The 57,314-nt window shown below is 66.5% G+C and carries 47 protein-coding genes and 1 pseudogene (1 of these 48 running past the window's edge); 30 read left to right on the forward strand and 18 right to left on the reverse strand.

The genetic code is table 11. The features are described from left to right. Positions 1-304: 304 nt before the first annotated feature. Genes recD through recC form a run of 3 tightly spaced genes read right to left on the reverse strand, consistent with a single transcriptional unit; the run spans position 305 to position 9,206 of the window. Complete coding sequence (recD, locus tag O0K41_RS06475) at positions 305-2,185, reverse strand: exodeoxyribonuclease V subunit alpha (protein WP_164223160.1); 1,881 nt, start codon at positions 2,183-2,185, stop codon at positions 305-307. Next, positions 2,182-5,862 (reverse strand): exodeoxyribonuclease V subunit beta, encoded by a 3,681-nt coding sequence (gene recB / locus O0K41_RS06480; protein WP_197592315.1) that lies wholly within the window; start codon positions 5,860-5,862, stop codon positions 2,182-2,184. Before recB ends, recD begins: the two co-directional genes overlap by 4 nt. Continuing rightward, entirely contained in the window at positions 5,859-9,206 is a 3,348-nt protein-coding gene (gene recC / locus O0K41_RS06485) for an exodeoxyribonuclease V subunit gamma (RefSeq protein WP_164223166.1), read from the reverse strand. The genes recB and recC overlap by 4 nt, the downstream gene beginning before the upstream one ends. Before the next feature lie 189 nt (positions 9,207-9,395). On the opposite strand from recC, the gene O0K41_RS06490 reads away from it, so the two are divergent. The 6 genes and pseudogenes from O0K41_RS06490 (at position 9,396) to O0K41_RS06515 (ending at position 13,495) form a co-directional block, all read left to right on the forward strand. After that, on the forward strand, positions 9,396-10,184 hold the full coding sequence (locus O0K41_RS06490; RefSeq protein ID WP_005411704.1) for an ATP-binding cassette domain-containing protein: 789 nt from the start codon (positions 9,396-9,398) through the stop codon (positions 10,182-10,184). Beyond that, on the forward strand, positions 10,184-10,933 hold the full coding sequence (locus O0K41_RS06495) for an MlaE family lipid ABC transporter permease subunit (protein ID WP_005414955.1): 750 nt from the start codon (positions 10,184-10,186) through the stop codon (positions 10,931-10,933). The genes O0K41_RS06490 and O0K41_RS06495 overlap by 1 nt, the downstream gene beginning before the upstream one ends. A 59-nt stretch (positions 10,934-10,992) precedes the next feature. Continuing rightward, positions 10,993-11,457 (forward strand): annotated as a pseudogene (gene mlaD / locus O0K41_RS06500) (outer membrane lipid asymmetry maintenance protein MlaD); the annotation flags it as partial. A 56-nt stretch (positions 11,458-11,513) separates the two neighbouring features. Next, the gene (locus O0K41_RS06505) at positions 11,514-12,176 is read left to right on the forward strand and encodes an ABC transporter substrate-binding protein (RefSeq protein ID WP_049417748.1); all 663 of its coding nucleotides are present in this window, start codon (positions 11,514-11,516) and stop codon (positions 12,174-12,176) included. Continuing rightward, positions 12,166-12,477, forward strand: a complete 312-nt coding sequence (locus O0K41_RS06510; protein ID WP_005414956.1) for an STAS domain-containing protein — start codon at positions 12,166-12,168, stop codon at positions 12,475-12,477. The genes O0K41_RS06505 and O0K41_RS06510 overlap by 11 nt, the downstream gene beginning before the upstream one ends. 1 nt (position 12,478) lies before the next feature. Beyond that, the gene (locus O0K41_RS06515; RefSeq protein WP_005414957.1) at positions 12,479-13,495 is read left to right on the forward strand and encodes a VacJ family lipoprotein; all 1,017 of its coding nucleotides are present in this window, start codon (positions 12,479-12,481) and stop codon (positions 13,493-13,495) included. A 106-nt stretch (positions 13,496-13,601) separates the two neighbouring features. On the opposite strand, the gene O0K41_RS06520 is transcribed toward O0K41_RS06515, so the two are convergent. The 3 genes from O0K41_RS06520 to rmuC form a co-directional block, all read right to left on the reverse strand. Then, the gene (locus tag O0K41_RS06520; RefSeq protein ID WP_049450034.1) at positions 13,602-14,147 is read right to left on the reverse strand and encodes a glutathione peroxidase; all 546 of its coding nucleotides are present in this window, start codon (positions 14,145-14,147) and stop codon (positions 13,602-13,604) included. A gap of 126 nt (positions 14,148-14,273) precedes the next feature. Next, on the reverse strand, positions 14,274-14,672 hold the full coding sequence (locus tag O0K41_RS06525) for a hypothetical protein (protein ID WP_099481639.1): 399 nt from the start codon (positions 14,670-14,672) through the stop codon (positions 14,274-14,276). A 71-nt stretch (positions 14,673-14,743) separates the two neighbouring features. Next, positions 14,744-16,303, reverse strand: a complete 1,560-nt coding sequence (gene rmuC, locus O0K41_RS06530) for a DNA recombination protein RmuC (RefSeq protein WP_164223169.1) — start codon at positions 16,301-16,303, stop codon at positions 14,744-14,746. A 45-nt stretch (positions 16,304-16,348) separates the two neighbouring features. Between rmuC and O0K41_RS06535 the strand changes: the two genes are divergently transcribed. After that, on the forward strand, positions 16,349-16,954 hold the full coding sequence (locus O0K41_RS06535; protein ID WP_088435717.1) for a glutathione S-transferase N-terminal domain-containing protein: 606 nt from the start codon (positions 16,349-16,351) through the stop codon (positions 16,952-16,954). Positions 16,955-17,033: 79 nt separating this feature from the next. On the opposite strand, the gene O0K41_RS06540 is transcribed toward O0K41_RS06535, so the two are convergent. After that, entirely contained in the window at positions 17,034-18,041 is a 1,008-nt protein-coding gene (locus tag O0K41_RS06540) for a zinc-binding alcohol dehydrogenase family protein (protein WP_164223172.1), read from the reverse strand. A 91-nt stretch (positions 18,042-18,132) separates the two neighbouring features. Between O0K41_RS06540 and O0K41_RS06545 the strand changes: the two genes are divergently transcribed. From O0K41_RS06545 to O0K41_RS06565, 5 genes are all read left to right on the forward strand, one after another. Continuing rightward, a complete protein-coding gene (locus O0K41_RS06545; RefSeq protein WP_164255527.1) occupies positions 18,133-19,104 on the forward strand; it encodes a LysR family transcriptional regulator in 972 nt (323 codons plus the stop codon). 14 nt (positions 19,105-19,118) lie between these two features. Beyond that, on the forward strand, positions 19,119-19,748 hold the full coding sequence (gene leuE, locus O0K41_RS06550) for a leucine efflux protein LeuE (RefSeq protein ID WP_005411716.1): 630 nt from the start codon (positions 19,119-19,121) through the stop codon (positions 19,746-19,748). Continuing rightward, the gene (locus O0K41_RS06555; protein WP_005411717.1) at positions 19,745-20,167 is read left to right on the forward strand and encodes a hypothetical protein; all 423 of its coding nucleotides are present in this window, start codon (positions 19,745-19,747) and stop codon (positions 20,165-20,167) included. Before leuE ends, O0K41_RS06555 begins: the two co-directional genes overlap by 4 nt. Continuing rightward, positions 20,164-20,862 carry a suppressor of fused domain protein gene (locus tag O0K41_RS06560; RefSeq protein WP_049450044.1) on the forward strand — a complete coding sequence of 233 codons (699 nt, stop codon included), beginning with the start codon at positions 20,164-20,166 and terminating at the stop codon, positions 20,860-20,862. The genes O0K41_RS06555 and O0K41_RS06560 overlap by 4 nt, the downstream gene beginning before the upstream one ends. 166 nt (positions 20,863-21,028) lie before the next feature. Next, positions 21,029-22,456 (forward strand): amino acid permease, encoded by a 1,428-nt coding sequence (locus tag O0K41_RS06565; RefSeq protein ID WP_049450045.1) that lies wholly within the window; start codon positions 21,029-21,031, stop codon positions 22,454-22,456. Between the two features lie 46 nt (positions 22,457-22,502). Here O0K41_RS06565 and O0K41_RS06570 read toward each other — a convergent pair whose 3' ends face one another. Together O0K41_RS06570 and O0K41_RS06575 are read right to left on the reverse strand one after the other, a co-directional pair. Next, on the reverse strand, positions 22,503-23,744 hold the full coding sequence (locus tag O0K41_RS06570) for a dipeptidase (RefSeq protein WP_049395270.1): 1,242 nt from the start codon (positions 23,742-23,744) through the stop codon (positions 22,503-22,505). A 210-nt stretch (positions 23,745-23,954) separates the two neighbouring features. Then, a complete protein-coding gene (locus O0K41_RS06575) occupies positions 23,955-25,124 on the reverse strand; it encodes a class I SAM-dependent rRNA methyltransferase (RefSeq protein WP_005411721.1) in 1,170 nt (389 codons plus the stop codon). 347 nt (positions 25,125-25,471) lie between these two features. Between O0K41_RS06575 and O0K41_RS06580 the strand changes: the two genes are divergently transcribed. Both O0K41_RS06580 and O0K41_RS06585 read left to right on the forward strand, forming a co-directional pair. After that, positions 25,472-26,434: a TerC family protein gene (locus O0K41_RS06580; RefSeq protein ID WP_014648950.1), complete on the forward strand. Its 963-nt coding sequence runs from the start codon at positions 25,472-25,474 to the stop codon at positions 26,432-26,434. Between the two features lie 106 nt (positions 26,435-26,540). Then, positions 26,541-27,311 carry a rhomboid family intramembrane serine protease gene (locus O0K41_RS06585; protein WP_012481682.1) on the forward strand — a complete coding sequence of 257 codons (771 nt, stop codon included), beginning with the start codon at positions 26,541-26,543 and terminating at the stop codon, positions 27,309-27,311. Positions 27,312-27,423: 112 nt separating this feature from the next. Here O0K41_RS06585 and O0K41_RS06590 read toward each other — a convergent pair whose 3' ends face one another. The 6 genes from O0K41_RS06590 to rpmH all read right to left on the reverse strand — a co-directional run bounded on the left by O0K41_RS06590 (position 27,424) and on the right by rpmH (position 35,243). Then, positions 27,424-28,539, reverse strand: coding sequence for a glycerophosphodiester phosphodiesterase (locus O0K41_RS06590; protein WP_005411724.1), 1,116 nt, complete (start codon positions 28,537-28,539; stop codon positions 27,424-27,426). Positions 28,540-28,698: 159 nt separating this feature from the next. Beyond that, entirely contained in the window at positions 28,699-30,048 is a 1,350-nt protein-coding gene (gene mnmE / locus O0K41_RS06595) for a tRNA uridine-5-carboxymethylaminomethyl(34) synthesis GTPase MnmE (RefSeq protein ID WP_049450049.1), read from the reverse strand. 3 nt (positions 30,049-30,051) lie between these two features. Further along, positions 30,052-32,724: a polysaccharide deacetylase family protein gene (locus O0K41_RS06600; protein ID WP_164222871.1), complete on the reverse strand. Its 2,673-nt coding sequence runs from the start codon at positions 32,722-32,724 to the stop codon at positions 30,052-30,054. Between the two features lie 163 nt (positions 32,725-32,887). Next, the gene (gene yidC / locus O0K41_RS06605) at positions 32,888-34,603 is read right to left on the reverse strand and encodes a membrane protein insertase YidC (protein WP_012481686.1); all 1,716 of its coding nucleotides are present in this window, start codon (positions 34,601-34,603) and stop codon (positions 32,888-32,890) included. Next, positions 34,603-35,097 carry a ribonuclease P protein component gene (rnpA, locus tag O0K41_RS06610; protein ID WP_005411728.1) on the reverse strand — a complete coding sequence of 165 codons (495 nt, stop codon included), beginning with the start codon at positions 35,095-35,097 and terminating at the stop codon, positions 34,603-34,605. Before rnpA ends, yidC begins: the two co-directional genes overlap by 1 nt. A 5-nt stretch (positions 35,098-35,102) precedes the next feature. After that, entirely contained in the window at positions 35,103-35,243 is a 141-nt protein-coding gene (gene rpmH / locus O0K41_RS06615) for a 50S ribosomal protein L34 (RefSeq protein ID WP_005411729.1), read from the reverse strand. 255 nt (positions 35,244-35,498) lie between these two features. Between rpmH and dnaA the strand changes: the two genes are divergently transcribed. The 15 genes from dnaA to O0K41_RS06690 all read left to right on the forward strand — a co-directional run bounded on the left by dnaA (position 35,499) and on the right by O0K41_RS06690 (position 52,321). Continuing rightward, complete coding sequence (gene dnaA, locus O0K41_RS06620) at positions 35,499-36,830, forward strand: chromosomal replication initiator protein DnaA (RefSeq protein WP_164222873.1); 1,332 nt, start codon at positions 35,499-35,501, stop codon at positions 36,828-36,830. Between the two features lie 275 nt (positions 36,831-37,105). Continuing rightward, positions 37,106-38,206, forward strand: coding sequence for a DNA polymerase III subunit beta (dnaN, locus tag O0K41_RS06625; RefSeq protein ID WP_005411731.1), 1,101 nt, complete (start codon positions 37,106-37,108; stop codon positions 38,204-38,206). Between the two features lie 996 nt (positions 38,207-39,202). Beyond that, a complete protein-coding gene (gene recF, locus O0K41_RS06630; RefSeq protein ID WP_099605183.1) occupies positions 39,203-40,297 on the forward strand; it encodes a DNA replication/repair protein RecF in 1,095 nt (364 codons plus the stop codon). Positions 40,298-40,409: 112 nt separating this feature from the next. Further along, positions 40,410-42,869, forward strand: coding sequence for a DNA topoisomerase (ATP-hydrolyzing) subunit B (gene gyrB / locus O0K41_RS06635; RefSeq protein WP_308304470.1), 2,460 nt, complete (start codon positions 40,410-40,412; stop codon positions 42,867-42,869). A 67-nt stretch (positions 42,870-42,936) separates the two neighbouring features. After that, the gene (locus O0K41_RS06640) at positions 42,937-43,782 is read left to right on the forward strand and encodes a CPBP family intramembrane glutamic endopeptidase (RefSeq protein WP_033833516.1); all 846 of its coding nucleotides are present in this window, start codon (positions 42,937-42,939) and stop codon (positions 43,780-43,782) included. 71 nt (positions 43,783-43,853) lie between these two features. Then, positions 43,854-44,660 (forward strand): M48 family metallopeptidase, encoded by an 807-nt coding sequence (locus O0K41_RS06645; protein WP_005411735.1) that lies wholly within the window; start codon positions 43,854-43,856, stop codon positions 44,658-44,660. 132 nt (positions 44,661-44,792) lie between these two features. Next, complete coding sequence (locus O0K41_RS06650) at positions 44,793-45,980, forward strand: tetratricopeptide repeat protein (protein ID WP_005411736.1); 1,188 nt, start codon at positions 44,793-44,795, stop codon at positions 45,978-45,980. Between the two features lie 143 nt (positions 45,981-46,123). After that, positions 46,124-46,741 carry an energy transducer TonB gene (locus O0K41_RS06655; protein ID WP_099592531.1) on the forward strand — a complete coding sequence of 206 codons (618 nt, stop codon included), beginning with the start codon at positions 46,124-46,126 and terminating at the stop codon, positions 46,739-46,741. A gap of 94 nt (positions 46,742-46,835) precedes the next feature. Further along, positions 46,836-47,597, forward strand: a complete 762-nt coding sequence (gene exbB, locus O0K41_RS06660; RefSeq protein WP_005411738.1) for a TonB-system energizer ExbB — start codon at positions 46,836-46,838, stop codon at positions 47,595-47,597. A 62-nt stretch (positions 47,598-47,659) separates the two neighbouring features. Then, positions 47,660-48,085: a biopolymer transporter ExbD gene (locus O0K41_RS06665; protein ID WP_005411739.1), complete on the forward strand. Its 426-nt coding sequence runs from the start codon at positions 47,660-47,662 to the stop codon at positions 48,083-48,085. A gap of 3 nt (positions 48,086-48,088) precedes the next feature. Continuing rightward, the gene (locus tag O0K41_RS06670) at positions 48,089-48,502 is read left to right on the forward strand and encodes a biopolymer transporter ExbD (protein ID WP_005411740.1); all 414 of its coding nucleotides are present in this window, start codon (positions 48,089-48,091) and stop codon (positions 48,500-48,502) included. A gap of 102 nt (positions 48,503-48,604) precedes the next feature. After that, a complete protein-coding gene (gene cls / locus O0K41_RS06675) occupies positions 48,605-50,065 on the forward strand; it encodes a cardiolipin synthase (protein ID WP_149500584.1) in 1,461 nt (486 codons plus the stop codon). A gap of 40 nt (positions 50,066-50,105) precedes the next feature. Continuing rightward, positions 50,106-50,375, forward strand: a complete 270-nt coding sequence (locus tag O0K41_RS06680) for a hypothetical protein (RefSeq protein WP_164222876.1) — start codon at positions 50,106-50,108, stop codon at positions 50,373-50,375. Between the two features lie 9 nt (positions 50,376-50,384). Continuing rightward, entirely contained in the window at positions 50,385-51,128 is a 744-nt protein-coding gene (locus tag O0K41_RS06685) for a pyridoxine 5'-phosphate synthase (RefSeq protein WP_005414976.1), read from the forward strand. Positions 51,129-51,229: 101 nt separating this feature from the next. Then, positions 51,230-52,321, forward strand: coding sequence for a PA0069 family radical SAM protein (locus tag O0K41_RS06690; RefSeq protein ID WP_123959303.1), 1,092 nt, complete (start codon positions 51,230-51,232; stop codon positions 52,319-52,321). 578 nt (positions 52,322-52,899) lie between these two features. On the opposite strand, the gene O0K41_RS06695 is transcribed toward O0K41_RS06690, so the two are convergent. The 3 genes from O0K41_RS06695 to O0K41_RS06705 form a co-directional block, all read right to left on the reverse strand. Then, the gene (locus tag O0K41_RS06695; protein ID WP_049450077.1) at positions 52,900-53,610 is read right to left on the reverse strand and encodes a 2OG-Fe(II) oxygenase; all 711 of its coding nucleotides are present in this window, start codon (positions 53,608-53,610) and stop codon (positions 52,900-52,902) included. Between the two features lie 108 nt (positions 53,611-53,718). Further along, positions 53,719-54,735 carry a class 1 fructose-bisphosphatase gene (locus O0K41_RS06700; RefSeq protein ID WP_012478654.1) on the reverse strand — a complete coding sequence of 339 codons (1,017 nt, stop codon included), beginning with the start codon at positions 54,733-54,735 and terminating at the stop codon, positions 53,719-53,721. Positions 54,736-54,968: 233 nt separating this feature from the next. Next, complete coding sequence (locus O0K41_RS06705; protein ID WP_308304471.1) at positions 54,969-56,171, reverse strand: amino acid aminotransferase; 1,203 nt, start codon at positions 56,169-56,171, stop codon at positions 54,969-54,971. A 171-nt stretch (positions 56,172-56,342) separates the two neighbouring features. Between O0K41_RS06705 and O0K41_RS06710 the strand changes: the two genes are divergently transcribed. Next, on the forward strand, positions 56,343-57,314 hold the 5' end (the start) of the coding sequence (locus O0K41_RS06710) for a TonB-dependent receptor (protein ID WP_164222879.1). Its footprint extends 1,122 nt past the window's final position; only the first 972 of its 2,094 coding nucleotides appear in the window; it begins with the start codon at positions 56,343-56,345; its stop codon lies beyond the right edge, outside the window.

Raw genomic sequence — 57,314 nt, forward strand, 5'->3', positions numbered from 1 at the left:
ACGGCAAGACCGGGGTTGGGCGTCCTGCCCAACCCGCCCGAGGCATGCCTCGGGCCCATGCGGCTCACGCCCCCGCACCCGGACCCACCCCGCCTTCGACAGTTTCCTGCGATCTGCCGGCACGGCGTTCTGCTCTGGTGGGTGTCGACCTTGGTCGACACGGTAGATCCCGGCATGCGTGGATGAACGTCGGAATGATCGAAGTACGCTGTTGTAAAGTCGAGCCATGCTCGACTGCTTCTGCCTGGCGATCAGGTGAAGGGGTCAGATCCCGTTCCCGATGGGAACGGGATCCGACCCCGATTCAGAACAACTGGCCCTGCACCGTGGGCTGTTCGATGCGCGCCGGTGCTTCGGCCACCGCTTCCGCACCCAGCCGCCAGGCCAGGCCACCCAATCGGCTGGCGTGGCGTTTCAACGCGGCCTGCAGCACCTCTGCGCTGCCCGCCACATGCAGCACCTGGCGGGCGCGGGTCAGGCCGGTGTAGACCAGCTCGCGCGACAGCACGCGGCTGTCCTGGCGCGGCAGCTGCAACCACACTTCATCGAACTCCGAGCCCTGCGCCTTGTGCACGGTCATCGCAAAGGCGCTTTCGTGTGCGGGCAGTGCGGCCGGGTGGAAGGCGCGCGGCTGGTCAACGGTGTCACCGGGGAACCAGGCCACCATCGCGCCACTGTCATCGCGCAGGCAGATGCCGATATCGCCGTTGAACAGGCGGTGCCGGTAGCTGTTCTCGGTGACCAGCAGCAGGCGACCCTGGAAGTAGCCCGGGGTGTTGCCGGCCAGCAGCTGTTCGATTCGGCTGTTGAGCCCGCGCGCGCCCTGCGGGCCTTCGCGCAACGCGGTCAGCACGCGCAGGCGCCCGGCCTGCTGCAGGGCGAGCACTGGATCGGCCGCGTCGGCCAGTGCGCGCCAATGGCCGCGCAGATGCTCGCGCTGGCCACGCAATGGGTCGGCCTCACCTTCGTGGAAATGCACGCCGGCCAATGCACCGCCGCGCAGCAGCTGCAGCGCGGTACTGCTGTCGCCCTCGCGCACGGCATGCGCCAGCGGTGCCAGGTCCAGCGCATCGCTCTGCCGGTAACCCCGCTGCAACTGCACCCGGCGGCCAGCGAAGGCGCGTGGTGCCGCCTGCGGCTGCAGCGTGGCCGGCGCCAGCAGGCCATGCAGTGCCTGCGCGTCGTCGGCGCGGGTACCGATGCCATCACCGCTGGCACGCAGGATCGCACTGAGCACGTCGCCGGCTTCGACCGAGGGCAACTGATCGGGGTCGCCAAGCAGGATCAACCGGGTGCCGCTGGCGATCGCGTCGACCAGCTTGGCCATCATCGGCAGATCGATCATCGAAGCTTCGTCGACCACCACCACGTCCACCGGCAACGGGTTGTCGGCGTGGTGGCGGAAGCGCGGCGAATCCGGGATCACGCCGAGCAGGCGATGCAGGGTGGTGCCGGTACTGGGCAATGCCGCGCACAGCGCCGGGTCCACGCCGTGCTCCTGCAGGCGCTGCACGGCCAGACGCAGGCTCTCGGCCATGCGCTCGGCGGCGCGTCCGGTAGGCGCGGCCAGCGCCACTTCGGGCAGCGGCTGGCCGGCGTGCCGGGCCTGCGCCGCCAGCAGCAGCAACAGGCGCGCGATGGTGGTGGTCTTGCCGGTGCCGGGGCCGCCAGTCACCAGCGCCAGCGGATGGCGCAGGGTCACGCCGGCGGCACGGGCCTGGTGATCCTCGCTGCCCGATGCCTGCGGGAACAGCTGCGCGAACAACGGTGCCAGCGCTGCCATGTCCGGTGCCGGCAGCGGATGCCGGCCGATGCGCTGCAGCCCGGCGGCCAGCTGCCGTTCGTACTCGCGGTAGCGGCGCAGGTAGAGCAGGCCGTTCTCCAGCACCAGCGGCGCATCCTCGGCGATGGCGTCGGCCTGCTCGGGTATAGCCACCCAAGGCGATGCGCGCAGTTGTGCCAGCCAGTCCTGCGCGGCGGGCCACTCGGGCACCCCTTCCAGCAGGCGCTGCGGCTGCGCCGGATCGAAGCCGGCGTGGCCCTGCGCCACCGCCAGCGAGGCCAGCGCCGCCGCCAGCGCCACGCTCTCCGGCGTGTCGCCGCGCAGCCGCATCAGGCTGGTCGCCAACGCGTGGTCGAGGGTGCGCAGCAGGCCCTTCTGGTGCAGTTCCTTCAGCAGGCTCATGCGCTGGCCCCACGGGCACGTGCGGCCAGTTCGGCCTGGGCCTGTTCGCCACCGGCGAACAACGCATCCAGTGCATCCACCAGCGCCAGCGGGAAGCGGTCCACGTGCACGCCGTTGCCGGTGCCATCCAGGCCGCGGCAGAACAGGTAGCGGATGCCGCCCATGTCACGCTCGTAGTCGTAGGCCGCGCCCAGGCGGAAGCGCAGCCAGCGATGCAGGGCCACGGTATAGATCAGCGCCTGCAGGTCGTACTCGCTGTGGCGCATGGCGATGGCCAGCAGGTCCTGGCTGTAGCCGGGCAGACGATTGGATTTGTAGTCGAGCACGTACCAGCGCCCGTCGCGCACGTAGGTCAGGTCGATCATGCCGGTCATCAGCCCTTCCAGGCGGCGGCGCTGGCCGAAGCCTCGACGACCACTGGAAACACCGTGGGCATGCAGCACCTGCAGCAGCGCCGGCACCGTGGTCGGCTCGATGGCGAAATGGAAGTCGATTTCCGCGCGCCGCTCGCCTTCGCCCAGGCTGTAAAGGGCGCCGCCTTCGGGCAGCGGCACGGTGAGCGTGTGGCCGACCAGCGGCACCAGCACGGCCACGCCATCGTCCAGGTCGACGTCGGCATAGCCTTCGTCATGCAGCGCCTTGCGTAGCACCTCGGCCTGTCCCTCGGGCGCTTCCCGGCCCGGCTGCCAGTCACCCCAGGCAGCGAAGTCGACGTTCTCCATCGCCTCGTGCAGCACGTTGCCGAAGCGGCTGCCCATGAAGCGCGGGTCGATCGGCGCGCTGTCTTCGACGACGGCGGTGGGTTCGGGCAGCGCCGGTTCCAGCGGCAGTTCCGGGCCGGCCGGTTCATCGGCGGCCGGTGCCGGCAGCTCGGTCGCGGCGGCTTCAATATCACTGCCAGCGCCCGCATCGGCATGCGCCAGCTGGGTGAAGCTGTACACCCACCAGTCATGCGGCACGCGCCGGGTCAGTGCACGTACCGCCGGCAGGTCACCTTCCACTTCGGCCGCCAGCTGCGGCAGTGCGGCCGGCGCCTCGCTGTCATCGATGTGCACATCGGCGAGCCCGCGCAGCGCCTGCAGGTCACCCAGCAGCGGCGCCAGCCGCGTCTTGCCGAGCCCGGCCAGATCACCCACGGCGATCCACAGCGCATGCTCGGCGCGGGTCAGTCCCACATACAGCAGGCGCGCATCCTCGGCACGCTGCTCGCGCTCACGCTGCGCGTTGGCCGCTTCCCAGGCCTCGTCCTTGTCCAGCTTCCAGTGCAGCTGGCGCTGGCCGCCAACGTGCACGGCGCAGTGCGAGGCGGTGTTCGGCGCGCCGCCGTCGATGCCGACGAAGGGCAGGAACACCAGCGGATACTCCAGGCCCTTGCTCTTGTGCAGGGTGATGATCTGCACGCGGCGCGCATCCGACTCCAGGCGCAGGAGCTGCTGCTCGTCATCCTGGTCGGCACTGGCCATCTGCCCCTGCAGCCAGTCCAGCAGGCCATGCATGCCCAGCGCCTGCGCCGAGGCCTCCTGCAGCAGTTCACCCAGCTGCAGGTAATTGGTCAGGCGGCGCTCGCCATCGATCAGCGCCAGCAGGCGTTCACCCTGTGCGGCACAGACATCGGCAATCACTGCGAACGGTCCGCCGCGCTGCCAGCGCTCGCGCCAATGCAGCAGCTGTGCCTGGAACCCGCGTTGCAGGTCACCTTCGCGTTCCATTGCCGCGATCGCGCTGGCCCGCTGGCCAAGCAGCACGGTGGCCAGCGCTGCACGCAGGCGGCCTTCGTCGGCCGGTTGCAGCAGTGCCAGCAGCAGCGCACGAAGGTCGCGGGCTTCAGCAGTGGCGAACAGGCTCTGCTTGCCGGCCGCCACCGCGGGAATGCCGACCGCGGCCAGCGCGCGCTGTACCAGGGTGGCCTCGCGATGCGAGCGCACCAGCACCGCGATATCACCGGGCTGCACCGGTCGCTCACGCAACACGGCATTGCCCGTGCGCGCATCGACCAGGATCTGGTGAATCGCGGCCACGCAGGCCTGGGTCGCCGCATCGCGCGAGGCATCGGCGCTCATCGCCTTGTCACCGCCACTGCGCAGCACGCGCAGGGTGAGTGCCTTGGCGGCCTGGCCGTCGCGCAGGTAGTCCGCATCGCTGCGCACGCCACCGGGCCGCACCGGCTCGAACCGGATGTCGCGTTCGAGGAAGGCGTCTTCGCCACCGTTGTCGTACAGCGCCTGCAACGCGCGCAACACAGACGGTCGCGAGCGGAAGTTCTGGTCCAGCACCGGCGCCTGCTGCGCCACCTGCTTGGCCTTCAGGTAGGTGTGTATGTCGCCACCGCGGAAACCGTAGATCGCCTGCTTGGGGTCGCCGATCAGGAACAGCGCCGGCGCCAGGTCGAGTTCGCGCACCTCCGGCGAATCGCCGAACACGGTGTGGAAGATGCCCCACTGGCGATCGTCGGTGTCCTGGAACTCATCGACCAGCGCGATGCGGTACTGCGCACGCAGTTGCCTGACCAGCGTCAGCCGCTGCGGGCCTTCCAGGGCGAGCGCTACGCCATCAATCAGATCGTCGTAGGTCTGTACCCGGCGCGTACGCTTCAGCGCCTGCAGGCGCTGCGTGGCTTCGGCGCGAAGCGTGTGCAGGAAATCCAGCGCGGTGCCACGCAGCCAGGCATCGCGTTCGGCCAGCAGCGCAACATAGCGCGCCAACGGCGCCTGCAATGGCGACGACGGCGTGCGATCAGGAAATTTCTTGTTGGTCTTGTCGGCCAGCACCTCCGGCAGCAGTGCCGGCAGGCGATCGCTGGCCAGCAGCTCGCGCGGGTCGGCGCGCTCGGCCCAGGCCAGCAGCTGCCGGCCCAGCGGGTGCAGCCAGCCCAGCTTGTATGACACGCCGTTGAGCCACTTGTTGTCGACGGCATCGCAGAGGTCGATGAAGAACTGCTCGCCATGCTCGCGCACGCTTGCGGACAGGGCTTCCGCCGCGCTCTGCAATGCCGGGCGTGGATCGGCCAGCGCCGCAGGCCGTGGCAGCGGATGCAGCGGCGGTGTGCCCAGCAGCGCGCGCAGATCGGCGGCCAGCGCGTCGGGGCTGGACCACAGCCAGGTCAGCGGCTCCAGCGTGGCCGGGTCGTTGGCATGCACGCGCCACAGATCGGCCGCGAGCTCCTCCAGCAGTTCACGGTCGCTGGCCAGCAGTTCCGGCGGATCAAAGGTGTGGCCGCTTTCCAGCGCATGCTCGCGCAGCACGCGGGTACAGAAACCATGAATGGTGAAGATGGACGCCAGGTCGATCTCGTCTGCGGCCACCTGCAGGCGGCGTTTCAGTGCGGCGGCGCTCTCGGTGCCGCCCTGCAGATGGCGCTGCAGCACGTCGCGCGTCAATCGTACCTCCGGTGCTTCACCGTCGGCCGCTTCCATGTCGACCAGGCGCGCGGCCAGCGCCAGGCGCTCGCGGATGCGCTTGCGCAGTTCCTGCGTGGCGGCATCGGTGAAGGTCACCGCCAGGATCTGGCCGATGCGCAGGCCCTGCTCCACCACCAGGCGGGTGAACAACGTGGCCAGGGTGAAGGTCTTGCCGGTGCCGGCGCTGGCTTCGATCAGCCGGATGCCCTCCAGCGACAGCGCCAGATAGGGATCGCGGCTGAGGGATTCGAGGCCGTCTTCGGCGATGGCGGTGTTCATGCGTCGCCCTCCTGGCGTGCTTCGGCGCCGAGAGCGCGGCCTTCGCGCACCGCGCTGAAGACCAGCTGGCTGTTGCGCAGCAGGTCAGCGTAGCTGGCATCGGTAGCGAACGGGTCGGCACCGCGCAGCAGCAGCTGCCAGGCGTCGCTGCTGGATTCACCCCAGCTGCGGTCGCTGCCGTGCCACTGCTTCCAGCCTTCGCTGCGCTGCTTTTCTGCCGGCGCGTTGTACAGCACCCAGCCGGTGTACGGGGCAAAGCGCAGCGGCTCGCGCAGGCCACGCTGGCGCAGCTGCAGCAGCGCACGCAGCGCCGCACGTGCAGCGGGAACGCTCAGTGCCGGCAGTACATGCGGGCCGGGACCGGCGTCGCCGCCATCATGGAACTGCACAAGCGGCAGCGTATCGCCCGCAGCGTTCGCCAGCAGCCAGTCCAGGCCGTGGCGGATCACTGCATTGCCATTGAGTGTGCCCGCACGCAGGCGCACCAGCCCTTCGGGATGGCGATCGGCCACGCGGCCATGCAGGCGCACGCCATCAATCTCCACTTCGTAGCGACGGCTTTCCAGCGGTTCGCCCTGCATCCAGCCCAGCAACGCACTGGCATACGGGCGGGTCTTCAATTGTTCCACCTCGAACTGACGCTCGCCCAATGGACCCGACGGCAGCAGGCCGCGCGCGCGCAGTCGCGGGTACAACGGCTCGGTATCGCCGCTGAGCGTGGCACGTACCACCGCGGCCTGCACGCTGCGTTTTTCCGGCCCGCGCGAGGACAGCACCAGCGGTTCCAGGTCATCGACTTCCTCGACGTCGTCGGCCAGGCGCAGGCCCAGCGACTGTGCGAGGAACTGCCCGGCCGGGTCGCACAGGAAGCGGCGCAGGGTATCGAGCGCGACTTCGTCTTCCACCGCATCGTCGAGCGGCGGCGGCAATGGAGCATCGAACCATGGCTGCAGGCCGCCGCGCTGGCCGGTGAGACGACCGGCGGCCGGATGCCACTGGCGGCGATAGCTGAAGCGACGTGGATCGCCATCACCGAACGCCGCCGGTGAGAACGGCTGCAGGGCATGTCGCACGGTGAAGTCACGGGCCGCTGCAGGCGGATCGAGGTGATACGCGGCGGCGGCATCGATCAGTTCGCTGACCAGTACCGACGGCTCGCGCACGCTGCCATCGCGCGGATCGGCGCCGAGATAGCTGAGATAGAACACCTCCTGCGCGGCGGCGAACAGCTGCAGGAACAGGAAGCGGTCATCCTCGCGGGTGGAGCGGTCGCCCGGACGGCGGCGCGGCGTATCCAGCTCGGCGGTGAGTTGGTTGAGACCGGCAGCGGGGTCACGGCGCGGGAAATCGCCATCATTGAGGCCGAGCACGCAGATCACCCGGAACGGCAGCAGGCGCATCGGCACCATGCGGCCGAAACTGATGCCACCGGTCAGCAGCGGTGCGCGCGTATCGGCCTCGCCCAGCGCGCCGGCGAAGTGCGCGCGCACCACCTCCGGCGGCACGCCTTCCTCGAAGCCGGCCTTGGCGGCATCGTCGGCGAACTGGTTGAGCAGCTTGCGCAGGCGCTCCAGCGCGCGCTGGCTGTTGGGGGAACTGGGCGCGGTGGGCAGCAGTGCATCCAGCAGCGACAGCAGGCGTTGCCGCCACTGCGCCGGGGTCAGCAGCTCGCCCAGTCGGCGCTGGTAGATGGCCAGCACGCGCAGCAGGCGCAGCAGCCGGTCCAGCGCGTCCAGCGCACCGCCTTCCAGTTCGATCCACGGCGCCACGCCGGCCAGGTCGGCCTCGCTGCCGGTGGCGTGGCCGAGTACCAGGCGATCCAGCGCGAACTGCCAGGTGTAGGCGTCGTCGGCCGGTGCCTGGTGCTGGTTGCGGTGTTTCGCATCCAGGCCCCAGCGTGCACCGGCCTGTTGCAGCCAGCCATGCAGGCGGTCGAAGTCCACCGCCTCCAGCCCGGCCGCCTCGGCCAGCGGCGCGCTGGCCAGCAGGTCCAGCACTTCGTTCAAGCCAAAGCGCGAGACCGGCAGGCCCAGCAGGTGCACGAACACATCGGCCAACGGCTCGCCGGCCAGCGGACTGCTGTCGGCCAGCGCATACGGAATGTGTTCCTCCTCGCCGCCGCGACCGCCGAACACCGCTTCCAGGTACGGCACATAGGGATCGATGTCCGGCGCCAGCACCGCGATCTCGCGCGCCTGCAGCGGCGGGTCGAAGCGCGGGTCCTGCAGCAGGCTGCGCAGCTGGTCGTGCAGCACCTGCAGCTCGCGCAGGCGGGTATGGCAGGCATGCACCTGCAGGCTGGGGTCGTCGCTGCGCAGGCCGTCGCGCAGCTCGCCCGAGGGCAGCGCGCGGCGGTGGAACAGGTCACGCTGCAGGCGATGCAGCAGGCTGTCGGACAGGCCGCCTTCGTCCAGGGTCGGGCGAGTGTCCTCCTCCGGATCGGAATAGGCAGCGATTTCGCCGGCCGGATGCACCACCTCGTAACTGCCCAGCACCGCCATGAAGTCGCGCCCGGCCGCACCCCAGGCTTCCAGCAGGCGGTTCTCGCCGGCCGCTTCGCCGAAGGGGTCCGGTGCGCCGCTGCGCAGGCGCTCGGCCAGCGTCTGCAGGTCACCCCAGTACGACTGCACCGGGGTAGGCATATAGAAATGCAGTTCGCCCACCCGCGCCTGGGTGGCCATCACCCGCAGCACGTCGGGCGAGATGTTGAGCGTTGCGAACGCAGACATGCGCGGTGGCAAGCCCTTCGGCAGCGGTTGGCCGGCACCTTCGAAACGGTCCAGGTATTCCTGGATGCGGCGCGCGCGGTAGTCGTGGCCCTGGGTGATGGTGCGCCACAGGATCGCCTGCGGGTCGGCAGGATCGGCACCGGCTGCCCAGCGCAGCAGCCAGTCACGGCGCCACGCCTGGTACTTCTCGAATACCGAGGCCAGCTCGCCGGCCAGCGCCCAGGGTTTCAATGCGTCACCGCCGGCAAGATAGGACTGCAGCGCACGCATCGGTGGCTGCGCCAGCAATGTCGGGTCGCGCAGGGCCTGGTACAGCTTCCAGTGCAAGCCGGCCGCGTCCAGATCGTCCTGCTCGCCGCTGACGTTGGCCTTCAGCGCGCGGGCCACGAACTCGCCCGGGGTGAGGAATTCGAGGTTGGCGGCGACACCGAATTCGGCGGCCAGTGTCGCTTGCAGCCAGCGGCGCATCGCCACCTGCGGGATCAACACCAGTTCCGGCGCCAACAACGGCTGGCCTGGCACCGGCGCACGCACGTTGCGCGCCAGCAGCGCGGCCAGCACGTCCAGCGAGTTGGAATGGTAGAGGCGGAAATCGCTGCCTGGGTCACTCATCATGCACAGTGTGCAGGACGGCAGGCAGTATTCAATGGTCGGCCCATCGACGGTACGGATTGTTCCGGGCTGCCGGCCGATTGTCCCGGCCTGCGCCCCGCCCTGCCGTGCAACAATACTGGACCGTCCAGTCTGCTTATGTTCAGCCGGCTGGCCCGATCCTTCGATGTCTAAAAAACGTTAATGGTGCCCATGTCGGCTTCCACCTCCAGTCTGGTGCAGTTGTCCAACGTCCGCATCGACCGGAGCGGACGCACGATCCTGCGTGACGTGTCGCTGCAGGTGCCGCAGGGCAGTATCACCGCCGTGCTCGGCCCCTCCGGCAGCGGCAAGTCGACCCTGCTGGCGGCGCTGACCGGCGAACTGCGACCGGTGGCCGGCGACGTCACCCTGTTCGGCAAGCCGATCCCGCATGACAGCAGCGCGCTGCTGGAGATGCGCAAGAGCGTGGGCGTGCTGCTGCAGGGCAATGGTCTGCTGACCGACCTCACCGTGGCCGAGAACGTCGCCCTGCCGCTGCGTACGCATACCCGCTTGCCGGCCGCCGTGCTGCGCCGGCTGGTGGAGATGAAGCTGCATGCGGTGGGCCTGCTGGCCGCCGCCGACGCCTGGCCGCGCGAACTGTCCGGCGGCATGGCGCGCCGCGTGGCGCTGGCCCGTGCGCTGGCGCTGGACCCGCCGCTGATGATCTACGACGAGCCGCTGACCGGGCTGGACCCGATCGCCTCCGGGGTGATCATGAGCCTGATCCAGCGCCTCAACCACAGCCTGGGCCTGACCAGCATCATCGTCAGCCACCACGTGCACGAGACCCTGCCGATCTGCGACCAGGTGATCGCCATCGCCAATGGCGGCGTCGTGTTCCAGGGGACGCCCGAGGCACTGCAGTCCAGCCAGGATCCGCTGCTGCGGCAGTTCCTGCATGGCCAGCCGGATGGCCCGATTCCGTTCGATGCCGCGCCACGCGCGAGGGTTGCCTGATGCCGTTCGTCCAAGCCACCCGCTCGCTGGGTCGCGCCGGCCTGTTCTCGCTGACCGTGCTGCGCGGTTCCCTGCCGACCCGTGATTTCCTGGCCGAACTGACCCGCGAGATCTACAAGATCGGCGCGCGCTCGCTGCCGATCATCGCCGTCGGTGGCGCCTTCGTCGGCCTGGTGCTGACCCTGCAGGGCTACCGCACGCTGACCACCTTCGGCGCGGCCGACGCGTTGTCGACCCTGCTTGGCCTGTCGCTGTACCGCGAACTGGCGCCGGTGCTGACTGCGCTGCTGTTCATCGGCCGCGCCGGCAGTTCGATCGCCGCCGAGCTGGGCCTGATGCGCGCCACCGACCAGATCAAGGCGCTGGAGCTGATGGCGATCGACCCGGTGGCCAAGGCCGTGGCGCCACGCTTCTGGGCGGCGGTGCTGACCGTGCCGCTGCTGACCGGCATCTTCTGCTCGCTGGCGATCAGTGCCAGCTACTTCGAGGCCGTGCACGTGCTGGGCCTGGACAATGGCGTGTTCTGGTCGGCGCTGCGCAACAGCGTCGATTTCTGGGATGACTTCGGCGTGGCGATGCTGAAGTCGGCGATCTTCGGCGGCACCGCCGCGCTGGTCGCCGCCTATGTTGGTTTCCATGCCGAGCCGACCATTGAAGGCACGTCGGTGGCGACCACCCGTGCAGTGGTCAACGCTTCGCTGCTGGTGCTGATGTTCAACTTCGTTCTGTCGGCAATGTTGTTCACCTAACCCCTCCACCGGCGGTGCGCAGGCGCGCGCGGCCACCACGACTCGATCAGGTAATCCACATGGCCATCCGCGGTCCCAGACTCGAATTCTCCGTCGGCGCTTTCCTGCTGCTGGCCCTGGCCTCGCTGATGGTGCTGGCGGTGGCCTCGACCAACCAGCGCTGGAGCTGGGGCAGCCAGGGCTACGAGCTGAAGGCGCGCTTCTCCCAGGTCGGCCAACTGCGCAAGCAGGCGCCGGTGAAGATCGGCGGCGTCACCGTCGGCCAGGTCGCCTCCATCGACCTGGACCCGGTGAAGTTCGAATCGATCGTGACCCTGCGCATGGACAGCAAGGTCAAGGACCTGCCGGCGGACACCTCGGCCGGCATCTTCACCAGTGGTTTGCTCGGCGAGAGCTATATCGGACTGCAGCCGGGCGGTGATCCGGACGTGCTGAAGGCCGGCGACGAAATTGTCTTCACCCAGCCGGCGGTTGACCTGATCCAGCTGGTCGGCAAGTACATGTTCAGTGGCGGCGCCGGTGGCGGCGCTGCTCAGAAGCCCAACGATGGCGCGCAGGCGCCTGCAACGGAACCGCAACCATGAAGATGAAACTGATCCCGGCCCTGCTCGCCTCGGCGCTGCTGGTGGCTACTCCGTTCCTCGCCCAGGCCCAGGCCGCCGCCCCCGCCGCTGCCGCGGCGCAGGGCCAGGCCGGCAAGGTGGTGATCGATGCCAGCACGCGCATCCTCACCACCCTGCAGCAGCGCAGGAGCGAATTCGGCAGCAACCCGGCCAGCCTGCGCAACTACATCGACAGCGAACTGAACCGCACCTTCGACCGCGACTATGCCGCGCGCCTGGTGCTGGGCCCGCACGCCCGTGGTGCCTCGGATGCCGACATCAAGCTGTTCGCCGATGCCATGGCCGACAGCCTCATGCAGCGCTACGGTTCGACCCTGCTCAACATCCAGGGCAAGCCGAGCTTCCGCCTGAAGGGTGAAAGCCCGCTGCCGGGCAACCGCGGCGTGCGCGTGAGCACCGAGCTGGTGCGTGCCGGCAGCGAGCCGACCCCTGTCGAGTACTGGATGCGCAACGTGAACGGCCAGTGGAAGATCTTCGACGTCAACATCGAAGGCATCTCCTACGTGCAGACGTTCCGCAACCAGTTCGACACCCCGCTGCGCCAGAAGGGCATCAAGCAGGTGGCCAGCGAGCTGCACAGCGGCAGCATGCAGGCCGGGCCCGCGGGCAATGGCAAGTAACGCACTGGCGCTGCTGGAAGGCGACACCCTGCGCCTGCGCGGGGTGCTCGACCGCGCTGCGGTGATCGCGCTATGGCCGCAGCTGCAGGCCCTGCCGGCAAAGCTGGCACGGCTGGATCTGGCTGAGGTCGAACGCGTGGACAGCGCCGGCCTGGCCCTGCTGGCCGAGCTGGCGGCACGTGCGCGCAAGGCCGGCCATCCGCTGGTGATCACCGGCGCGCCGGCTGGCTACAACGAACTGAGCGCGGCCTACCGGCTGTCGCCCAACCTGGATTTCAACGCTACTTCTGCTGCGAGCTGACATGAACGTCGTGCGCACTCTCCCCCTGATCGTCCTGGCCACCGCCCTCACCGCCTGTGCCGGCAAGCCCGCGCGCAGCGATGCACCGGCAGCCAGCACCGTGGTCCCGGCCAGTTCTTCCACCTCGCCCGCCGTCGCGGCCACCGATGCCGGCACGGCTGACGCTGCTCCGGTCGCGCCGGTGGCCAATCCGCCGGCGGCTGCCGCATCGTCGCCGGCTGCTCCCACCGACAGCGGCGACGGCAGCGCGGCGAAGACCTCAGCCGCCACCGCGCCCGGTGGCGATGACGACTTCGATGCCCTCTATGGCGGTGCCGGCAACACCACCAACGCAGCGGCCTACGATCCGTGGGAACCGTTCAACCGCAAGGTGCACAAGTTCAACAACGCGGTCGACCGCGGCGTCGCGCGTCCGCTGGCCACCGCCTATACCCACGTGGTGCCGCGCTTCGCCCGCACCGGCGTCAGCAACTTCTTCAGCAACCTGCGCGCGCCGGTGACCATCACCAACCAGCTGCTGCAGGGCCGCGGTGCCGATGCATGGGACAGCCTCGGCCGCTTCCTGATGAACAGCACGCTGGGCATCGGTGGCCTGTTCGATCCGGCCAGCAAGGCGATGGTGCCGCGCCGCAATGAGGACTTCGGCCAGACCCTGGGTGCCTGGGGCTGGCGTCGTTCGCGCTACGTGGAACTGCCGTTCTTCGGCCCGCGTACCGTGCGCGACGTGTTCGGCCTGGCCGGCGACATTCCGCTGTCGCCGATCCGCCGTATCGAAGAGGACAAGGTCCGCATCGGCCTGCAGGGCCTGCAGCTGGTCGATACCCGCGCGCAGCTGCTGGCGATCGACGACCTGCGTGACACTGCCGTGGACGAGTACTCGCTGGTGCGCGATGCATGGATGCAGCGTCGCAACTACCAGATCGAGAACGATCTGCGCAGCAAGCGCGAGCGTGGCCACGACGACGCCAATTCGCCGATCCCGGTCGATGCGATGCCGATGCCGCAGTGGACGCACTGAGTCCTGTCAGCGACGCATGAAAAACCCCGCCTCGGCGGGGTTTTTCTTTGGCGCCGTGGGTGGGGTCGGAGCCCTTTCCCGTGGAAAGGGATCCGACCCCGGCCGATCAGGCAGCCAGCGCGGCTTCGATGGCTTCGCGCAGGCGCGCGTCGTCAGCCGCCACGTCCGGGGCGAAGCGGGCGATGACCTTGCCGTCGCGGCCGACCAGGAACTTCTCGAAGTTCCACAGCACCGCCGGCGCGGCGTGGATCGGAATCTCCTTGCTGGCCAGGCGCTCGCGCAGCGGGCCTTCGCCGATCGACTGCGGCTGCGCAGCGATCAGCTGCTGGTACAGCGGGTGGGTGTCGTCACCGGCCACGCTGATCTTGGAGAACATCGGGAAACTGACATCGTAGGTGAGCTGGCAGAACTGCTGGATCTCCGCTTCGCTGCCCGGCTCCTGGCCGAGGAAGTTGTTGGCCGGGAAGCCCAGCACTTCCAGGCCCTGTGCGTGCTTTTCCGCATACAGCGCCTGCAGGCCTTCGTACTGCGGGGTCAGGCCGCACTTGGAGGCGACGTTGACCAGCAGCAGTACCTTGCCCTGGTAGTCGGCAAGCGAGGACGGCTGGCCGTCGATGGTGGTGAGGGAAATGTCCTGGATCGAAGTGCTCACGCGGGGGCTCCGGCAACAGCGGGGAATGGCCCACCAGCATAGCGCCGCGCGATGTCGGTCGTGCCGGCCGCTGGCCGGCAATCGTGCGATCGTTCGCAAGGGTTCATGAGGCTGCCGGCACTACGATCAGTCCACGCAGATCATGCCCTGCGCCTTGCCCTCATCAATGCGCTGGCGGCAGCCGAAGTTCTGGCGGGCATCGCGCTGGCAGGTGCCGGTGGCGGCGCCGCCAACCGCCACTTCGCCGCCGGCAAGGCACTGGCCCGTGCAGTCGCTCTTGCGGCTGCAGGCCTTGCCGGCATCGGCGTAGGGAATCACGCACTGTTCGCGCTGCAGCCGGCCCAGCCGCTGCAGGGTGCCGCCAGCGGCCTGGCAGTCCACATCGCGCGCTTCGCGGTAGGCCTCGGCCGCTTCGGGACTGGTGGCTGCGGCGGGTGCCGCCGCCGGATTGGCAGCCGGCGGTGCGCTGCTGCAGGCGACAAGCAGCGCGGTCAGGATGAGACTGGTGCAGAGGCGCAGGCGCATGGCGTTACCTGATCCAGTAGGACAGGCCGCCAGCATACGCATCGACCATGCAGGCGGCGTGTCGACGTAGCTCAGGCTTCGTCGCCGTCGTCGCCTTCGTTGCCTTCGTCCTCGGCCGTGGCATCAGCATCGGCCAGGCCGCCCAGCAGGGATTGCGCCTGCTCTGACGCCAGCGACTCCACGCCGCGCAGGCGCCGTTCGATGGTGCGCGTCTTGCGGCTGGCTTCGCCGATGCTGCGGCCGACCGTGGTGATCTGCTTCTCGGCCTTCTCGAGAATGCCGGCGAACTTGCCGAACTCGCTCTTCACCGCACCCAGCAGGCTCCACACCTCGCTGGAACGCTGCTCGATGGCCAGCGTGCGGAAGCCCATCTGCAGGCTGCTGAGCAGCGCGGTGACCGTGGTCGGTCCAGCCACCACCACGCGGTGCTCGCGCTGCAACAGGTCGACCAGGCCCGGGCGCCGGATCACTTCGGCATACAGGCCTTCGGTTGGCAGGAACATCACCGCGAAGTCGGTGGTGTGCGGCGGCGCGATGTACTTGTCGCAGATCGACTTGGCCTGCACGCGCACCGCGCGTTCAAGCTGGATGCCCTGCAGGCGCACGCCGTCGGCGTCACCCTGTTCCTGCGCGTCGAGCAGGCGCTCGTAGTCCTCGCGCGGGAACTTGGAGTCGATCGGCAGCCACACCGGCGTGTCGTCGCTGCTGCGGCCCGGCAGGCGCACCGCGATATCGACCATCTCGCCACTGTCCGGGCGTACCTTCACTGCCCGCGCGTACTGTTCCTGGGTGAGCGTCTGTTCGAGGATGTTCTCCAGCTGTACTTCGCCCCAGCTGCCACGGTTCTTGACGTTGGTCAGCACACGCTTGAGATCGCCAACGCCGGTGGCCAGCTGCTGCATCTCGCCAAGACCGCGCTGCACCTGTTCCAGGCGCTCGGAAACCAGCTTGAAGGAGTTGCCCAGGCGTGTTTCCAGCGTCGACTGCAGCTTTTCGTCCACGGTGTGGCGCATCTGCTCCAGCTTCTGCGCATTGTCGTTCTGCAGCGCGCGCAGCTGCTCTTCCAGCGTGGCGCGCATCTCGGCGATGCGCTGTTCGTTGCGCTGGGTCAGTTCCTGCAGGCGCAGGCCAAGGCTTTCGGTCAGGCGCTGCTGCGACTGCGCGCCTTCCTCGCGGCCCTTGCGCGCGTCATCGACCAGGGTCTGGCGCAACGCACCCAGCTGGGTGTCGGTACGCCCGGTGAGTTCCTGCAGCTGCTGGCCGAAGGCGTGGATGCGCGCTTCCTGCTGCTGGCCGAAGGTTTCCAGCTGGCCGCGCAGTTCCTGCAGGCGCTGCCCCATGAGTGCGGCGCCACGCTGCTGGCTCTCCGCCGCCTCGGCACGCGCCTTGCGGGCGTCCTCGCCCAGCGCCTCGCGCAGCAGGTCCAAGCGCTGGTCGGTGCGGGTGGACAGATCGGTCAGCGCGCGGGCAAAGCCATCGAGCTGTTCGCGCAGCTCGCTGCGCCCGGCGCGCGCCTCCTCACGCACCGCCTGTTCGAGGCGGTCGTGCGGCGGGCGGCGCAGCAGGGCGACAAGCTGCAGGATGAGCACGGCCAATAGAAGGCCGCCAATGAGCAGATATTCGGTTTGCATGGGGCAAGTGTAGGCTGGCGGAGTCTCAGCTGCTGCGCCAGAACCATGCTCGCTCTGTACGGAAAGCCCACCTCCATCAACGTGCGCAAGGTGCTGTGGCTGTGCGCGAGGCTGGATCTGCCCCTGCGCCACGAGCCTGCGCCACCCGCGGACCTGCTGGCCGCACTGAATCCGAACCGGCAGGTGCCGGTGCTGCGCGATGGCGACTTCGTGCTGTGGGAGTCCAACAGCATCTGCCGCTACCTGGCTGCCCGCGCCGGCCGTGACGACCTGCTGCCCGCAGCAGCGCAGGCCCGGGCCCGGGTGGAGCAGTGGATGGACTGGCAGTCCAGCGACCTCAACAGCGCCTGGCGCCATGTGTTCATGGCGCGCGTGCGCCAGCATCCGGACTACCCGGACGATGCCCGCGCCGAGGCCAGCCTGGCGCAGTGGAACCGGTTGATGGGGGTGCTTGATGCACAGCTGGCCGCTTCCGACGGCTATGTGGCGGGCGACACCTTTACCCTCGCCGATATCGTGCTGGGGCTGTCGACCCAGCGCTGGCGCAGCACACCCGGCCACAAGCCCGCACTGCCACACCTCGCGGCGTGGTTCGAACGCCTGCGCCAGCAGCCCGGTTTCGCCGAACACGTCGACAATGGCGTGGCCTGAGGCAGGGGTCAGATCCCTTTCCCGGGGGAAAGGGATCTGACCCCAAGAGCGACCCCAAGGGCGCGGGAACGACCCGGCCTTACCAGCCTTCCAGCACGATCTTGCCCTTGGCGCGGTGACTCTCCAGCAGCGCATGGGCGCGCCGCAGGTTGGCCGCGTCGATGCGCCCGAAATGCTCGCCCAGGGTGGTCTGCAGCACACCGGCATCGATCAGCTCGGCCACCCGGTTCAGCAGGTCGTGCTGGCGCTGCATGTCCGCGGTCTTGTACAGCGGGCGGGTGAACATCGACTCCCAGTGCAGTGACAGTGCCTTGCGCTTGAGCGCCATCACGTCCACTTGGCCCGGATCGTCGATCAGGCCGAACTGGCCCTGCGGCGCCAGCAGCTCCACGATCTGCGCGTAGTGCTGGTCGGAGTGGGTCAGGCTGGCCACGTGCTGCACCTCGCTGATGCCCAGCCGTGCCAGTCCCTCGGCCAGCGGCAGGCTGTGGTCGATCACGTGGTGCGCGCCCATCGCATACGCCCAGTCCTGGGTGTCCGGGCGCGATGCGGTGCCGATCACCGTCAGTTTCGTCAGCTTCCGTGCCAGCTGCACCAGGATCGAACCGACACCGCCAGCAGCACCGATCACCAGCAGGGTCTGGCCTTCGCCACCGCCCTCGGGGATGCGCAGGCGGTCGAACAGCAGCTCCCAGGCGGTGATTGCAGTCAGTGGCAGCGCGGCGGCGGCGGCATCATCGAGGCTGGCCGGCTTGCGGCCGACGCTGCGCTCGTCCACCAGCTGGTACTCGGCATTGCTGCCCGGGCGGTCGATCACGCCGGCGTAGTAGACCGCGTCGCCAGGCTGGAACAGGGTGACTTCGCTGCCCACCGCGTCGACGATGCCGACCGCATCCCAGCCCAGCACGCGCGGGCCGTCGGTGGCCACGCCGCGGCGGACTTTGGTGTCGACCGGGTTCACCGCCACCGCGCGCACCGCCACCCGCAGGTCGCGTGGGCCGGGCTGCGGCAGTTCCAGTTCGATATCGATCAGGGCCCGGATGTCGTCGATCGGCAGGCCGGCGTGGGTGTAGGCAATGGCGCGCATGGCAGCGGTCCAGTGGGGAAGGAGTGCACAGGTTGCGCCGCGCACGGTCGCTCAGAAAGGCGCAGAATCGGGCAGCACTTTCACTCCGGCAATGAAGATGATCCGCTTCGACGACCTGCAGTTGTTCGTCCGCACGGCCGCACTGGGCAGCTTCTCGCAGGCGGCCCGCGAGGCCGATCTGTTACCCGGCCAGGTCGCTGCTGCCGTGGCGCGGCTGGAACGCGAACTGGACCTGCGCCTGTTCGTGCGTACCACCCGCAGCCTGCGCCTGACCGGCGAGGGCGCGCTGTACCTGCCGTATGCGCAGGAGGTACTGGCTACCCTGCGCGAAGGGCGGGCCCGCGTACAGGGCGAGGACGCCGAACTGCACGGCACGCTGCAGCTGTCGGCACCGTCGGACTTTGGTCGCAACCTGCTGCTGCCGTGGCTGACCGCATTCCGAGCCGCACATCCACGGCTGCGCCTGCACCTTCGGCTGTCCGATGAAGTGGCCGACGTGTTCCGCGATCCGGTTGATGTGGCGATCCGCATCGGCCACTTCGATGACGCCAACTACGTGGCCCTGCCCCTGCTGGAAGGCAACCGTCGTGTGCTCGCGGCGTCGCCCGATTACCTGCAGCGACGGGGCACGCCGGTGCGCCTGGACGAACTGCGTGAGCACGATTGCCTGGTCTACCAGCTCAGTGGCCGCGCCTACGATCGCTGGTCGTTCGAGGTCGACGGGCGCCGCACCGTGATCCCGGTGCGCGGCCCGCTGGTCTGCGACGACGCCGACGTGGTGCGGCGCTGGGCGGTGGCCGGCGAAGGCATCACCTACAAATCCTGGCTGGACCTGCGCGAAGACGTGCTGGCCGGACGCCTGCAGCTGCTGCTCGACGGCGTCGGCAGCCACATTCCGTTGCAGCTGGTATGCCCGCACCGCAAGCAGTTCTCGCCCGCGGTACGGCAACTGCACGCGCAGCTGCGCCAGCACCTGCAACCGCTGCTGTCTGGCATGCCCGATGGACTTCCCCGCCCCCTGTCGCCCACCCCGGTGCTGGCCGACAATGGCAGCCCCCCGTAAGAGAGAACACCGCCATGCCGTGGATGGGCATCCAGGACCTGTGGACGTTTCTGGTCGCTGTGCTGGTGTTTCTCGCCCTGCCCGGCCCCGGCACCTTCACCCTGCTGACCGCCACCGGTCGGGGCGGCGTGCGCGGCGGCTACACCGCGCTGGCCGGCCTGCTGGTCGGTGACCAGATCCTGATGTGGCTGGCGCTGGCCGGTGTCGCCGCACTGCTGAAGGCCAACCCCTTGGTCTTCCACGCTGTGCAGTACCTGGGTGCGGCCTACCTGGTATGGGTGGGCATCAGCCTGCTGCGCACGCCGAAGCACGAGGGCGGTGATGCTGGTCCGATCCGCATGCAGCCGGGCCGCTACTTCCAGCAGGCGATCCTGGTCAGCCTGCTCAACCCGAAGGCGATTCTGTTCTACATGGCCTTCCTGCCGCTGTTCATCGATCCGAAGGCGCACCAGGGCATCGCCACCTTCGCGGCCCTGGCCGGCATCATCCTGGTGGTCAGCATCGCCTACTGCTCGATGCTGATCGGCGTGGGCAACCTGGCCCGCCGCCGGTTGATCCAGCATCCGCGCATCAGCGATGCGCTGCGCCGGGTGGCCGGCCTGTTCCTTGTCGGGTTCGGCATCCGGTTGGGGTTGAACGGATGAAGGCCTGGCTGGCAACCGCGGTCGCACTACTGCTCGCCGGCACCGCCTCTGGCACCACCGTGCAGGACCATCGCTGCCTGAGCGGCGGTCGCAATGACAGCATCCACCTGGAATGGCGCTGGCTGAAAGACGGCCGGGCCGATGTGCGCTACGCCGGGCAGCGCGAGCGCCTGCCCCTGCACCGGATCTCGATGGAGACCACGGTGCTGGCCGAAGATCGCCCGTACCAGTTCGACAGCGTCTGGGAAGAACGCATCGACGGACGCCTCAACGGCCGCTACCTGCTGAGCACGCAGGGTGCCCTGGTGCTGGATCTGCGTTACGAACGCGCCCGCGATGGCCGCAGCACCACCTTCCACGACGACCCCGAAGCCTGGCAGGAAGACGGCTGCCGCTGGCCCGGCAGGGTAGCTGAGTGAGCACCATCGACGACGACACCCTGCTGGAGCGCAGCTGGGAGTATCGGGAGGAGACGCTGTACCGGCGGTTGTTCGGCGATACCGGACCGGGGATCTACCCCCTCGACATGGATCTGCTGCGCAACGTCTTCAAGCAGGAGCAGATCGACCCGCGCTGGCTGCATGTCGGCGTCAATGCGTGCCCTCCGCACGGTGATCGACGGCACTGGATCTATGTCAGCACCGGCCTGTCCAACCCCTGGGAAGGGCGGCACGAAGATGGAGATTCGGGGTGGGGCATCGAACTGATGCTTGAGACGCAGGATGAAGCGACGTGGGCGCTGACCACCTTGCGCTGGTTCACCGCGTACCACCTGCTGCTGTGCCACTCACGCATGCCCGGCAATCCGTTGGCGCCATGGGACCGGCTGAAGCTGGGGGGGCCGGTGGATCACGCAGGGAGCATGCTGCAGGCGGCCGTCTTCGTTCCGTCATTGCACTTTCCGGGACCCCAGCAACTGCCATCGGGACGATTCGACTTCCTGCAGCTGCTGCCGTTGACCCTGGACGAGCACGCGTTCGGCCGCGCGCATGGCTTCGAAGTGCTGGTGGCCCAGTTGAGAACCCAAGGTGCGGCGCCGGTGGTCGATCCGCAGCGGGTCAGCATCGATCTGGCCCCTGCTCTCGTACTTCAATCGCCTCCGGGCTCGCCTTGAGGGATCGAATCATTTCGAACCCTGCCAGCATTTGTGCCGATTCCGGCAGCGTGGCCGGGGTGCAGCGCGCGCCCCGCCATGCATGACCCCCGTCAGTGGTAATGCTGCGCTGCGTTCGGTCACACTCGGGAACTTGTCGTTCTTAGTCACCCCTTCCGAGGCCTGCATGTCCCTGTTCCGGCGCAAGTCCCTAGATTCCGTCACCGTCCACGAAGCCGGCAGGCGTCTGATCCCGACGCTCAGCTGGCCGCACCTGATCGCGCTGGGTATTGGCGCCATCGTCGGTACCGGCATCTACACGCTGATCGGCGTCGGTGCCAACCTGGCCGGCCCGGCCGTGCTGATCTCCTTCGCCATCGCCGGTGCGGTCTGTGCCTGCGCGGCGCTGTCCTACGCCGAGCTGTCGACGATGATGCCGGCCGCCGGCAGTGCCTACACCTACAGCTACAGTGCGCTGGGCGAGGTGTTCGCCTGGGTGGTGGGCTGGAGCCTGATCCTGGAGTACTCGCTGGTGGTGAGTACGGTGGCGGTGGGCTGGTCCGGCTACTTCGTCGGCTTCCTCGAATGGGTCCACACCCAGTTCGGCTGGAACGTGCACCTGCCGGCCTGGCTGGCGGCCGGCCCGCACGTGGAAGGCGGCATGATCAACCTGCCGGCGATCATCATCACCTGGCTGGTGGCCGGCATGCTGATGGCCGGCACCAAGGAAAGCGCCACCCTCAACGCCATCCTGGTGGTGTTCAAGCTGATCGCGCTGGCCATCTTCGTGGCCGTGGCCCTGCCCGCCTTCGACAGCGCCAACCTGCAGCCGTTCATGCCGTATGGCTTCGCCAAGTCGATGGGCCCCGATGGCGTCGAGCACGGCGTGATGGCAGCGGCGGCGATCATCTTCTTCGCCTTCTACGGCTTCGATGCGATCTCCACCGCCGCCGAGGAAACCAAGAACCCGGGCCGCGACCTGTCGATCGGCATCATCGGTTCGATGATCGGCTGCACCATCGTCTACGTGCTGGTAGCGCTGGCCGCCGTGGGTGCGATGAGCTACGCCGTGTTTGGCCACAGCGCCGAGCCGCTGGCGCTGATCATGCGCCAGCTGGGCCATCCGACCGCGGCGATGGTGATCGGCGTGATCGCGATCATCGCCCTGCCGACCGTGCTGCTGGCCTTCCTGTACGGCCAGAGCCGCATCTTCTTCGTGATGAGCCGTGATGGCCTGCTGCCGCGTGGCCTGTCCAAGGTCAACGCGCGCACCGGCACGCCGGTGGCGACCACGCTGTTCACCGCAGTGGTGGTGTCGGCGCTGGCCGGTGTGGCGCGCCTGGACGAGATTGCCGCGCTGGCCAACGCCGGTACCCTGGCCGCGTTCACCGCCGTCGGCATCTGCCTGGTGGTGCTGCGCCTGCGCGAGCCGAACCGCGAGCGCACGTTCCGCACGCCGCTGGCCTTCGTGGTCGGCCCGCTGGCCGCGCTGGGCTGCATCTACCTGTTCATCAGCCTGCCGCACACCACGCAGCTGTACTTCCTGCTGTGGAACGTGGTCGGCCTCGTGCTGTACTTCCTGTACAGCCGCCGCCACGCACTGATCGCGAAGTAAACGGATCACCGGTCGTGCCGGCCGGCCGCCACGACCGCAGGGCGTTTCAACCGCCCTGCTTTGCCGCGTAGTCCTGCGCCTGGCGCATCACCCGCAGCAGGTTGCCGCCCCAGATGCCGGCAATCTGCTGCTCGGTGTAACCCTTGCGCAGCAGCCACGCGGTGATCTTCGGCAGCTGGCTGACATCGGGCAGGTCGCTCAGGCCACCGCCGCCATCCCAGTCCAGGCCGATGCCCACGTGCTCGGGGCCGACCACCTTGAGGATGTGCTCGAAGTGGGCGAAGAAGTCGTCGAGGCTGGCATGGCGCACCGGGTGCTCGTGGTCCAGCGCCTGTTCGGCCTTCAGCAGGGCAACACCCTGCTCAATGCCCATGCCTTCCCAGCCACCCAGCTGCTTGCTCAGCGCTTCCTCGGCCTGCTTGCGCTCGGGCGTCTTTGCGGTGTCGATCAGGTAGCCACCATAGGCGTTCACCTGGATCACGCCGCCGGCCTTGGCCAGCTTGCGCAGGCGCGCGTCATCAAGATTGCGCGGGTGGTCGTAGACCGCCTTGGCTGAGCTGTGCGACAGCACGAAGGGCACCGGCATCATTGCCAGCAGGTCATCGAACACCGCGTCGGACGCATGCGACTGGTCGATCACGATGCCCAGCTTCACCGCCTGCTGCACCAGGCCCTTGCCGGCCGGGCTCAGGCCTTTCCATTCCGCTCCCTTGGGGTCGGTGGCCGAATCGGCGAACTCGTTGTTGGCGAAGTGCACGGTACTGAGCAGGCGCAGGCCGGCACGGTGGTAGAACGAGAGCAGGCTGGGGTCTTCCACCAGCGGGCTGGCGTTTTCCATGCTGATGTAGACCACGCGCTTGCCGGCGGCCTTGATCCGTGCCGCGTCATCGGCGGTCAATGCCAGCGCGAAACGCTCGGGATTGGCGGCCAGCATTTCGCGGATCTCCAGCAGCCGCTGCAGGCCATGGTCACGCTCGGCGAGGTGCGCGGCTGGGCTGCGGTCGCCCTGATCGGTGTAAATCGCCCAGAAGCCACCGTCCAGCGCGCCCTCGACCATGCGCGGGTAGTCCACCTGCGAGAGTGCGTTGCGGTCGTGGCGCTGCTCGATGTCGAAGCCGGTCCGGCCGAAATTGGCCGGCGTATCCAAGTGGCTGTCGAGCGTGACCAGGCGCTGCTGCAGCGCCTTGGCTCGGGCCAGTTCCTGTGCGCTGAACTCGATGGCATGAGCCGACAGCGGCGCACACAGCGCCAGGGCAAGCACGACGGACAGGTGGCGCAACGATGGCATGGGCTCTCACCGGCAATGGGAAGAGCCCGACCATAGCGCTGCAGCCAGCAGATTTGTAGAGTCGAGCTCACGCTCGGCTGCCAGGCACCGCGAGTCGAGCATGAATCGTATTCACGGCCCAGCGGCCAGCTTCCCGCGCATTGCGATGCGTTCGAAACAATGGCGCCCCCAGGATCAGGTGGCGCGGCTCGCCTCTACATCGTCCCGCGGTCAGTCGACCACGCGGCAGAACACGGCCTTCAGGTAACGCGATTCCTGCACGTGGGCCATGAACGGATGGTCCGGACCGGCGCCAGCGACCTTCAGGATCTGGATCGTGCGGCCGGAGAAATAGGCCGCGCGGCGCAGCATGTCGAGGAACTGGTCCTCGGCCACCAGGCCGGTGCAGGAGAACGTGGCGAACAGGCCGCCCGGCTTGACCACGCCCAGCGCCAGCTTGTTCATGTCCAGGTATTTCTTCAGCGCGGTGATGACCTGGTCGCGGTCGCGGGTCATCTTCGCCGGATCCAGGATCACCACGTCGTACTGCTCGCCGCGGTTGGCGGCGTCGCGCAGCCACGGGAAGATGTCGGACTGGATGAACTTCGGGCGCACGTTGTTCAGGCGCGAATTGCCCTTGGCGATCTGGATGACGTCCTCATCGATGTCGATGCCGACCACTTCCGAAGCGCCACGCGCAGCGGCATACACGGCGAAACCGCCGGTATTGCAGCACAGGTCCAGCACGCTCTTGCCTTCCACCTGCTGGCTCAGCCACTCGCGGTTCTCGCGCTGGTCGGCGAAGAAGCCGGTCTTGTGCGCGCCGGCCGGGTCGGCGCGGAACTTGATGCCGTACTCGGTGATCACCGACGCCTCGGTGGTGGTGTTGCCGTGGAAGTCGAAGCTCTCCTGCTTCTGCACGTGTTCGTCGGCGAAGCTGTGGAAACGGCAGCCCGGGAACTGCTCGCGCAGGGCGTCGTAGATCCATTCGCGGTGGCGGAACATGCCGGCGGCGAAGAACTCGACCACCACCAGGTCGCCGTAGCGATCCACCACCAGGCCGGACAGGCCGTCGCCTTCGCTGTGCACCACGCGCCAGGCGTCGGAGACCGCGTCGAGCTTCAGCACCTCACGGCGCAGCGACACCGCCTGGGCGATCTTGCGCGAGAACCAGCCGGCATCGACCGGCACGTTCTGATCGGTTTCGAGGATGCGCACGGCAATGCGCGAGTGCCCGTTGTAGAACCCGCGGCCAATGAACTCGCCATCGATGCCGACCACGTCGACGATGGAACCGGGCTTGGGCCGGACGGTCGGTTTCTCGACCAGTTTCTGGAAGATCCACGGGTGGCTGGAACGCCACGCATTCTTGAGGCGGACAATCGGAAGGGGGGTATTCATCCACCCATTGTAAACCGGGTGCCGGGGTCGGATCCCCGCAGGGGCTCTGACCCCAGTGTGGCGACGATGGGGTCGGAGCCCCTTTGGTGATCCGCCCCCTGGCCTCCCCATTTGACGGCGGCGGGGCCAGACGGCAGAATCGGCGCCAGAAGGGGAGTAGCTCCCAGACGTTGTCGCCGTCATTTCGAGCCCGCAGGCTCCGGTGCAACGGCAGTTCCAGCCGACTGGAACTGCGAGCGAGACCTTCGCCGTACTGGCGAAGCTCTGTCCCTGGATCCCCCTCCCGATCCTCCGTTGCAGATCCTCGCCGTCCGGCCTGGCATTCATCTTTCCAACGGACATTCCCAATGCAGACGATCGGTAACGTGTGGTTGTGGGGCGGCTTCGCAGCGGTGGTGGTCATCGCCCTGCTGGTCGACCTCGTGTTGATGCGCCATGGTGGACCGCACAAGGTCACCTTCAAGGAGGCCCTGTGGTGGTCCATCGGCTGGGTCGCGCTGGCCCTGCTGTTCAATGCGGGCCTCTGGTACTACCTGAATGAGACCGCCGGCCAGGTGGTGGCCAACAAGGTCGGCCTCGAATTCCTGACCGGCTACCTGGTCGAGAAGGCGCTGGCGGTCGACAACATCTTTGTGTTCCTGATGATCATGAGCTACTTCGCGGTGCCGGAGGAGCAGCGCCAGAAGGTGCTGATCATCGGCATCCTGGGTGCGATCGTGCTGCGTACGATCATGATCTTCGCCGGCAGCGTGCTGATCAGCCAGTTCCATTGGCTGCTTTACGTGTTCGGCGCCTTCCTGCTGTTCACCGGCTGGAAGATGTGGTTCGCCGCCGGCCAGGAGCCGGACCTGGAGACCAATCCCGCCCTGCGCTGGATGCGCAAGCACCTGCGCCTGCTGCCGGACTATGCCGGCAACGCACTGAGCGTGAAGCGCGACGGCGTGCGCTGGTTCACCCCGCTGTTCGCGGTGCTGATCCTGATCGCGGTCACCGACGTGATCTTCGCCGTGGACAGCATCCCGGCGATCTTCGCGATCACCACCGACCCGTTCATCGTGCTCACCTCCAACGTGTTCGCGGTGCTGGGCCTGCGTGCGATGTTCTTCCTGCTGGCCGGCATGGCCGACCGCTTCCACCTGCTGCCGTACGGCCTGGCGCTGGTGTTGGCCTTCATCGGCATCAAGATGATGATCATCGACCTGTTCAAGATCCCGACCCCGGTGTCGCTGGGCGTGGTCGCGGTGATCATCGCCGCCACCGTGGTGCTGAGCCTGAAGTACCCGCCGAAGGAAGGCTCGGGCCACGCCTGAGCCTGAGCGGTGGGAAGACGCGGCCGGCGGGATTGTCCCGCCGGCCGCACCCACTCTCCCGCAACAGTGGCCTTGGTTTCGCGCCAGTCACCGCCATTGCTGAGGTATGGACAACAACGCGCCCCTGCCCGCTGGCGACCTGCCGGCCCCCCGCAACGACCGCTCGCGCATCCTGCGGGCGTTCAATGTCAGCCTGGCCGCCGTGCTGGTGCTGGTGGCCGTGTTCGCCCTGCAGGGCACCTTCGACTGGCGGCCCTGGGCGGTCGCGCCGCTGGAAGCCAAGGGCCTGCTTGGCCTGATCGGCGGCCCGATGCTGCATGCCTCGGTCGAGCACATCGCCGCCAACAGCATCGCGATCCTGATCCTGGGCACGCTGGCCGGCAGCGTCTACCCGAAAGCCACCGTGCGCGCCCTGCCCCTGCTGTGGCTGGGCTCGGGCATCGGTGCGTGGATGCTGGGCAATCCGGGCAGCGTGCATTTGGGCGCCAGCGGCGTCACCCATGGCCTGATGTTCCTGCTGGCCAGCCTGGGCCTGCTGCGCCGCGACCGTGCAGCGATTGCCACCGGCCTGATCGGCATGCTGTTCTACGGCGGCATGCTGATGACCATCCTGCCGCACGCCGACGGCGTGTCCTGGCAGTCGCACATGGGCGGCGCCTTCGCCGGCATCATCGCCGCGCTGCTGTTCCGCAATGCCGACCCGCTGCCGCCGCGCCCGCGCTACAGCTGGGAAGACGAAGAAGACGAGGCCGAACCGCTGGCCGACGACGAGCTGGAACCGCCGTCACCGCAGCGCGTGCCGGTGCTGTGGCAGCCGCGCGAAGGTCAGGACTACGTGGTGATCCCGTTCCGCCGGCCAGACGAGCCGCGCGGCTGAAAATGCCCCGGTAGTGCCGGCCGCTGGCCGGCAACCTCATGAACCGGTAGTGGCCGACCTTGGTCGGCGCGGTTGTTGTGTGCCAACCAAGGTTGGCACCTACCAGAGTCCGTCAGTTCGCCGCATTCCCCGCTGCGCCCATGCCATCCACCGCCTGTCGGCCCAGTGCCGGGTCATCGGTGAAGAAGGCATCGATGCCGGTGGCCAGATAGGCACGCATCTCGGCAATCGAACCCTCGGCATTGCGCGCATTGTCGGCGCCCTTGCGCAGGTTGCTGGCCTGGAAGTGGTTCTCCGGACGGAAGGTGTACGGAATCACCATCAGGCCCACTGCATGTGCGTCCTGTACCAGCGTGGTCGGAGTGCTCAGCGCCCCCTTGGCATCCAGCGGAATGATCGAGCGCAGTTCCGGGCCGATGCTGTCGGCGTAGCTGGCGATGTCCTTCAGTCCTGCCGGCGTCATCATCTGCGCGTAGGTCAGCTTGCCACCGGCCTTGGCGATGTCGGCCGGCTGGGTGTCGCCCTTCCACAGCAGTTGCAGCAGGCGGATGTTGCTGCCGCGCGGGATCTTGCCGCGCAGGTAGCGCAGGTTGGCGGTCTCGAACGACTGGATAGTGACCGGGCCGACGTTGGTATAGGCATTGCCACGCAGCGCGGTCAGGAGCTTGTCTTCCATCGGCAGGCCGATCGACTGGAAGTAGGTCGGGTGCTTGATCTCCGGCACCAGGCCGATGCCACGGTTGGCACGCCCGGCCTGCTGGACAAGGAATGCGAGGATCTCGTCCAGGCTGGCGATGCGGAACTGGCCGTCATAGGCGGTGCTGCGCAGTTCCGGCAGGCGCTCGCGCGCGTACAGGGTCTTCAGCTCGGCCAGGGTGAAGTCTTCAGTGAACCAGCCGTCCACCTTCTGGCCGTCGATGACCTTGCTGGTGCGGCGGCTGGCGAATTCCGGATGCGAGGCCACATCAGTGGTGCCGCTGATCTCGTTCTCGTGGCGGGCCACCATCACTCCGTCCCTGGTCATCACCAGGTCCGGCTCGATGTAGTCGGCGCCATCGGCGATCGCCTGCGCATAGGCGGCCAAGGTGTGCTCGGGCAGCAACGCGCTCGCCCCGCGATGACCATAGACCGACACCTTGTGCGCGGCCGGGGTGGAGGATTCAGCACTCATGGCCACCGATGGTGCCACGGCCAGCGACAACAGCAACGCACAACCCCACGACTTCACTGCGACTTCCCCAAGCGGTATGTGATGGGCGTCAGTATGCGGCGGCAATGTGACAGGTGGGGGACCTGGGGTCGGATCCCCGCAGGGGCTCCGACCCCGTAGCGATCCCGGGGAGCTCGTTCGGCTGGGTTGCCGGCCAGCGGCCGGCACTACCAAGGCTTACTTGCCGATGCAGAAACTGGAGAAGATCCTTCCCAGCAGGTCATCGGCACTCATCTGCCCGGTGATCTCACCCAGCGCGTCATGCGCCAGCCGCAGTTCCTCGGCGGCCAGCTCCAGGTGCTCGTGCGCCAGCTCGCCATCGGCGCGCTGCGCATGTTCCTGCGCACGTTCGATTGCATCCACATGGCGCGTGCGCGCGGAGAACTCGCCATCCACCTGCTCCCCTGCCCCGGCCGAAGCGATCGAACGCAGACGCGCGTGCAGATCGTCGAGCCCGGCGCCGGTGGCGGCCGAAACGAACACGCGGTCCGGATCGTCCAGCGACGGCAACGCCTCCAGCAGGTCCGACTTGTTGTGGATGTAGACCTTGTGCGGCACCGCCGCCACGGCCTCGCCCAGCGCTGCTTCGCCGGCCGCCGGATCGCGCGCATCCAGCACGATCAGCGCCAGGTCGGTGCGCTCGATTTCCACGCGGGCGCGGCGCATGCCTTCGCGTTCGATGGCGTCACCGCCGTCGCGCAGGCCGGCGGTGTCGACCAGGGTCAGCTCCAGGCCGTCCAGGCGAATGGTTTCGTGCAGGGTGTCGCGGGTGGTACCGGCGATGTCGGTGACGATGGCGCGTTCGCTGCCGGCCAGCGCGTTGAGCAGTGAACTCTTGCCGGCGTTCGGCGGACCGATCAGCACCGCGTGCAGGCCATCGCGCAGGCGACGGCCGCGTTCGGCATCGCGGCGCAGCAGGGCCAGATCGCTGCGCGCCTGTTCCAGCCCACGCCGCACCTGCGCGCCACCGAGCGTATCCAGCGGTTCGTCGGCAAAATCGATGGCCGCTTCCACGTGGATGCGCAGCAGCACCAGCTGCTCGACCACGGCGTCGATGCGGCGCGAGAACACGCCATCCAGCGAGCGACGTGCCGCGCGCGCGGCGCGGTTGTCGCCCGCGGCGATCAGGTCGGCGATGGCCTCGGCCTGGGCCAGGTCGAGCTTGCCGTTGAGGAATGCCCGTTCACTGAACTCACCCGGCCGCGCCTGGCGCGCGCCGAGCGCGATGCAGCGCGCGACCAGCTGCTGCAGCAGCACCGGGCTGCCGTGGCCCTGCAGTTCCACCACTTCCTCGCCGGTGAAGCTGTTCGGTGCCGGGAACCACAGCACGATGCCATCGTCGATGACCTCGCCTTCGGCATCACGCAGGCGCGCGTAGTGCGCGTGGCGCGGACGCAGTGCAGGTGCACCCAGTGCATTGGCGATGGCCGCAGCACGCGGGCCGGACAGGCGCAGCAGGCCGACACCGCCGGCGCCAGGGGCGCTGGCGATGGCGACGATGGTGTCGGTGCGGATCGCGTCGTTCATGGCTCAGAGCTTCTCCAGCTGTGCGCGCGCCTGGGCCGCGCCACTGCCCTGCGGCTGCAACGCCAGGTAGGTGGTGTAGGCCTGCTTGGCCTTGGCCTTGTCGCCGGCGTTGAAGTAGGCATCACCCAGGTTGAGATAGGCCACTGCACGCGAGGGGTCGATCTTCAGCGTGTTCTCCAGCCAGCGCGCAGCTTCGGCATAGCGCTGCTGGCGGTAGTAGACGAAGCCGAGGTTGTTGGCGGCCTGGGCGAAGTCCGGACGCAGCTTCAGTGCCTCGGTGAACTGCGCCACCGCCTCGTCGTACTGCTTCTCGCGGTACAGCTGCAGGCCGCGGTCATTGGCCTGCTGCGCGCGCTGGCGATCCGACGCCGGGCCCGCAGTGGGCACCACCAGCTTGGCCTTGCCGCCCTGCAGGTCGGCCACCGTCACCGGCGCCTGGCTGCCCTTGGCTTCGCTGGCGGCTTCAACCTTGTTGTTCAGTGCGATCGCATCGGCGGTCAACTGGCGCGTATCGGCATTGAGGAACTCCTGGCTGTCCGGCACCTGGAACACGAACTCGCCGCCCTGCGAACCGGGCAGGCTGCCGAAGGCCGGGGTCTGGTGTGAAACGGCTGAGACGGCCGGCGCAACGTAGGCGGCCAGTTCGGTACCGGTGATTAGCCCATCGCCGTTGAGGTCGCCCTTGCCGGCCAATGCCTGCAGCAGCACCCAGGTGAACACCGAGTGGCCGTTCGGACCGGCGTCGGCCACCTGCTGGTCGGCACCGCCGGCGGTCAGCATCTGCCGCGCGCTGCGCCGCGCGTTCTCGCGCAGGAACGACGACGACGATGGACCGCCACGGGTCAGGCCCAGGCCGCTGTAGCAGGCATCCATCACGAACATCACGTGCTTGGCCTGCATGCTCTCGGCGATGTTCTGGATGTCGGTCATCGCGATGGCGTCGGTAGCGAATTCCTTCGGGTCCGAATCGACCGGGATGATGTAGCCGAGGTCGCGCCCGGAGGCGAGCTGGCGGGTCGCGCCATGGCCGGCGAAGAACACGAACACGCGATCGTTCTTGCCAGTGCGGTCATCGGCCAGACGGTCGTGGAAGGCAGCCAGGATGTTGTTGCGCGTGGCCTGCTCGTTCTTCAGCACGATCACCTGCGAGGACGGGAAGCCGAACTGCCCGGTCAGGGTATCGGCCACCGCCTGCGCATCGTGGCTGGCGTACTCCAGCTTCGGCCACTTGGCGTAGTTGTCGATGCCGACCACGATTGCCCAGGACTTCTCGTAGCCGGTGGTGACGGTGGCGGCACCGGTATCGCCCTTGCGCGCACGGGCGACCGTGAAGTCGCGGCCGTTCCAGCCAGCGAACTGGTAGCCATCGGCGATCAGCCGGTCGAGGATCTGCGGCAGCGCCTTCACCGCACGATCGTGAATGTCGTGGAACAGGATGATGCCGCGCTGTTCCTTGTTCACCTGGTCGAGCACGCGCTGGACGATCGATTCCGGCACCGGGTCGGCCCAGTCCATCGAGTCGATGTTCCACATGATCGACTTCAGCCCGGCTTCGTTGAGCAGCTGCAGGCCTTCGGCATTGCGTGCGCCATAGGGGAAGCGGAACAGCGGCGCGCGCTTGCTGTCGACATCCTTCAGCAGCGTGTCGGTGTCCAGCACCTGCTGGCGCAGCGCGTCACCGGTGGTGCGCGACAGCTGGGCGTGGGTCAGGCTGTGATTGCCGACCGCATAGCCCTCTTCCATCAGGTTGCGGCTGATCTTCGCCATCGGGCCGAGGCTGACCTTGCCGTCGGCCTCGACCTTGCCCAGGTTGCGGCCCACTTCGAAGAACACGCCCGGCACGTCGTAGCGCTTGAGGATGGCCACCACTTCATCGGTATAGGCCTTGTGCGGGCCATCGTCGAAGGTGAGCACAACGGTCTTGGCCGGCAGGTCGCGGCCGAAGATCTCGCGGTCGCTGTCCTTCATCGACATCGGGTACGGCTCGATCACGCCATAGTCGCGCAGGATCGCTTCGCGGCTGTAGTCCTTGTGCAGGTGGGCGATGTAGTCGTCCCAGTTCTCACGCTTCAGTTCGATGGCGCGGGTGCGCTCGAAACGGCTGAAGATGCGGGTCAGTTCCTGGTTGTAGTTGCGCTCGATCTCATCAAGCGCCTCCAGGTCTTCACCGATGCGCTGGTGCAGCTTCACTGCCGGCAGCGACGAATCGGTGCCGACCCGTTCATGCAGGTCACGCAGCACTTCGCGGAAGGCCAGGCGGTCGGCGTCGAACAGTTCCGGCGCCGACTCGATGTAGTCCAGCACGGTGCCGAGGGTGGCGAAGCGCTGCGGACTGGAGCCGCGCAGCAGCGTGTCGAACTGCGCGGCGATGGCCGTGCGCTGTTCCAGGCCATCGTGGAACAGCTGCTGGCCCACGCGCGTGGAGGTACCGCGGTCGGCAGCCGACTGCTGTTCCTCGTCGGCCAGCAGCACGATGATGCGGCGGTAGCCGTCGAGCTGCTTCTGCAGCGCGGCCAGCAACGGTGCAGCGGCGGGATCGGCGGCGGCCGCGGCCTGCGCGCTGGGCTGGGTGACCGTGGTCGCCGGCGCCTTCGCGTCCTTGTCGCCACAGCCGGCAACGACCAGGGTCAACAACAGCGACGGCAGGAACAGGCGGAACGACGACGCACGCTGCATGGTGGACTCGAAGGTGGGAGGAACGGTGTGCCGGCGATTCTAACGCCGCATGCGAAAAGCCCGCCTTGCGGCGGGCTTCTCATCGACCGGGGCGGTAGTAGAGTCGACTGTTAGTCGACTGCTCTACTGCCAGTCGACTAACAGTCGACTCTACAGGTCGGGATTACTTCTTTTTGACCGGAGCCGGCGCGGTGGTGGCCGGGACCGGCTCGCCGCCATGGCGCTTGGTCATCCACCACTGCTGCAGCAGGCCCAGGCCGCCATTGACCACCCAGTACAGGACCAGGCCGGACGGCATGAAGGCCATCATGACGCCGAACACCAGCGGCATGAACTGCATCATCTTCTGCTGCATCGGGTCCATGCCCGGTGCCGGGGTCAGCTTCTGGGTGAACCACATCACTGCCACGTTGATGACCGGCAGGATGAAGTACGGGTCGCGTGCGGTCAGGTCCTGGATCCAGCCGAACCAGGGCGCCTGGCGCAGTTCGACCGATTCGACCAGCACCCAGTACAGGGCGAAGAAGATCGGCATCTGGATGAGGATCGGCAGGCAGCCCCCCATCGGATTGATCTTTTCCTTCTTGTACAGCTCCATCATCGCGGTCTGGAACTTCTGGCGGTCGTCGCCATAGCGTTCCTTCAACTGCGCGATGCGCGGCTGGAAGCGGCGCATCTTGGCGCCGCTCTTGTACTGGGTTGCCGACAGCGGGTACAGCACCAGCTTCAGCAGCACCACCAGGCCGACGATCGCCCAGCCCCAGTTGCCGACCAGCTTGTGCACCTGGTTCAGCACCCAGAACAGGCCCTGGCCGATCACCGCCATCATCGAGAAGCGGCTGTAGTCGACCACGCGGTCCAGGCCCGGCACGTCTTCCTTGGCGATCAGGTTGACCAGCTTCGGGCCGACCCACAGGCGGGCTTCGGTGCTGGTGGACTGGCCCGGGGCCACGGTGAAGGCCGGGCCACGCGCTTCGATCAGGTCACGACCAGCCACCTGCGACAGCACGTAGTGTGCGGTCTGGTCCTTCTGCGGGATCCAGGCGGTGAAGAAGTGGTGCTGCAGCATCGCCAGCCAGCCGCCGGTGATGTTCTGGTTCAGCGTGCCGTCTTCCAGGTAGTCCTTGAACGCACGACGCTGGTACTTCTTGTCGTTGTCGTACCAGGTGGCACCGTTGAAGCTGAAGGAATCGGGGTTGGTCATGCTCCGCGACAGGATGGTCGGGGTGCGGTCCAGGGTACGGTAGACGTAGCCGTTCCACGGCGCGGCGCCAGCGTTGCTGACTTCGTCCTTGAAGCGCACGGCGTACTCGTTGCGCGAGACGGTCAGGGTGCGCTTGATGGTCACGCCGTTGTCGGCGGTCCACACGAACGGGATCTGCAGCTCGTTCTGGCCCTTGGCCAGCACGAAGTCCTTGGTGTCACCCACCAGCTTGAAGCCGTCGGCGCCGGGGACCGGGGTGTTCCTGTCTTCGCTGGCCCAGCCACTGATCGCGCTGTACGGGTGCGCGGGGTCTTCGGTCAGCAGGCGGACCGGCGGGCTGCCTTCGTCCTTGGTCTGCGGGAACTGCAGCAGCTCGGCGTCGAGCACGCGGCCGCCGTCGAGCACCAGGCGCAGCACGTCGGTGGTGACGGTCACGCGCTGGCTGGCCGGGGTAGCGCTGGCCTGGGCCTGTGCGGCGGCCTGGCCGGGGGCGCCCGGCACCTGGGCGCTGGGGATGGCGCCGGGGTTCGCGCCCGGAACACTCTGTGCGGCGGCCGGGGCCGACGTGGTGGTTGGTGCCGGGGTCGGAGCAGCCTTTTCACGGCTCCACTCCATCCACAGCAGCACGGCCACCATCAGCCAGGCAAAAATGAGGAATACGCGGGTCTGGTTCATCAGCGGACAGGCTCGGCGGGGCCGGGACGCGATGCCGGCTCGGTCAAAGAAGGAGTTGCGATGCCATCAGGCGGCGGCATTGTGCCGTCCACGCCCGGCGTGGGCAATGCACGCAGGCGACGCAGCAGGCGCAGGAAGGCCTGGCGGATCTCGTCGTTGCTGGCGGAACGCGCAGCACTACGAGCCACGACGACAAAGTCGCCTGGCTGGATGTCGGTACGTGTCTGACGCAGGATGTCGCGCAGGACGCGCTTGATCCGGTTACGCCCGACGGCGTTCGGATCAACCTTGCGGGAAACCGCCAGACCCAGCCTGGCCGGCCGGTCAGCCGGCAGCCAGTGCAGGGTCATCAGCGGATCGGACACACGGCGGGCGCCGTTGAAGACCGTTGAGTATTCGGCACGCGTGCGAACCCGCGCAGAGCGAGGGAATCGCTTGCGCGGGTCTGCAGTATTCACTGTCGAAGGGATTGCGTCTGCCGCGGGGTGCGGCATGGCAATCAGGCGCTCAGGACTTTGCGGCCCTTGGCGCGGCGACGCGACAGGATCTTGCGGCCGTCAGCGGTCTTCATACGGGCACGGAAGCCGTGGTCGCGCTTACGCTTGAGGTTGCTGGGCTGGTAGGTGCGCTTCGTGGCCATTGGGGGCCTCTCGTATGAATGGGACGGAAAGAACCGGAAATTCTAGAGAGGTACCCTGCCCCAAGTCAACCCCTGGCAGCTACGCGAATTCACCGGGCTGTGCAATAGCTGTGGATGTTTTTGTGAATAAGTAGGGGACAAGCATTCCGAAGGCGGGCGCTCGGTGGTAGTCTGAGCCATCCATTTCCCCCCTTTCAGGCCTGTGTTTGGGCGCCTTGTCGCGTCCATGCCCCGGCCACCGGACGATTATTGCTGATGGATGCTTGGTCCCGTAGTCTCGAGCGCCTCGAAGCGGAGTTCCCGCCGGAAGACGTTCATACCTGGCTGAAGCCACTGCAGGCCGATCTGCGCGTGGACAGCCTGGTGCTGTATGCACCGAATGCCTTCATCGTCGACCAGGTCCGCGAGCTGTACCTGGCCCGGATCCGCGAACTGCTGGCGCACTTCGCCGGTTTCAGCGACGTTTTTCTTGAAATCGGCTCGCGCCCGCGCCCTGTGGAGGCGCAGAACGCGTCGGTTTCCACGCCGTCGGCGCATGTGTCCAGCGAACCGCAGGTGCCGTTCGCCGGCAACCTGGACAACCACTACACGTTCGCCAACTTCGTCGAAGGCCGCAGCAACCAGCTGGGCCTGGCCGCCGCCTTCCAGGCGGCGCAGAAGCCGGGCGACCGCGCGCACAACCCGCTGCTGCTGTACGGGGGCACCGGCCTGGGCAAGACCCACCTGATGTTCGCCGCCGGCAACGCCATGCGCCAGGCCAATCCGGGCGCGAAGGTGCTGTACCTGCGTTCGGAACAGTTCTTCAGCGCGATGATCCGGGCCCTGCAGGAAAAGACCATGGATCAGTTCAAGCGCCAGTTCCAGCAGGTGGATGCGCTGCTGATCGATGACATCCAGTTCTTCGCCGGCAAGGACCGCACCCAGGAAGAGTTCTTCCACACCTTCAACGCGTTGTTCGATGGCAAGCAGCAGATCATCCTGACCTGCGACCGCTATCCGCGCGAAGTCGAGGGCCTGGAAGCGCGCCTGAAGTCGCGGCTTGCCTGGGGCCTGTCGGTCGCGATCGAACCGCCGGACTTCGAGACCCGCGCCGCGATCGTGCTGGCCAAGGCACGCGAACGCGGTGCCGAGATTCCCGATGATGTTGCGTTCCTGATCGCCAAGAAGATGCGCTCCAACGTGCGCGACCTCGAAGGCGCGCTCAATACCCTGACCGCCCGCGCCAATTTCACCGGCCGCGCGATCACCACCGAATTCGCCCAGGAAACCCTGCGCGACCTGCTGCGCGCCCAGCAGCAGGCGATCAGCATTCCCAACATCCAGAAAACCGTTGCCGACTACTACGGCCTGCAGATCAAGGATCTGCTGTCGAAGCGTCGGACCCGCTCGCTGGCACGCCCGCGCCAGGTCGCCATGGCCCTGACCAAGGAACTGACCGAGCACAGCCTGCCCGAGATCGGCGATGCCTTTGCCGGTCGCGATCACACCACGGTGCTGCATGCCTGCCGCCAGATCCGGACCCTGATGGAAACCGACGGCAAGCTCCGCGAGGACTGGGACAAGCTGATCCGGAAGCTGAGCGAATGATGCACGGATGCCGATGAGGCGTCATCGCACAAAACGGTGCAGAATCCGGTAGCAAGCGCGGGACACGTTGTGGATAAAAATGGCGTTTGAGATCGCGTCGGTTTTATCCACAGCTTTCCCCACCCCCTGGGGGTCGGTAATACAGAGGGTTTCGATGCCTGAAATCCTTTTATTTACAAAGACTTAGCGTTGTTTTCCAGCGATTCTGTCTCTACCAGCACCACCAAGCTTTTGATTTATTCCACATTTTTTAAAGCATAGGGGCACGGAACCACATGCGTTTCACACTGCAGCGCGAAGCCTTTCTCAAGCCGTTGGCACAGGTCGTCAACGTGGTCGAACGCCGCCAGACCCTTCCGGTTCTGGCCAATTTCCTGGTCCAGGTGCAGAACGGCCAGCTGTCGCTGACCGGTACCGACCTGGAAGTGGAGATGGTGTCGCGGATCGCGGTTGAAGATGCCCAGGACGGCGAAACCACCATTCCCGCCCGCAAGCTGTTCGAGATCATCCGCGCCCTGCCCGACGGCAGCCGGATTACCGTCTCGCAGACCGGTGACAAGATCACCGTGCAGGCCGGCCGCAGCCGCTTCACCCTGGCCACCCTGCCTTCCAACGACTTCCCATCGGTGGACGAAGTGGAAGCCACCGAGCGCGTGGCGATCGGCGAAGCAACCCTGAAGGAACTGATCGAGCGCACTGCGTTTGCGATGGCCCAGCAGGACGTGCGCTACTACCTCAACGGCCTGCTGTTCGACCTGCGCGGCGATGCGCTGCGCACGGTCGCCACCGACGGCCATCGCCTGGCCCTGTGTGAAACCGATCTGGCCAAGCCCAGCGGTTCCAAGCGCCAGATCATCGTGCCGCGCAAGGGCGTGACCGAACTGCAGCGCCTGCTGGAGAGCGGCGATCGCGAGATCGAACTGGAAGTCGGCCGCAGCCACGTGCGCGTCAAGCGCGACGATGTCACCTTCACCTCGAAGCTGATCGACGGTCGTTTCCCGGATTACGAAGCGGTGATTCCGATCGGTGCCGACCGCGAAGTGAAGGTTGATCGTGAAGCACTGCGTGCCTCGCTGCAGCGCGCCGCGATCCTGTCCAACGAGAAGTACCGCGGCATCCGCGTGGAAGTCTCGCCGGGCAACCTGAAGATCAGCGCGCACAATCCGGAACAGGAAGAAGCCCAGGAAGAGATCGAAGCCGACACCACGGTCAGTGATCTGGCCATTGGCTTCAACGTGAACTACCTGCTGGACGCCCTCTCCGCGCTGCGCGATGAGGAGGTCATCATCCAGCTGCGCGATTCCAACTCTTCTGCGCTGGTTCGTGAATCCAGCAGCGAGAAGTCGCGCCATGTGGTGATGCCGCTGCGTCTCTGACAGCAGCCTGTTCCACGTGGAACCGAAGGACGCCCGGGATCTCCCCGGGCGTTTTTTTTTTGCAGGTTCCACGTGGAGCATCGGGGATCGCGGAATCTCCAGGGCTGGGCGAATGTCTTGCTCGAGATTGTTGCTTACCGATTGTTCCTGGTTGCCCCTCCGATGCAATCGGCCCTGCGCGGCAGGAATCCAGATTGCTGACTTGGGCGCTGCCCAGCCAACTTCGATCGAGTACGCAGTTCCGGGTCCTCAGCCTGATTGCAGGTGACCCGATCTGGTCGGATGGATGAAGCGGATCGCATCCGCTATCGCAGTGGTTGCTTCATCTGCAGACGTCACTGTCCACAGGCCTGGTTGGGGCCGGATCAGAGCTGGCCTAGCTTCTAAATCTGGGTATAAATCTAAAGCATGGTGGTGATGGTAGGCCCAGATTTCGTGGAGAAATGCACTATCCAATTGATTTTAAATAGATTTATGCGGCTGAAACCCCCTGTATAGAGGCCCCTCAGGCTGGGGGGGAACCTGTGGATAGTTTCGCAGGTCGGGCAAAAGGGCTTTTTTATCCACAGTTTGCCCATACCTTGTGTATAAGTCATACAGTCCCGCTGTGGACAGCGTGAAACGAACGGGCTGAATTCTTTGAAATCTGTGGAACCCTCCACGGCATCGCATCGTAGATTTCAAGAAATCCGCGCGGTGTTCGCGCAACCCACCGTCGGGGGCACCTGGCGATGCTCGCGGAATGAGGCTGAAATCGCTGAAATCTGCAGGCCTGTACCCTGCGCCGCCGCTCAGAATTCAAGGATTCCCGGGCATATCCAGACCCAGGCGAGCCCAGATGAGGGAGCGCCACCACGTGGAACACGCGTAGGGTTGCCAGGCGGAGGCTTCAGCACAGTGGCGATGTCTGGCGCGCCACGGCTGGCTTGACCGATGCAGTAAGCTGATGGATTCCCTGCCCCACTACCGCCTCGTGCGGATGGTCTTTCGCGCCCCATGCTTATCCGCCGCCTCGCCCTGCACCAACTGCGTCGCTTCAGCGCGGTGGACCTGTCGCCCAAGCCTGGATTGAACCTGCTGACCGGCGACAACGGTGCCGGCAAGACCAGCGTGCTCGAAGCCCTGCACCTGATGGCCTACGGGCGCAGCTTCCGTGGCCGGGTCCGCGACGGTCTGGTGCGCCAGGGCCAGGAAGCGCTGGAAATCTTCGTGGAATGGGACGAACAGCGTGCCGATCACCCGCCGCACCGCCGAAAGGCCGGGCTGCGCCACAGTGGCCAGGACTGGAAGGGGCGATTGGACGGCGAAGATGTCGCGCAGCTGGGCAATCTCTGCGCAGCGCTGGCCGTGGTGACGTTCGAGCCGGGGAGCCATGCACTGGTCAGTGGGGGGGGCGAACCTCGCCGTCGCTTCCTCGATTGGGGCTTGTTCCACGTGGAACCGGATTTTCTCTCCCTGTGGCGCCGCTATTCCCGGGCGCTGAAGCAGCGCAATGCTCTGCTCAAGCAGGGCGGGCCGTCGCGGATGCTCGATACCTGGGATCACGAGCTGGCCGAGGCCGGGGAACCGCTGACCAGCCGCCGTCAGCACTACCTGGAGCGTCTGCAGCAGCGCACGGTGGCCTTGGCCGCCAGCCTGGCTCCGCAACTCGGCATCCAGGGTCTGGAACTGAGCCCCGGTTGGCGGCGGCATGAGCTTCCCTTGGCCGATGCCCTGCTTCTGGCCCGGGAACGCGACCGGCAGGCCGGCTATACCTCGGTCGGCCCACACCGGGCAGACTGGAGTGTGGATTTCCACAACATTCCGGGCCGTGATGCGTTGTCCCGTGGTCAGGCCAAGCTGACGGCATTGGCCTGCCTGCTGGCGCAGGCCGAGGACTATGCGGAACAGCGCGGCGAATGGCCGGTGATCGCTCTGGACGATCTGGCCTCGGAGCTGGATCGCACCCATCAGGCGCGGGTGCTGGAGCGCCTGCTCAATGGGCCGGCACAGATCTTCATCACCGCTACCGAAACCCCGGCGGCGCTGCTGGACCTGACCCACATCGCCCGGTTCCACGTGGAACATGCACAGATCGTGGCTGTGCCATAGTGGGCACACCAGGGCCGCTCGACCCCGGCTGGTATAATTCGGGTTGGAATCCTTTCATTCTCGGCACATCGCTCCAAGCGGTGGCCGACCTGCGGAGCCTACGGCAAGCGCAATGAGCGACGAACAGAACACCCCGGCAAACAACGGCAATTACGACGCCAACAGCATTACCGCCCTGGAAGGCCTGGAGGCTGTCCGCAAGCGTCCCGGCATGTACATCGGTGACGTGCATGACGGCACCGGTCTGCACCACATGGTGTTCGAGGTCGTCGACAACTCGATCGACGAAGCGCTGGCCGGCCACGCCGACCACGTTGCGGTGACGATCCACGCTGACGGTTCGGTCTCGGTGTCCGACAACGGCCGTGGTATCCCGACTGGCAAGCACGAGCAGATGAGTGCCAAGCTCGGTCGCGAAGTGTCTGCAGCCGAAGTCGTCATGACCGTCCTGCACGCAGGCGGCAAGTTCGACGACAACAGCTACAAGGTTTCGGGCGGCCTGCACGGCGTCGGCGTCAGCGTGGTCAACGCGCTGTCGCAGAAGCTGCTGGTGGACGTGTTCCAGAACGGCTTCCACTACCAGCAGGAATTCAGCAACGGCGCCGCAGTGACCGCGCTGGCCAAGCTGGAAACCACCACCAAGCGCGGCACTACCGTGCGCTTCTGGCCGTCCACCGTCGCCTTCCACGACAACGTGGAGTTCCACTACGACATCCTGGCCCGCCGCCTGCGCGAACTGTCGTTCCTGAACTCCGGCGTCAAGATCGTCCTTGCCGACGAGCGTGGCGACGGCCGTCGCGATGACTTCCACTACGAGGGTGGCATCCGCAGCTTCGTGGAGCATCTGGCCCAGCTGAAGACGCCGCTGCACCCGAACGTCATTTCAGTCACCGGCGAGCACAACGGCATCGTCGTGGATGTGGCGCTGCAGTGGACCGACTCCTATCAGGAGACGATGTACTGCTTCACCAACAACATTCCGCAGAAGGACGGCGGTACCCACCTGGCCGGTTTCCGCGGTGCGCTGACCCGTGTGCTCAACAACTACATCGAGCAGAACGGCATCGCCAAGCAGGCCAAGATCAACCTGACCGGCGACGACATGCGAGAAGGCATGATCGCGGTGCTGTCGGTGAAGGTGCCGGACCCGAGCTTCTCCAGCCAGACCAAGGAAAAGCTGGTCAGCTCCGACGTGCGTCCGGCGGTGGAAAACGCCTTCGGTGCGCGCCTGGAAGAGTTCCTGCAGGAGAACCCGAACGAAGCCAAGGCGATCGCCGGCAAGATCGTCGACGCCGCGCGCGCACGTGAAGCGGCGCGAAAGGCCCGCGACCTGACCCGCCGCAAGGGCGCGCTGGATATCGCCGGCCTGCCGGGCAAGCTGGCCGACTGCCAGGAAAAGGATCCGGCGCTGTCCGAACTGTTCATCGTCGAGGGTGACTCGGCAGGTGGCTCGGCCAAGCAGGGCCGCAACCGCAAGAACCAGGCGGTGCTGCCGCTGCGCGGCAAGATCCTCAACGTGGAACGCGCGCGCTTCGACCGCATGCTGTCCTCCGACCAGGTCGGCACGCTGATCACGGCGCTGGGCACCGGCATCGGCCGAGACGAGTACAACCCGGACAAGCTGCGTTACCACAAGATCATCATCATGACCGACGCCGACGTCGACGGCGCCCACATCCGCACCCTGCTGCTGACGTTCTTCTACCGTCAGATGCCGGAGCTGATCGCGCGCGGTTACGTCTACATCGGCCTGCCGCCGCTGTACAAGATCAAGCAGGGCAAGCAGGAGCTGTACCTGAAGGACGACCCGGCGCTGGACAGCTACCTGGCCAGCAGCGCGGTGGAAAACGCTGCGCTGGTGCCGGCCACCGGCGAGCCCGGCATCGAAGGCCTTGCGCTGGAAAAGCTGCTGCTGGCCTACGCGGCCGCGCTGGATTCGATCGAGCGCAACGCACATCGCTACGACCGCAACCTGCTTGAAGCGCTGGTCGATTTCGTACCGATGGACCTGGAAAGCCTGCGCGCTGCCGGCGAAGGCGAGGGCCTGGATGCACTGGCCAAGCGCCTCAACCAGGGCAGCCTGGGCAGCCCGCGTTTCACGCTGGAGCTGCAGGAAGCCAACGACGAGCGCCCGGCCGCTGTGCTGGTGACCCGTCGCCACATGGGCGAACAGCACATCCAGGTGCTGCCGATGTCGGCCTTCGAAAGCGGCGAACTGCGCGCGATCCACCAGGCATCGAAGCTGCTGCACGGTCTGGTCCGCGAAGGCGCGACCATTTCCCGCGGCGCCAAGTCGATCGAAGTCGACAGCTTTGCCAAGGCACAGAACTGGCTGCTCGAGGAGGCCAAGCGCGGCCGCCAGATCCAGCGATTCAAGGGTCTGGGTGAAATGAATCCGGAGCAGCTGTGGGACACCACGGTGAATCCGGAAACCCGCCGACTGCTGCAGGTGCGTATCGAGGACGCTGTCGCAGCCGACCAGATCTTCAGCACCCTGATGGGCGATGTCGTCGAACCGCGTCGCGATTTCATCGAAGACAACGCGCTGAAGGTCGCAAACCTGGATATCTGACACAATCGGGACACGGCCGGCGCGCGGGGAGGCGCGCCGGCCTTCGACTCTTGAACACAGGTACCTGATGTCAGCATCCGCCCCGGTCTCCGCTCCGCCCCCGGTTCCGCCGGCTTCTGCCGCGCCGCGTGCCGTTTCGCCGTTGGCGGGGTTCTTCATCGACCTGGGCATCGCCGCTGTCACCCTGTTCGGCCTGAGCCTGGTCAGCGGCCTGCTGTGGGGCCTGTACCGTGGCGTGGTGGTTGGTTACGCGAACGCGCAGGCTGGCGCTGGCGCACCCGACGCCAGTTCGGTCGCGGCGTCACTGGGCCAGCCCGGCGCGCTTGCGCAGATTCTCATGGCACTGTTCGCCACCGGTGGCGCCGCGTTGCTGCTGTACTTCTGGCGACGGCCGGCCAACGCCGCCGAGCGCCACGCCTCGCGCCAGGCGCTGCGCCGCCCCTCCACCTGGGGCTGGACCCTGCTGGTGGCGACCCTGATCGTGCTCGGCAGCAACGGCATCGCCTTCCTGGCCAAGCAGGTCGGCGTCGAGCCGGTCCCCACCAATCTGGCGCTGATGCAGAGCGCGATCGCACGTTTCCCGTTGTTCCTGGTGCTGTTCGCGGTGGTCCTGGCGCCGGCCTACGAGGAACTGCTGTTCCGCCGCGTGCTGTTTGGCCGCCTGTGGCAGGCCGGGCGGCCTGGGTTGGGCGTGGTACTGAGCAGCCTCGCATTTGCCCTGATCCATGAGATCCCTGGCACGAGTGCCAATGGCCCGGCCGAAATCGCACAGCTGTGGCTGGTCTATGGTGGCATGGGGGCCGCGTTCTGCTGGCTCTACCGGCGCACCGGCACGTTGTGGGCGGCGATCACCGCCCATGCGCTGAACAATGCGGTCGCCCTTGCGGCGATGGTGTTCCTGGGGTCAACGTAACGCCGCGTCCGCTTGACGAAAGATTAAGCCGCTACGCTACACACTCCGCATATGAACACGGGGGAGTTTCCATGAAACAACTGCTGCTGGCCCTTGTCATAACCACCCTGGTCAGCGCCTGCGCGACCACCACCTCCCCTACCGGTCGCCGGCAGATGGTGGGCGGCGTCTCGCAGGCGCAGCTGGACCAGCTCGGCGCACAGGCGTTCGCCGAAACCAAGCAGAAGGAAAAGATCAGCACCGACGGCCGCCAGAACGGTTACGTGCAGTGCGTGGTCAACGCCCTGGTCGCGCAGCTGCCAGCTCAATACCGTGGCGTACGGTGGGAGACGGCGGTATTCGTCGACAAGGAGCCCAACGCCTTCGCCCTGCCCGGCGGCAAGGTCGGCGTGAACACCGGCATCTTCACCGTGGCCAAGAACCAGGATCAGCTGGCTGCCGTGATCGGCCATGAAATCGGCCATGTCATCGCCCGCCACCACGAAGAGCGCATCACCCGCCAGATGGGTGCGCAGACCGGGCTGGCCGTGCTCGGCGCGCTGGCTGGTGCAGCCTACGGCGAAGGTGCTGCCAGCACCGTCAACCAGCTCGGCGGCATGGGCGCGCAGACTGCCTTCCTGCTGCCGGGCTCGCGGACGCAGGAAAGCGAGGCTGACGTTATCGGCCAGCGGCTGATGGCCCAGGCCGGATTCAATCCGGCGCAGGCGGTCGACCTGTGGCAGAACATGATGGCCGCCAGCGGCGGTCGCAGCCCGCAATGGCTGTCCACCCACCCGGATCCGGCCAACCGGATCCAGGAACTGCGACGTGATGCCCCGGGCCTGACGCCGGTCTATCAGCAGGCGCAGGCGGCCGGGCTACGGCCAAAGTGCGGATGAGTGCGCAGTTCTATGCTGTATTGCAGCACATAAAACGATTTCTCACGCCATCTGTTTCTGATACGTTTGGCGGCTCAGATTTTTCTGACAGTCCGACTTTGCCGCTAACCGGCGGTTCGATCGAGGTGAACGATGATTTTCCGTAACCACAAAGCTGTGCTTTCCGTCCTCGTCGCGACCGCCCTGACCGGCGCCGTGGTCACCGATGCCTTCGCGCAGTCCTCGCGTTCCTCCGAGCGCGGCAACCGTGGCGGCAAGCAGGCCAAGGCCGAGGCGCTGTACCCGAACGCGACCCGCCAGGAGCCGACGGTCAAGGCTTCGGCCAAGATGGGCAGCAAGCTGCAGAAAATGATCGACAGCTACAACAAGGAAAAGTTCCCGGAAACCCGCACCCAGGCCGACGCCATCCTGGCTGACAGCGCCGCGAACGAGTACGACAAGTCGCTGGCCGCGCAGCTGGCCTCGCAGGCTGCCTACCAGACCGATGACGCCCCGGCTGCCATCGCCTACCTGAAGCAGGTCCTGCAGTTCAACGGCCTGGACAACAACGGCCACTTCCAGTCGATGCTGATGCTGGGCCAGTTGCAGCTGCAGGAAGACCAGACAGCCGAAGGCCTGGCAACCCTCGACAAGTACTTCGCCGAGAGCAAGTCGACCAAGCCGGAAGAACTGATCGCCAAGGGCCAGGCGCTGTACCAGCTGGAGCGCTACCAGGAAGCGATTCCGGTGCTGAAGCAGGCCATCGCCGGCTCCGCCGAACCGAAGGACAACTGGAACCAGCTGCTGATGGCGGCCCTGTCCGAAGCCGGCCAGTCCGGCGAAGCGGTCAAGGAAGCCGAGGCGCTGGCCGCCAAGAACCCGAACGACAAGAAGGCCCAGCTGAACCTGGCCAGCATGTACATGCAGGCCGACCAGATGGACAAGGCGGCCGCGGTGATGGACAAGCTGCGCAGCAGCGGCCAGCTCACCGAAGAGCGCGAGTACAAGCAGCTGTACTCCATCTATGCCAACACCGACAAAAAGGAAAAGGACGTCATCGCGGTCATCAACGAAGGGTTGCAGAAGGGCATCCTGAAGCCGGACTACCAGGTTTACCTGGCGCTGGCCCAGTCCTACTACTACTCCGACCAGGTGCCGCAGGCGATCGATGCGTGGCAGAAGGCTGCCCCGCTGTCCAAGGACGGTGAGACCTACCTGAACCTGGCACGCGTCCTGCATGCCGAAGGTCGCATCCCGGAGGCCAAGCAGGCCGCCCAGCAGGCGCTGGCGAAGGGTGTGAAGAACCAGGCTGATGCCAAGAAAATCATCAACCTGAAGTAAGTAGGAATAACGCCTGAATGCCTGCCCAGTTGATGCGCAGGCGCTCAGGATTGGTATAAGCTTGGAGGTTCCTGCGGTGTCATGCACCGCTGATCAGGGATTCCGCCCCCGGCATCCCGGCCCCACTATTGAGCTCTTGGCGCATGACGGAACAACTAGTCGTTCACCGGTACGAACAACCCGATGACAAGGGGCTGAGCTGGCCTCGCATCGTCGGCATCGCGTTTGTAATTGCCCTGCATCTGGCCGCCTTCATGATGCTCCTCATTCCCGCCGTGGCTCCCAAGGCCGTGGCTGAGAAGGAGCGCAACGTCATGGTGACCATCGTCGATGCGCCGCCGCCGGTGAAGAATCTGTCGCCGCCGAAGCCGTCGCCGGTCCCGCCGCCGCCGCAGGCGCCGGTCGTGGACGTGCCGGAGCCGCGCCCGAGCGATATCGTCACCCCGCCGTCGCCCCCCGCGCCGCCGGCACCTGCGACCTCGATCGAGGCCAGCGTGGACATCTCGTCGAAGGCCATGAATCCGCCGCGCTACCCGCCGGCCGCCTTCCGCGCGGGTATCCAGGGCGAAGTGATCCTGATCATTGATGTCGATGCCAACGGCAACGTCACCAATGTCACGGTGGAAAAGTCCAGCCGTAACCGCGACCTGGACCGTGCCGCGATGGAAGCGGCTCGCAAGTGGCGCTTCAACGCCGCTGAATCTGGCGGTAAGAAGGCGGCAGGTCGCGTTCGCGTCCCGGTCAACTTTGCGCTGAACTGATGCGCCCGGGTGGCCGCATGGCCACCCCCGCTCCCGGTTCGATTGTTTAGCTTAGCTACACCCTTTATCACCACACACAACAAAGGTAAGCGTCATGCTGCAGGAAATTTTCATCGCCGCTGCTGCCGGGGGCAATCCGTCCAACGCCCTGTCGCAGATGGGCTTCGAGCACCTGATCCACGAAATGACCACCAAGCCGGGTGATTTCGCGGTTTCCTGGGTCGTGCTGCTGACCCTGATCGCCATGTCGGCCATGTCCTGGTACTGGACCGTCATCAACATCTTCCGTGCGACCCGCCTGAAGAGCGCTGCTGATCGCGTCGTCAGCCTGTTCTGGGATACCCCGAACGCGCAGGACGCCATCCGTGCCATGGAAGAGCAGCCGGCTTCGGAGCCGTTCTCGAAGATCGCTCTGGACGCTGCCCAGGCTGCTGCGCACCACCAGCGCGCTGAAGGCGGCGCCACCGGCGGCGTGGGTGAGAACCTGAGCCGTTCGGAGTTCGTCGACCGCGCCCTGCGTCAGGCCGTCACCCGCGAAAGCAACAAGCTGCAGTCGGGCATGACCCTGCTGGCCACCGTCGGCGCGACCGCTCCGTTCGTCGGTCTGCTGGGTACCGTGTGGGGCATCTACGGCGCCCTGATCAAGATCGGTGCCACCGGCTCCGCTTCGATCGACGCCGTTGCCGGCCCGGTGGGTGAAGCGCTGATCATGACCGCGATCGGTCTGTTCGTCGCGATCCCGGCCGTGTTCGCCTTCAACTTCTTCAGCAAGATCAACAGCGCGACCATCAGCAAGTTCGATACCTTCGCGCACGACCTGCACGACTTCTTCGCCACCGGCTCGCGCGTCCGCTAATTGCGGCGCGCGTCACCCAGCGACGAACGTAAGTAGTCACCAAGATCTAGACGGAGCCCGTTATGGCTTTCAGTAGTGGTAACAGCGGCGGCCCCATGGCCGACATCAACGTTACGCCCCTCGTGGACGTGATGCTGGTGCTGCTGATCATCTTCATCATCACGGCGCCCCTGATGTCCCACAAGGTCAAGGTGGATCTGCCGGAAGCCAACCTGATCCAGAAGCCGGAAGACGCTGAAAAGCGTTCCGGACCGATCACCCTGGCAGTCAAGGAAGACGGCTCGATCTACTGGAACGACGAAGAAATCAACAAGCAGACTCTCGAGTCGCGCTTGGCGACCGCCGCCCAGCAGACCCCGCAGCCGCCGCTGAACCTGCGTGGTGACCGCACCACCAAGATGCGCGTCATCAACGACCTGACCAAGGTCGCGCAGGAGCAGGGCATGCTGGACGTCGGCTTCGTCGCGACCAAAGAAAAGGGGCAATAAGCCATGGCATTCAGTAGTGGTGGTGGCAAGGGCCCCATGGCAGACATCAACGTCACGCCCCTCGTGGACGTGATGCTGGTTCTGCTGATCATCTTCATCGTGACCGCGCCGATCATGACGTACCCGATCGCCGTCGACCTGCCGCAGCGCGTGCTCAACCCACCGCCGCAGCTGGTCGAACCGCCGCCGCCGATCGAATTGAAGATCGACGCCAGCAACCAGGTCTCGTGGAACAACAGCCCGATCAATACCAGCGAGCTGCAGCAGCGGATGGAGCAGGAGGTCCAGCGTGACCCGACCAACCAGCCGGAACTGCGCATCGACGCCAGCCCGGATTCCGAGTACGACGTGATGGCCAAGGTTCTGGCCGCCGCGAAGAATGCTCAGATGAAGAAGATCGGTTTTGTGCAGCAGTAATCGCTACACCGCAACACAACAGTCATGACGCGACTGCAGACGCCCCTGGAGACAGGGGCGTTTTTTTTTATGCCTGCCGGCCTGGACCGCTATGATCGGCGGATGCTCGCCCTCTTCGACTCCCTGCGTCATTGGCTCGACGGCATCGCCCACCTTGGCTCGATCCTGGCGGTGGCCTACCTGCTGTATCTGTTCGCGCTGGCGGGCTGGATCATGCTGCAGAAGCGTGAGCCGGTCGCCACGCTGAGCTGGATCCTGTCGTTGGCGCTGCTGCCCTACCTCGGCTTGTTCATCTACTACCTGCTGGGCCCGCAGAAGGTGAAGCGGCAACGGCTGCGCCGCGGACGCGCACGTTCGGGCATGGAGCACTACAGCGATGTCTGCCCACCGGATGCCGACTGCACCGAGCTGGCCAAGATCGCGCAGGCCACCACCGGCCTGGCGCCGAGCAGCGCGACCGAAGTGAACTGGCTGGTGGATGGTGCCGCTACCTACGCCGCTCTGTTGGAAGCGGTGGCGCAGGCTCGCGATCACGTGCACCTGGAGTACTACATCTTCAATCCGGACCATGCCGGCACCGCCCTGCGCGACGCCCTGGTCGAGCGCGCCCGTGCCGGCGTGCAGGTGCGCCTGCTGCTGGATGCAGTGGGTTCTTCCGCCCTGCCTCGCCGCTTCCTGCAGCCGCTGATCGATGCCGGTGGCGAGGCGGTCTGGTTCCATCCGCGGCAGCTGCTGAAGCCGTTCAAGCGGCCGTGGTTGAACCTGCGTACGCACCGCAAGCTGGTGATCGTCGATGGCCGGCTGGCCTTCACCGGTGGCATCAATATCACCGACGATGAAGACGAGAGCCGCAAGCCGAACGCCTACCGCGACCTGCACATGCGCATCCGCGGCCACGTCGTGCGCAGCCTGCAGCTGGTGTTCGCCGAGGACTGGCTCTATGCCAGTGGCCAGGATCCCTCGCGCATGGACATTGCCCGTCTGTGGCCGGCCGACATGCCGCTGCGCGGCGATGGTGCGATCAACGCCCAGGTGCTGGTCTCCGGCCCGGACTCGGGCTGGGAAACGATCCACCGCCTGCACGTGGCGGCCATCCAGGAAGCACACGAGCGCGTGTGGCTGGTAACGCCCTACTTCGTGCCGGGCGAAGCGGCGCGGATGGCGCTGACTTCGGCGGCACTGGGTGGACTGGACGTGCGCCTGCTGGTGCCGAAGATGAGCGACTCCTGGTTTGTCACCCAGGCCGCGCGCTCCTATTTCGACGAACTGCTGCACGCCGGGGTGAAGATCTACGAGTACGGCCCGCGCATGCTGCATACCAAGGCTTTCATCGCCGACGACGATGTCTGCATCGTTGGCAGCGCCAACTTCGACCACCGCAGCTTCCGCCTGAACTTCGAGCTGTCGATGATGATCAGCGACCGTGACCGCGTCGCCGCTCTGGCCGGGCTGCTGCAGGGCGAGTTCGACCGCGCCACCCGCGTGCACGACCAGGCTGGCCGTTCGCTGTGGCTGCACCGCCTGCCCGAGGCCTTCGCCCGGCTGGCCTCGCCGCTGCTCTGACGCAGCGCTACACTGCGGCGATCATCCGGGGAGCCCGACTATGTACTGGTTGTACCTGCTGCTGGCGCTGGGCTGTTTCGTCTTCGCCCTGAAGACCCCCAGCGCTGCATTGATGACCCTGTGCCTGCTGGCCGCCCTCGCCTTCCTGCTGGCCTGGGTGCGCGGTCGCTATGTAGCCCGCTTCGGCGACCTTCAGCGGGACCCTGCCACCCTTGTCGATGCCGAGGAGCTGCGCCGCCTGCGCGAGCAGGCCCAGGCCCGCCGCAATGTCGACGCCAACGACCACGATCCGTCCCCTCTTTCCAAGTAGTTCCGTTCCATGACCCAGCTCAGCGTCAACGTCAACAAGATCGCCGTCCTGCGCAATTCGCGCGGCGGCGCCGAACCGGACGTGGTGCGCGCCGCCCAGGCCTGCCTGGATGCCGGTGCACATGGCATCACCGTGCACCCGCGGCCGGACCGCCGCCATATCACCGCCGAGGACGTGCTGGCGCTGTCCACGCTGACCCGCGCGCGTGGCGTGGAATTCAACATCGAAGGCAATCCATTCGCGCCGCCGCGCGAGGGCTACCCAGGCCTGCTGCCGCTGTGCGCGCAGACCCGCCCGGCGCAGGCGACGCTGGTGCCGGATGGCGATGGACAGATCACCTCCGACCATGGCTTCGACTTCGAGCGGGATGCCGAGCGGCTGCGACCACTGATCGCCGAACTGAAGGCGATGGGCTGCCGGGTCAGCCTGTTCGTCGATGCTGGCAACCCACTGCTGGAGCAGGCGGCCGACGTTGGTGCAGATCGTGTCGAGCTGTATACCGGCCCCTACGCCGAAGCACACGCGGCCGGAGACGCTGCGGCGATGCTGGAACTGTTCGCCACTGCGGCGCGGCGGGCGCAGGCGGTGGGCCTGGGCGTCAACGCCGGGCACGACCTGTCACAGGACAACCTGCGCGATTTCCTGGCCCACGTGCCGGACGTGCTGGAGGTGTCGATCGGTCACGCGCTGATCGGTGAGGCGCTGTATGACGGGCTGGATGCCACCGTGCGCGGGTACCTGGCGTTGCTCTGACCGCTCCCCTGTAGCGTTGAGCCATGCTCGACGCAGCACCGCGCTGAACCCTTCAGGCAGCCGTCGCAGCCATTGAGACGGCTGCGGCGTAACCTGCCGCAATGGGTATCGCGATCAAGGGCCGAGGTTCCACGTCCCACCTTGCCGGGCGCTTTGAAAGCACCGTCAGCGAGGCGGTGGACGACGGCTGGGCAGTCGATGAGAGCGAGGAATTCCTCGCCCCACGTCTGCGCACTGAAGTACGTGCCGAGACCGCACGCAGCATCATCAGCCGCAACACCTCACCGGACGTCGGCTTCAGCCAATCGGTGAATCCGTACCGCGGTTGTGAGCATGGCTGCTCCTACTGCTTCGCGCGCCCCTCGCACGCCTATCTGAACCTGTCGCCAGGCCTGGACTTCGAGACCAAGCTGTTCGCCAAGACCAATGCGCCGCAGGTGCTGCGCAAGGAGTTGTCGAAGCCGGGCTACGTTCCGCAACCGATCGCGCTGGGCATCAACACCGATGCGTACCAGCCGATCGAACGCAAGTTCAAGCTCACCCGCCAGCTGATCGAAGTGATGCTGGAAACCAAGCATCCGTTCTCGCTGATCACCAAGAACGCACTGGTCGAACGTGACATCGATCTGCTCGCACCGCTGGCGGCGGAGAACCTGGTCAGCGTGCATTTCTCGGTGACCTCGCTGGACCCGCATCTCTCCGCAAAGCTGGAGCCACGCGCGTCGGCGCCGCATGCACGGCTGCGTGCGATGAAGCGCCTGCATGAAGCGGGCATTCCGGTGGGTGTGATGGTGGCGCCGGTGATCCCGTGGATCAACGACAGCGAACTGGAAGCCGTGCTGGAGGCCGCGCACGATGCTGGCGCCAGCACCGCAGGCTACGTGCTGCTGCGCCTGCCGCTGGAAGTGGCCCCGCTGTTCCGCGATTGGTTGGACACCCATCATCCCGATCGCGCTGCGCACGTGATGAGCACCATCCAGCAGCTGCGCGGCGGCAAGGATTACGACAGCCAGTTCGGCACCCGCATGCGTGGCCAGGGCGTGTATGCCGATCTGTTGAACAACCGCTTCAAGCTGGCGCGAAAGCGTCTCGGCTTCAATGCGCAGAACAGCCATTGGCCGAAGCTGGATTGCAGCCGGTTCGTGAAGCCGTTGCCGCCGCGCAAAGAATCGCCGCAGAGGTCGTTGTTCTAAGGTGCTTTCGGCGCGGTTACAAAGCATGTCGTTGGAAGAGCTAATATTACCGACTTGCTTGGCAGAGTAGGTAAGGGCGTGCTTTCAACCAGAGTTGGCGATACATTTCTTTGGGCATTGAGCGACATTTACCCGATAGAAAAGCGACAGTGCTATTCAATAGCGGAGTTGCGACGATTCTCTCTGAATGTGAGAACGATTTTTCAAGAGCGATGGGTGACATCAAACGCATAAGATATGCGCTTGGATTCTTACTTGCAGATCGAGGTGAGCGAGTTCCACATGCGTGGTTGATCTGCGATCTCGAACACAGATCCTTCTTTTGCGATCCAACACTACAGGTCCATTCACGGGAATGGAGGGAACGCAATGGGTCTTTTGTGTATGAGTTGAAGCACGTCCTTCATGCGGACGAGCTGAATTCATGGCTTAGATCTAGATATTCTAATAGGACGTTCAACGAGCATGGAATTCCTCAGGGACATATGAGATTTCCAATTCTCAGTTTAGAGGGTCACGTCGACTGAGGTGAGAACGCGATTTTTTTCATGTAGGAACGCGCATACCTCAAGGGCCTCTCACCCTCCCCCAAACAACTTCTGCGCGCTCTGGAACAGAATCCAACTCGTCGCGATGAACTTGTCCCCACCCTGCGGCCTGTTGCCACGATGGGTATGCGTAAACGCCGTCGGCGCAATCAGCAGGCTGCCGGTGCGTGGTGCGATCTTCCGCCCCTGGAACAGGAACTCGGTTTCGCCCTCTTCGAATTCGTCGTTGAGGTACAGCGTCCACAGCACGTGCCGGTGCAGGGTCTCGGCCTGCGCATCCTTGGGGTACAGCTCGCAGTGCCAGTACGGATAACCGCCCTCGCCCGCCGCATACCACTGCAGGTTGATGGCGCCCGGGCGCAGGCAGGTGCGGGCCAGGTCGGCCAGCTGCTGCTGCGGCATGTCAGGAAAGTCCTCGGCAGACAGGCGTCGCGGTTGGCCGTTGCTGTCCTGGATCTGCAACATCAGCGGGGCGATCAACGCCTGTGGATAACGGCGTAGATAAGTCAGCAGGCCGTTGAACACCGCGTGCTGCAGCTGATGGTCCACATCCTGCCAGCCATCAAGGCCGCTGATGCGCAGATCCTTGCTGTGCTTGAGTTCCGGGAACACGCCACTGCCCACGGCACCGGGCTGCAGGCCACGCGCCGCCCGCATGCGCTCGACGATCGCCGCGCAGACCTCGCTGGGGACCGCGTTGTGGATGACCTCGATGAAATCGACCGGGCCCTGCTCGTGCATGCGTGCATTCCTTAGGCGGCAACGGCTTGATGGTGCCGTTTGCCGCCCTCGGTGTCACCCCACGGTCATGTCCTCGTTCTGCCATGACCGCTGTCAGGCGATAGGCCGTCAGCCCTGTGCGTTGTCGTGTGCGTGGTGGTAGCGCACGGCTTCGGCCACTTCCTCGCGCGAACCCAGGAACACCGGCACGCGCTGGTGCAGCTGGTCGGGCTGGATGTCGAGGATGCGCTCGCGGCCGGTCCAGGCGGCGCCGCCGGCCTGTTCGACCAGCAGGCCCATCGGGTTGGCCTCGTACATCAGGCGCAGCTTGCCGGCCTTGGACGGATCCTTCTTGTCCCACGGGTAGATGAAGATGCCGCCGCGGGTCAGGATGCGGTGCACGTCGGCGACCATGCTGGCGATCCAGCGCATGTTGAAGTTCTTGCCGCGCGTGCCTTCCTTGCCCGCCAGCAGATCGCCGACATAGGCCTGCATCGGTGCTTCCCAGTGGCGCTGGTTGGACATGTTGATCGCGAACTCCTGGGTAGCCGCCGGAATCTGCATGTTCTCGGTGGTCAGCACGAACTCGCCCTTCTCACGGTCCAGGGTGAAGGCGTGGGTGCCATGGCCGACGGTCAGCACCAGCTGGGTGCTGGGCCCGTAGATGCAGTAGCCGGCGGCGATCTGCTTGCTGCCCGGCTGCAGGAAGGCGTCGTCGCCCGGCAGTTCGACATTGGTCGGGCAGCGCAGCACCGAGAAGATGGTGCCGACGGAGACGTTGACGTCGATGTTGGAGCTGCCGTCGAGGGGATCGAACAGCAGCAGGAAATCACCGCGCGGGTAGATGTCCGGCACCGGCTGGCTGTGGTCCATTTCCTCCGAGGCGCACGCGGCGAGGTGGCCACCCCAGGCGTTCGCTTCAAGCAGGATCTCGTTGCTGATGACGTCCAGCTTCTTCTGCGCCTCGCCCTGCACGTTACCGGTACCGGCATCGCCCAGCACGCCACCGAGGGCGCCCTTGCTGACGGCGATGGAGATGCTGGTGCAGGCGCGGGCGACGACCGCGATCAGCTGGCGCAGGTCGGCGTTGATGCGGCCGGCGTGCTGTTCCTGGATCAGGAAGCGGGTCAACGAAGTACGGGACATGAGCGGGCAGGTCTCGGCAGCGGGAAAACGCCTATTGTCGCCCGTATGGCGGGGCCGTGCGTGAGCGCGGGAAGGCGTAATCGTTTCCAGATGCGTTGCACTCGTGGCGCCTCCCCCTCCCACGCGCTTCAGGGTTCGCCGCGAGCGCGGTGGGGATGGCAAAGGCAAGAGCAAAAGCAATAAAACAAAGGCGCCTTTCGGCGCCTTTGTCTTCAAGCTACTGGAGCGTTGTTTCAGCCCTTGGCGACGGTGGCCACGGCCTTGGCGACGTATTCCAGGTTGTTCTGGTTCAGCGCGGCCACGCAGATGCGGCCGGTGCCGACGGCGTAGATGCCGAACTCGTCGCGCAGACGCTCGACCTGCTCGCGGCTCAGGCCGGAGTAGGAGAACATGCCGGCCTGTTCGTTGATGAAACCGAACTGCGGCGCGCCAGCGGCAGCCAGCTTCTCGACCAGGCCCTGGCGCAGGGCGTGGATGCGCTCGCGCATCTCGGTCAGCTCCTGCTCCCACATCGCACGCAGTTCCGGGTTGGTCAGCACGCCGGCCACCAGCGCGGCACCGTGGGTGGACGGGCTCGAGTAGATGGTGCGGATCACGCGCTTGACCTGCGACTGCACCGCCTTGGCGTCAGCGGCGGTCGGTGCCACCATCGACAGCGCACCCACGCGTTCGCCGTACAGCGAGAACGACTTGGAGTACGAGTTGGCGACGATGAAGCTGTCGATGCCGGCTTCGGCGATGATGCGCACGGCGGCGCCGTCCTGCTCGATGCCCTTGTCGAAGCCCTGGTAGGCCATGTCGATGAAGGGGAACAGCTGCTTTTCCTTCAGCAGCTGTGCGACCTGCTTCCACTGGGTGACCATGAGGTCGGCACCGGTGGGGTTGTGGCAGCAGGCATGCAGCAGTACCACGGTGCCGGCTTCCAGCTTGCCCAGGTCGGCCAGCATGCCGTTGAAATCGACGCCATGGGTGGCCGGGTCGAAGTAGGTGTAATCCAGCACGTCGAAACCGGCGGCGCTGAACACCGCACGGTGGTTTTCCCAGCTCGGGTTGCTCAGCGCAACGGTGGCGTGCGGCAGCAGCTTCTTCAGCACGTCGGCGCCGACGCGCAGCGCACCGCTGCCGCCGACGGTCTGTGCGGTAGTGACCCGGCCGGCGGCCAGCAGCGGCGAGTCCTTGCCGAACACCAGCTCACGCGTGGCCTGCGTGTACGCCGGCAGGCCATCGATCGGCAGGTAGCCGCGCGGTTTGGCCTCGGCGGCGAGCTGCTGCTCGATCTGCTTGACGGCGCGCAGCAGCGGAATGCGGCCGCTCTCGTCGTAGTAGATGCCCACACCCAGGTTGACCTTGGTCGGGCGGCTGTCGGCGTTGTACGCCTCGGTCAGGCCCAGGATCGGGTCGCCTGGGACCAGTTCCACGTTTGCAAAGAAGGACACGGCGGTACTCGTTCGGTAGACGGAAAGGGGGAGGAAGTGCGCTACGCGGTCCGCGGCTTTTCGGCCGGAAACAGCCCATCGTAACAAAGCCTGCCGGGGCTGGCCGCCGCCATCGTCATCCGCGGCCCCGTACCATGGCGTGCGTTGCCGCCCGATCCATCAACCTGAATCATGAATCCCGCCGCACGACGCCGTTGCTTGCCGCTGTCCGCCCTGCTGCTGTCGCCCTGGACGGCGGTGGCCGAGCCTGCGCCCACCGCCCTGCCTGCGGTGCAGGTACAGGCCGCCCGGGTGCCGGGCATCGATCCGTTCGCGCTGCCGGCCAGCCAGGACACGGTCTGGATCGACGCCAGCCGCGCGGGCACCGGTGCGCAGCTGTCTGAGGCCTTGGCCGGGGTCCCCGGACTGCTGGCACGTGACCGGCAAAACTTCGCCCAGGACACGCAGCTGTCGATTCGTGGCTTCGGCGCACGCTCGACCTTTGGCGTGCGCGGGGTGCGGGTGCTGATCGACGGGGTGCCGGCGACCATGCCTGACGGCCAGGGTCAGCTGTCGCATGCCAGCCTGTTGGGCGCCGAGCGCATCGAGGTGCTGCGCGGGCCGTTCTCGGCGTTGTACGGCAATTCCTCCGGCGGCGTGCTGCAGGTCTGGAGCGCGCAGGGCCAGGCCGGCGACCCGTGGCGGTTGCGCGTGAATGCCGGCGCCGACAACACGCTCAGTGTCGGTGCGCAGCTGAAGGGTGCCGGTCAAGTGCTGGACTACAACATCGCCGCCAATCACTTCCGCACCGATGGCTGGCGGGACCATAGCCGCGCGCGCCGTGAATCGCTCAACGCACGCATCGGTGGAGAGCTGGGCGGTGGGCGGCTGGAGCTGCTGCTCAATGCGCTTGACGCCCCCGATGCGCAGGATCCGTTGGGCCTGACCCGTGCCCAGGTGGCGGCTGATCCGCGCCAGGCCACGGCAGTCGCGCACCAGTACAACACCCGCAAAACCGTGCGCCAGCAGCAGGCCGGCCTGCGCTGGACCCGTGAAACGGGAGCGCAGCGCTGGCAATTGATGGGCTATGCCGGCCAGCGCGCGGTACGCCAGTACCTGCCGATTCCGCCGGCACCCCAGACCAACAGCCCGCTGCATGCCGGC

Origin of the sequence: Stenotrophomonas sp. Sm2128 (genome assembly GCF_030985535.1) — a bacterium.
GTDB lineage: Bacteria > Pseudomonadota > Gammaproteobacteria > Xanthomonadales > Xanthomonadaceae > Stenotrophomonas > Stenotrophomonas maltophilia.

What these genes read in the sequence shown, in the direction of transcription:
- O0K41_RS06685 (WP_005414976.1), top strand. Translation starts at nt 50,385, where the DNA reads ATGACCCAGCTCAGCGTCAACGTCAACAAGATCGCCGTCCTGCGCAAT.
- O0K41_RS06585 (WP_012481682.1), top strand. Translation starts at nt 26,541, where the DNA reads ATGGACAACAACGCGCCCCTGCCCGCTGGCGACCTGCCGGCCCCCCGC.
- cls (WP_149500584.1), top strand. Translation starts at nt 48,605, where the DNA reads ATGCTCGCCCTCTTCGACTCCCTGCGTCATTGGCTCGACGGCATCGCC.
- O0K41_RS06515 (WP_005414957.1), top strand. Translation starts at nt 12,479, where the DNA reads ATGAACGTCGTGCGCACTCTCCCCCTGATCGTCCTGGCCACCGCCCTC.
- dnaN (WP_005411731.1), top strand. Translation starts at nt 37,106, where the DNA reads ATGCGTTTCACACTGCAGCGCGAAGCCTTTCTCAAGCCGTTGGCACAG.
- O0K41_RS06490 (WP_005411704.1), top strand. Translation starts at nt 9,396, where the DNA reads ATGTCGGCTTCCACCTCCAGTCTGGTGCAGTTGTCCAACGTCCGCATC.
- O0K41_RS06650 (WP_005411736.1), top strand. Translation starts at nt 44,793, where the DNA reads ATGATTTTCCGTAACCACAAAGCTGTGCTTTCCGTCCTCGTCGCGACC.
- mnmE (WP_049450049.1), bottom strand. Translation starts at nt 30,048, where the DNA reads ATGAACGACGCGATCCGCACCGACACCATCGTCGCCATCGCCAGCGCC.
- O0K41_RS06540 (WP_164223172.1), bottom strand. Translation starts at nt 18,041, where the DNA reads ATGCGCGCCATTGCCTACACCCACGCCGGCCTGCCGATCGACGACATC.
- recD (WP_164223160.1), bottom strand. Translation starts at nt 2,185, where the DNA reads ATGAGCCTGCTGAAGGAACTGCACCAGAAGGGCCTGCTGCGCACCCTC.
- O0K41_RS06670 (WP_005411740.1), top strand. Translation starts at nt 48,089, where the DNA reads ATGGCATTCAGTAGTGGTGGTGGCAAGGGCCCCATGGCAGACATCAAC.
- O0K41_RS06700 (WP_012478654.1), bottom strand. Translation starts at nt 54,735, where the DNA reads ATGTCCCGTACTTCGTTGACCCGCTTCCTGATCCAGGAACAGCACGCC.
- O0K41_RS06575 (WP_005411721.1), bottom strand. Translation starts at nt 25,124, where the DNA reads ATGAATACCCCCCTTCCGATTGTCCGCCTCAAGAATGCGTGGCGTTCC.
- O0K41_RS06665 (WP_005411739.1), top strand. Translation starts at nt 47,660, where the DNA reads ATGGCTTTCAGTAGTGGTAACAGCGGCGGCCCCATGGCCGACATCAAC.
- O0K41_RS06580 (WP_014648950.1), top strand. Translation starts at nt 25,472, where the DNA reads ATGCAGACGATCGGTAACGTGTGGTTGTGGGGCGGCTTCGCAGCGGTG.
- recB (WP_197592315.1), bottom strand. Translation starts at nt 5,862, where the DNA reads ATGAACACCGCCATCGCCGAAGACGGCCTCGAATCCCTCAGCCGCGAT.
- O0K41_RS06690 (WP_123959303.1), top strand. Translation starts at nt 51,230, where the DNA reads ATGGGTATCGCGATCAAGGGCCGAGGTTCCACGTCCCACCTTGCCGGG.
- O0K41_RS06555 (WP_005411717.1), top strand. Translation starts at nt 19,745, where the DNA reads ATGAAGGCCTGGCTGGCAACCGCGGTCGCACTACTGCTCGCCGGCACC.
- O0K41_RS06640 (WP_033833516.1), top strand. Translation starts at nt 42,937, where the DNA reads ATGTCAGCATCCGCCCCGGTCTCCGCTCCGCCCCCGGTTCCGCCGGCT.
- rpmH (WP_005411729.1), bottom strand. Translation starts at nt 35,243, where the DNA reads ATGGCCACGAAGCGCACCTACCAGCCCAGCAACCTCAAGCGTAAGCGC.
- O0K41_RS06655 (WP_099592531.1), top strand. Translation starts at nt 46,124, where the DNA reads ATGACGGAACAACTAGTCGTTCACCGGTACGAACAACCCGATGACAAG.
- O0K41_RS06695 (WP_049450077.1), bottom strand. Translation starts at nt 53,610, where the DNA reads ATGCACGAGCAGGGCCCGGTCGATTTCATCGAGGTCATCCACAACGCG.
- O0K41_RS06545 (WP_164255527.1), top strand. Translation starts at nt 18,133, where the DNA reads ATGAAGATGATCCGCTTCGACGACCTGCAGTTGTTCGTCCGCACGGCC.
- leuE (WP_005411716.1), top strand. Translation starts at nt 19,119, where the DNA reads ATGCCGTGGATGGGCATCCAGGACCTGTGGACGTTTCTGGTCGCTGTG.
- rnpA (WP_005411728.1), bottom strand. Translation starts at nt 35,097, where the DNA reads ATGCCGCACCCCGCGGCAGACGCAATCCCTTCGACAGTGAATACTGCA.
- O0K41_RS06525 (WP_099481639.1), bottom strand. Translation starts at nt 14,672, where the DNA reads ATGCGCCTGCGCCTCTGCACCAGTCTCATCCTGACCGCGCTGCTTGTC.
- O0K41_RS06510 (WP_005414956.1), top strand. Translation starts at nt 12,166, where the DNA reads ATGGCAAGTAACGCACTGGCGCTGCTGGAAGGCGACACCCTGCGCCTG.
- recF (WP_099605183.1), top strand. Translation starts at nt 39,203, where the DNA reads ATGCTTATCCGCCGCCTCGCCCTGCACCAACTGCGTCGCTTCAGCGCG.
- dnaA (WP_164222873.1), top strand. Translation starts at nt 35,499, where the DNA reads ATGGATGCTTGGTCCCGTAGTCTCGAGCGCCTCGAAGCGGAGTTCCCG.
- recC (WP_164223166.1), bottom strand. Translation starts at nt 9,206, where the DNA reads ATGATGAGTGACCCAGGCAGCGATTTCCGCCTCTACCATTCCAACTCG.
- gyrB (WP_308304470.1), top strand. Translation starts at nt 40,410, where the DNA reads ATGAGCGACGAACAGAACACCCCGGCAAACAACGGCAATTACGACGCC.
- O0K41_RS06535 (WP_088435717.1), top strand. Translation starts at nt 16,349, where the DNA reads ATGCTCGCTCTGTACGGAAAGCCCACCTCCATCAACGTGCGCAAGGTG.
- rmuC (WP_164223169.1), bottom strand. Translation starts at nt 16,303, where the DNA reads ATGCAAACCGAATATCTGCTCATTGGCGGCCTTCTATTGGCCGTGCTC.
- O0K41_RS06680 (WP_164222876.1), top strand. Translation starts at nt 50,106, where the DNA reads ATGTACTGGTTGTACCTGCTGCTGGCGCTGGGCTGTTTCGTCTTCGCC.
- exbB (WP_005411738.1), top strand. Translation starts at nt 46,836, where the DNA reads ATGCTGCAGGAAATTTTCATCGCCGCTGCTGCCGGGGGCAATCCGTCC.
- O0K41_RS06505 (WP_049417748.1), top strand. Translation starts at nt 11,514, where the DNA reads ATGAAGATGAAACTGATCCCGGCCCTGCTCGCCTCGGCGCTGCTGGTG.
- O0K41_RS06495 (WP_005414955.1), top strand. Translation starts at nt 10,184, where the DNA reads ATGCCGTTCGTCCAAGCCACCCGCTCGCTGGGTCGCGCCGGCCTGTTC.
- O0K41_RS06645 (WP_005411735.1), top strand. Translation starts at nt 43,854, where the DNA reads ATGAAACAACTGCTGCTGGCCCTTGTCATAACCACCCTGGTCAGCGCC.
- yidC (WP_012481686.1), bottom strand. Translation starts at nt 34,603, where the DNA reads ATGAACCAGACCCGCGTATTCCTCATTTTTGCCTGGCTGATGGTGGCC.
- O0K41_RS06570 (WP_049395270.1), bottom strand. Translation starts at nt 23,744, where the DNA reads ATGCCATCGTTGCGCCACCTGTCCGTCGTGCTTGCCCTGGCGCTGTGT.
- O0K41_RS06600 (WP_164222871.1), bottom strand. Translation starts at nt 32,724, where the DNA reads ATGCAGCGTGCGTCGTCGTTCCGCCTGTTCCTGCCGTCGCTGTTGTTG.
- O0K41_RS06565 (WP_049450045.1), top strand. Translation starts at nt 21,029, where the DNA reads ATGTCCCTGTTCCGGCGCAAGTCCCTAGATTCCGTCACCGTCCACGAA.